This is a genomic window from Microbacterium forte, from assembly GCF_031885415.1.
In the GTDB taxonomy this organism is placed as follows: Bacteria; Actinomycetota; Actinomycetes; order Actinomycetales; family Microbacteriaceae; genus Microbacterium; species Microbacterium forte.
In genome coordinates, this window is sequence record NZ_CP116871.1 from 1,939,891 (window position 1) to 1,997,561 (window position 57,671).

General features: G+C 68.9%; 52 protein-coding genes (2 of these 52 only partly in view). 21 read left to right on the forward strand and 31 right to left on the reverse strand.

The genetic code is table 11. The features are described from left to right. Positions 1-2,965 carry the 5' portion of a S8 family peptidase gene (locus OB895_RS09280; RefSeq protein WP_194286000.1) on the reverse strand. 68 nt of this gene lie to the left of the window's left edge, so only the first 2,965 of its 3,033 coding nucleotides appear in the window; the start codon lies at positions 2,963-2,965; its stop codon lies beyond the left edge, outside the window. A 166-nt stretch (positions 2,966-3,131) separates the two neighbouring features. Here OB895_RS09280 and OB895_RS09285 point away from each other — a divergent pair, with 166 nt between their 5' ends. The 5 genes from OB895_RS09285 to OB895_RS09305 all read left to right on the forward strand — a co-directional run bounded on the left by OB895_RS09285 (position 3,132) and on the right by OB895_RS09305 (position 7,950). Beyond that, positions 3,132-3,674, forward strand: coding sequence for an ECF transporter S component (locus OB895_RS09285; protein ID WP_079112170.1), 543 nt, complete (start codon positions 3,132-3,134; stop codon positions 3,672-3,674). Between the two features lie 91 nt (positions 3,675-3,765). Then, entirely contained in the window at positions 3,766-5,562 is a 1,797-nt protein-coding gene (locus OB895_RS09290; protein ID WP_079112169.1) for an ABC transporter ATP-binding protein, read from the forward strand. After that, positions 5,559-6,377 (forward strand): energy-coupling factor transporter transmembrane component T, encoded by an 819-nt coding sequence (locus tag OB895_RS09295; RefSeq protein ID WP_079112168.1) that lies wholly within the window; start codon positions 5,559-5,561, stop codon positions 6,375-6,377. Before OB895_RS09290 ends, OB895_RS09295 begins: the two co-directional genes overlap by 4 nt. A gap of 11 nt (positions 6,378-6,388) precedes the next feature. After that, entirely contained in the window at positions 6,389-7,264 is an 876-nt protein-coding gene (locus tag OB895_RS09300; protein WP_079112167.1) for a siderophore-interacting protein, read from the forward strand. A gap of 110 nt (positions 7,265-7,374) precedes the next feature. Then, a complete protein-coding gene (locus OB895_RS09305; RefSeq protein WP_079112166.1) occupies positions 7,375-7,950 on the forward strand; it encodes an ECF transporter S component in 576 nt (191 codons plus the stop codon). A gap of 224 nt (positions 7,951-8,174) precedes the next feature. On the opposite strand, the gene OB895_RS09310 is transcribed toward OB895_RS09305, so the two are convergent. Continuing rightward, complete coding sequence (locus tag OB895_RS09310; RefSeq protein ID WP_042537950.1) at positions 8,175-9,338, reverse strand: acyl-CoA dehydrogenase family protein; 1,164 nt, start codon at positions 9,336-9,338, stop codon at positions 8,175-8,177. A gap of 163 nt (positions 9,339-9,501) precedes the next feature. After that, positions 9,502-10,437, reverse strand: coding sequence for a M15 family metallopeptidase (locus OB895_RS09315; protein WP_042537952.1), 936 nt, complete (start codon positions 10,435-10,437; stop codon positions 9,502-9,504). An 83-nt stretch (positions 10,438-10,520) separates the two neighbouring features. On the opposite strand from OB895_RS09315, the gene OB895_RS09320 reads away from it, so the two are divergent. Both OB895_RS09320 and OB895_RS09325 read left to right on the forward strand, forming a co-directional pair. Next, positions 10,521-11,582: an Rv2578c family radical SAM protein gene (locus tag OB895_RS09320; RefSeq protein ID WP_079112165.1), complete on the forward strand. Its 1,062-nt coding sequence runs from the start codon at positions 10,521-10,523 to the stop codon at positions 11,580-11,582. 52 nt (positions 11,583-11,634) lie between these two features. Further along, complete coding sequence (locus OB895_RS09325) at positions 11,635-12,174, forward strand: YaeQ family protein (RefSeq protein WP_079112164.1); 540 nt, start codon at positions 11,635-11,637, stop codon at positions 12,172-12,174. Positions 12,175-12,568: 394 nt separating this feature from the next. On the opposite strand, the gene OB895_RS09330 is transcribed toward OB895_RS09325, so the two are convergent. Further along, a complete protein-coding gene (locus tag OB895_RS09330; RefSeq protein WP_079113894.1) occupies positions 12,569-14,896 on the reverse strand; it encodes a DEAD/DEAH box helicase in 2,328 nt (775 codons plus the stop codon). Between the two features lie 293 nt (positions 14,897-15,189). Between OB895_RS09330 and OB895_RS09335 the strand changes: the two genes are divergently transcribed. After that, a complete protein-coding gene (locus OB895_RS09335; RefSeq protein WP_079112163.1) occupies positions 15,190-16,086 on the forward strand; it encodes an aldose 1-epimerase family protein in 897 nt (298 codons plus the stop codon). A 121-nt stretch (positions 16,087-16,207) separates the two neighbouring features. Here OB895_RS09335 and OB895_RS09340 read toward each other — a convergent pair whose 3' ends face one another. The 9 genes from OB895_RS09340 to OB895_RS09380 form a co-directional block, all read right to left on the reverse strand. Further along, entirely contained in the window at positions 16,208-19,429 is a 3,222-nt protein-coding gene (locus OB895_RS09340) for an efflux RND transporter permease subunit (RefSeq protein WP_042537960.1), read from the reverse strand. A 21-nt stretch (positions 19,430-19,450) separates the two neighbouring features. Continuing rightward, entirely contained in the window at positions 19,451-20,041 is a 591-nt protein-coding gene (locus OB895_RS09345) for a TetR/AcrR family transcriptional regulator (protein ID WP_042537962.1), read from the reverse strand. A 117-nt stretch (positions 20,042-20,158) separates the two neighbouring features. Then, positions 20,159-21,328 carry a Gfo/Idh/MocA family protein gene (locus OB895_RS09350; RefSeq protein ID WP_042537964.1) on the reverse strand — a complete coding sequence of 390 codons (1,170 nt, stop codon included), beginning with the start codon at positions 21,326-21,328 and terminating at the stop codon, positions 20,159-20,161. A 43-nt stretch (positions 21,329-21,371) separates the two neighbouring features. Further along, entirely contained in the window at positions 21,372-22,436 is a 1,065-nt protein-coding gene (locus OB895_RS09355) for a LacI family DNA-binding transcriptional regulator (protein ID WP_079112161.1), read from the reverse strand. A 3-nt stretch (positions 22,437-22,439) separates the two neighbouring features. Then, a complete protein-coding gene (locus OB895_RS09360; RefSeq protein ID WP_194285999.1) occupies positions 22,440-23,333 on the reverse strand; it encodes a carbohydrate ABC transporter permease in 894 nt (297 codons plus the stop codon). Next, positions 23,326-24,285 (reverse strand): carbohydrate ABC transporter permease, encoded by a 960-nt coding sequence (locus tag OB895_RS09365; protein WP_079112160.1) that lies wholly within the window; start codon positions 24,283-24,285, stop codon positions 23,326-23,328. Before OB895_RS09365 ends, OB895_RS09360 begins: the two co-directional genes overlap by 8 nt. A 6-nt stretch (positions 24,286-24,291) precedes the next feature. Next, positions 24,292-25,563, reverse strand: a complete 1,272-nt coding sequence (locus OB895_RS09370; RefSeq protein ID WP_079112159.1) for an ABC transporter substrate-binding protein — start codon at positions 25,561-25,563, stop codon at positions 24,292-24,294. A 157-nt stretch (positions 25,564-25,720) separates the two neighbouring features. Then, positions 25,721-26,080: a fluoride efflux transporter FluC gene (locus tag OB895_RS09375; RefSeq protein ID WP_079112158.1), complete on the reverse strand. Its 360-nt coding sequence runs from the start codon at positions 26,078-26,080 to the stop codon at positions 25,721-25,723. After that, positions 26,077-26,469, reverse strand: coding sequence for a fluoride efflux transporter FluC (locus tag OB895_RS09380; protein ID WP_079112157.1), 393 nt, complete (start codon positions 26,467-26,469; stop codon positions 26,077-26,079). Before OB895_RS09380 ends, OB895_RS09375 begins: the two co-directional genes overlap by 4 nt. Before the next feature lie 86 nt (positions 26,470-26,555). On the opposite strand from OB895_RS09380, the gene OB895_RS09385 reads away from it, so the two are divergent. Continuing rightward, entirely contained in the window at positions 26,556-28,085 is a 1,530-nt protein-coding gene (locus OB895_RS09385; protein ID WP_079113892.1) for an FAD-dependent oxidoreductase, read from the forward strand. 3 nt (positions 28,086-28,088) lie between these two features. Here OB895_RS09385 and OB895_RS09390 read toward each other — a convergent pair whose 3' ends face one another. The 3 genes from OB895_RS09390 to OB895_RS09400 all read right to left on the reverse strand — a co-directional run bounded on the left by OB895_RS09390 (position 28,089) and on the right by OB895_RS09400 (position 30,319). Then, the gene (locus tag OB895_RS09390; RefSeq protein ID WP_079112156.1) at positions 28,089-28,913 is read right to left on the reverse strand and encodes a nitroreductase family protein; all 825 of its coding nucleotides are present in this window, start codon (positions 28,911-28,913) and stop codon (positions 28,089-28,091) included. Positions 28,914-28,917: 4 nt separating this feature from the next. Then, positions 28,918-29,292, reverse strand: coding sequence for a hypothetical protein (locus OB895_RS09395; RefSeq protein ID WP_079112155.1), 375 nt, complete (start codon positions 29,290-29,292; stop codon positions 28,918-28,920). Positions 29,293-29,530: 238 nt separating this feature from the next. Further along, positions 29,531-30,319 carry a MerR family transcriptional regulator gene (locus tag OB895_RS09400; protein WP_079112154.1) on the reverse strand — a complete coding sequence of 263 codons (789 nt, stop codon included), beginning with the start codon at positions 30,317-30,319 and terminating at the stop codon, positions 29,531-29,533. A 139-nt stretch (positions 30,320-30,458) separates the two neighbouring features. Here OB895_RS09400 and OB895_RS09405 point away from each other — a divergent pair, with 139 nt between their 5' ends. The 3 genes from OB895_RS09405 to OB895_RS09415 all read left to right on the forward strand — a co-directional run bounded on the left by OB895_RS09405 (position 30,459) and on the right by OB895_RS09415 (position 34,613). After that, positions 30,459-32,945 (forward strand): glycogen/starch/alpha-glucan phosphorylase, encoded by a 2,487-nt coding sequence (locus tag OB895_RS09405; protein ID WP_079112153.1) that lies wholly within the window; start codon positions 30,459-30,461, stop codon positions 32,943-32,945. Between the two features lie 202 nt (positions 32,946-33,147). Further along, entirely contained in the window at positions 33,148-33,990 is an 843-nt protein-coding gene (locus tag OB895_RS09410; protein WP_042537987.1) for a DUF4097 family beta strand repeat-containing protein, read from the forward strand. Then, complete coding sequence (locus tag OB895_RS09415; protein ID WP_042537989.1) at positions 33,987-34,613, forward strand: PadR family transcriptional regulator; 627 nt, start codon at positions 33,987-33,989, stop codon at positions 34,611-34,613. Before OB895_RS09410 ends, OB895_RS09415 begins: the two co-directional genes overlap by 4 nt. A 113-nt stretch (positions 34,614-34,726) precedes the next feature. On the opposite strand, the gene OB895_RS09420 is transcribed toward OB895_RS09415, so the two are convergent. Beyond that, positions 34,727-35,269, reverse strand: coding sequence for a universal stress protein (locus OB895_RS09420; protein ID WP_079113891.1), 543 nt, complete (start codon positions 35,267-35,269; stop codon positions 34,727-34,729). Positions 35,270-35,418: 149 nt separating this feature from the next. Between OB895_RS09420 and OB895_RS09425 the strand changes: the two genes are divergently transcribed. Both OB895_RS09425 and OB895_RS09430 read left to right on the forward strand, forming a co-directional pair. After that, a complete protein-coding gene (locus tag OB895_RS09425) occupies positions 35,419-35,607 on the forward strand; it encodes a DUF3073 domain-containing protein (RefSeq protein ID WP_042537993.1) in 189 nt (62 codons plus the stop codon). Positions 35,608-35,740: 133 nt separating this feature from the next. After that, the gene (locus tag OB895_RS09430; RefSeq protein ID WP_079112152.1) at positions 35,741-36,562 is read left to right on the forward strand and encodes an MOSC domain-containing protein; all 822 of its coding nucleotides are present in this window, start codon (positions 35,741-35,743) and stop codon (positions 36,560-36,562) included. Between the two features lie 42 nt (positions 36,563-36,604). Here the strand turns inward: OB895_RS09430 and OB895_RS09435 are convergent, their stop codons facing one another. Genes OB895_RS09435 through purM form a run of 3 tightly spaced genes read right to left on the reverse strand, consistent with a single transcriptional unit; the run spans position 36,605 to position 40,518 of the window. Beyond that, positions 36,605-37,936 carry an MFS transporter gene (locus OB895_RS09435; protein ID WP_228385640.1) on the reverse strand — a complete coding sequence of 444 codons (1,332 nt, stop codon included), beginning with the start codon at positions 37,934-37,936 and terminating at the stop codon, positions 36,605-36,607. After that, positions 37,909-39,381 (reverse strand): amidophosphoribosyltransferase, encoded by a 1,473-nt coding sequence (purF, locus tag OB895_RS09440; RefSeq protein ID WP_079112151.1) that lies wholly within the window; start codon positions 39,379-39,381, stop codon positions 37,909-37,911. The genes OB895_RS09435 and purF overlap by 28 nt, the downstream gene beginning before the upstream one ends. Before the next feature lie 6 nt (positions 39,382-39,387). Next, positions 39,388-40,518 (reverse strand): phosphoribosylformylglycinamidine cyclo-ligase, encoded by a 1,131-nt coding sequence (purM, locus tag OB895_RS09445; protein ID WP_042538000.1) that lies wholly within the window; start codon positions 40,516-40,518, stop codon positions 39,388-39,390. Between the two features lie 62 nt (positions 40,519-40,580). Between purM and OB895_RS09450 the strand changes: the two genes are divergently transcribed. After that, positions 40,581-41,213 carry a hypothetical protein gene (locus OB895_RS09450; protein WP_042538002.1) on the forward strand — a complete coding sequence of 211 codons (633 nt, stop codon included), beginning with the start codon at positions 40,581-40,583 and terminating at the stop codon, positions 41,211-41,213. A 25-nt stretch (positions 41,214-41,238) separates the two neighbouring features. On the opposite strand, the gene OB895_RS09455 is transcribed toward OB895_RS09450, so the two are convergent. After that, positions 41,239-41,553, reverse strand: coding sequence for a hypothetical protein (locus tag OB895_RS09455; protein ID WP_042538004.1), 315 nt, complete (start codon positions 41,551-41,553; stop codon positions 41,239-41,241). Positions 41,554-41,676: 123 nt separating this feature from the next. Continuing rightward, entirely contained in the window at positions 41,677-42,048 is a 372-nt protein-coding gene (locus tag OB895_RS09460; protein ID WP_042538320.1) for a sterol carrier family protein, read from the reverse strand. A gap of 64 nt (positions 42,049-42,112) precedes the next feature. Between OB895_RS09460 and OB895_RS09465 the strand changes: the two genes are divergently transcribed. The 4 genes from OB895_RS09465 (at position 42,113) to OB895_RS09480 (ending at position 46,003) form a co-directional block, all read left to right on the forward strand. Then, positions 42,113-42,793, forward strand: a complete 681-nt coding sequence (locus OB895_RS09465) for an NUDIX hydrolase (RefSeq protein ID WP_079112150.1) — start codon at positions 42,113-42,115, stop codon at positions 42,791-42,793. Between the two features lie 47 nt (positions 42,794-42,840). Continuing rightward, complete coding sequence (gene purD, locus OB895_RS09470; RefSeq protein ID WP_079112149.1) at positions 42,841-44,118, forward strand: phosphoribosylamine--glycine ligase; 1,278 nt, start codon at positions 42,841-42,843, stop codon at positions 44,116-44,118. Positions 44,119-44,216: 98 nt separating this feature from the next. Beyond that, positions 44,217-44,684, forward strand: a complete 468-nt coding sequence (locus OB895_RS09475) for a winged helix-turn-helix transcriptional regulator (RefSeq protein WP_079112148.1) — start codon at positions 44,217-44,219, stop codon at positions 44,682-44,684. Beyond that, positions 44,681-46,003: an MFS transporter gene (locus OB895_RS09480; protein ID WP_079112147.1), complete on the forward strand. Its 1,323-nt coding sequence runs from the start codon at positions 44,681-44,683 to the stop codon at positions 46,001-46,003. The genes OB895_RS09475 and OB895_RS09480 overlap by 4 nt, the downstream gene beginning before the upstream one ends. Before the next feature lie 61 nt (positions 46,004-46,064). On the opposite strand, the gene OB895_RS09485 is transcribed toward OB895_RS09480, so the two are convergent. From OB895_RS09485 to OB895_RS09515, 7 genes are all read right to left on the reverse strand, one after another. Next, positions 46,065-46,793, reverse strand: coding sequence for an amino acid ABC transporter ATP-binding protein (locus tag OB895_RS09485; RefSeq protein ID WP_042538015.1), 729 nt, complete (start codon positions 46,791-46,793; stop codon positions 46,065-46,067). Next, the gene (locus OB895_RS09490; RefSeq protein WP_042538017.1) at positions 46,790-48,268 is read right to left on the reverse strand and encodes an amino acid ABC transporter substrate-binding protein/permease; all 1,479 of its coding nucleotides are present in this window, start codon (positions 48,266-48,268) and stop codon (positions 46,790-46,792) included. Before OB895_RS09490 ends, OB895_RS09485 begins: the two co-directional genes overlap by 4 nt. Before the next feature lie 120 nt (positions 48,269-48,388). Beyond that, complete coding sequence (locus OB895_RS09495) at positions 48,389-48,919, reverse strand: GNAT family N-acetyltransferase (protein WP_079112146.1); 531 nt, start codon at positions 48,917-48,919, stop codon at positions 48,389-48,391. Positions 48,920-49,008: 89 nt separating this feature from the next. Next, a complete protein-coding gene (locus OB895_RS09500) occupies positions 49,009-50,586 on the reverse strand; it encodes a DHA2 family efflux MFS transporter permease subunit (protein ID WP_079112145.1) in 1,578 nt (525 codons plus the stop codon). After that, the gene (locus OB895_RS09505) at positions 50,583-51,209 is read right to left on the reverse strand and encodes a PadR family transcriptional regulator (RefSeq protein ID WP_228385639.1); all 627 of its coding nucleotides are present in this window, start codon (positions 51,207-51,209) and stop codon (positions 50,583-50,585) included. Before OB895_RS09505 ends, OB895_RS09500 begins: the two co-directional genes overlap by 4 nt. Positions 51,210-51,288: 79 nt before the next feature. Then, entirely contained in the window at positions 51,289-51,837 is a 549-nt protein-coding gene (locus tag OB895_RS09510; RefSeq protein WP_079112143.1) for a GNAT family N-acetyltransferase, read from the reverse strand. A gap of 52 nt (positions 51,838-51,889) precedes the next feature. Then, complete coding sequence (locus tag OB895_RS09515; RefSeq protein ID WP_042538029.1) at positions 51,890-52,105, reverse strand: hypervirulence associated TUDOR domain-containing protein; 216 nt, start codon at positions 52,103-52,105, stop codon at positions 51,890-51,892. Positions 52,106-52,202: 97 nt separating this feature from the next. Here OB895_RS09515 and OB895_RS09520 point away from each other — a divergent pair, with 97 nt between their 5' ends. Both OB895_RS09520 and OB895_RS09525 read left to right on the forward strand, forming a co-directional pair. Further along, a complete protein-coding gene (locus OB895_RS09520; RefSeq protein ID WP_079112142.1) occupies positions 52,203-53,081 on the forward strand; it encodes a phosphoribosylaminoimidazolesuccinocarboxamide synthase in 879 nt (292 codons plus the stop codon). Between the two features lie 173 nt (positions 53,082-53,254). Further along, on the forward strand, positions 53,255-54,610 hold the full coding sequence (locus tag OB895_RS09525; protein ID WP_079112141.1) for a uracil-xanthine permease family protein: 1,356 nt from the start codon (positions 53,255-53,257) through the stop codon (positions 54,608-54,610). Between the two features lie 115 nt (positions 54,611-54,725). Here OB895_RS09525 and OB895_RS09530 read toward each other — a convergent pair whose 3' ends face one another. Continuing rightward, positions 54,726-56,438: an acetyl/propionyl/methylcrotonyl-CoA carboxylase subunit alpha gene (locus OB895_RS09530; RefSeq protein ID WP_079112140.1), complete on the reverse strand. Its 1,713-nt coding sequence runs from the start codon at positions 56,436-56,438 to the stop codon at positions 54,726-54,728. Beyond that, positions 56,435-57,671, reverse strand: partial view of a 5-oxoprolinase subunit B/C family protein gene (locus OB895_RS09535; protein WP_079112139.1) — the 3' portion only. It continues 353 nt past the right edge of the window; the window shows 1,237 of its 1,590 coding nt (coding positions 354-1,590); its start codon lies off the right edge, out of view; its stop codon occupies positions 56,435-56,437. Before OB895_RS09535 ends, OB895_RS09530 begins: the two co-directional genes overlap by 4 nt.

Genomic DNA, 57,671 nt, shown 5'->3' on the forward strand with positions numbered 1-57,671 from the left:
GGGTGCCGGCGGTGAGGCCGGTCCAGCTGAGCTCGTAGCTCGTCGCCTGGCCGCGCACGGCCTCGATCGGGTTCGGGGTCGCCGTGAACGCCCCCTCACCCTCGGGCTGCACGTTGGCGTAGGTCATGTCCCACGTCATCGGCGCCGAGGTCGAGTAGACGTTCGCGACCACCAGGTAGGTGCCGGCCGTCGGTGCAGGAAGCGTCACCCGCTCGTCGGCCGACCCCGTCGCCGACTGCCAGCGCTCGTAGTAGCGCAGGTCGTCGGGGCTCACGACCCGATAGACCGTGAGGTCGAGGTCGCTGCCCGTGTCATCCGACGAGTCGAGGTCGAAGCGCGAGAGCGTCGTGCCCTCCGGCACGTCGACGATCCACGACACGTCCTTGTTCGCGTCTCCCGATGCCTCGTCACCCGAGTGGCCGACGACCCGGCCGTCCGGGTCTTCCAGCAGCGTGAACGGCGTGAGGCCCGACACCCCGAGCGCGAGAGCGCCGTCGACGCCGGGAGTGATGTCGACCGTGGTCGAACCGTCGACTCCCGTGCCCTCGACCTCGGCCGGAGCATCCGCCGTGACGGGGAACACCGCGATCGGCGACCGCACCGTGTTCTTCTTGCTCGTCCAGGTGAGCGATCCGGTCGCCCACTGCTCGACCGGTGCGCTCTGGTTGTCGAACGTGACCGTGTAGGTCGCGGTCTGCCCCGGCTTGTCGAACTTCAGCGTCGACGGCTCCACCGTCACGTTCACGCCGGGCAGATCGACGGATGCCGTGAACGTGCCCTTCTCCGTCGCTGTGACCGTGCGAGTGACCGTCTGCGCGCTGGCGAGCGATCCGATCGAGAACGACGCGACGTTCAGGTCGCTGCCGTCGATCGGCTCGCCGGGGAAGTCGGCCAGGCCCTTGCCCTCGAGGAACGCCACCCAGTCGGGCACGTCGTTCAGATAGAGCAGACCCGGGTTGAAGTAGCGCTTCGGGTCGACCTGACCCGCGCCCTGCTGGAACGGGTCCTTGTTGGCAGAGCCGTCGGGGTTCACCGTGTCGTATGCGGTGGTCATCATCGCGGACTTGATCTCGGCGGGCTTGGCGTTCGGCCGCTCGCCGAGATAGAGCGCCGCGAGACCGGCGATGTGCGGAGAGGCCATCGACGTGCCGGACAGGATGCCGAACGTCGGCGCCTCTCCGGGAGCGTTCTGCGTGGCCGCGAGGATCGCGACACCCGGGGCGGCGATGTCGGGCTTCATGATGTCGCTGCCGTCTGCCAGCATCGGGCCGCGGCTCGAGAATCCGGCGATCTGCGGCACGGGCGTCACCACTCCGGTCGTGTTCTCACCCACGAGCGTGATCGGACGGTCGACGCCGCCCTGCACGTAGGCGAGCACCGCTGCGCGATGCACCGAGGCGAGGTGCACGGTCGGCACGGCATGGAAGTCGTTGTCGAGCGAGTCGGCGGCACCGGGCACGTTGACGAGCACGACGCCCATGCCACCGGCATCCTTCACGACCTGCGACTTCTCGGCGCGAGCGTTGCCGCCTCGGTCGCAGACCACGATGTGACCGGTGACCTTCGCGACATCGAGCGTGCCGGGGAGGCACAGCGCGGCATCGGCGGCGGCCTGACCTGCAGCCGGCGCATCGCCCGCGTAGATCGACGGTCCGGTGACCGTCGTGCCGAAGGGCACGCTCACCGACGCACCGGCCTGGGCGAAGCCGTCGAACTGCACGGTGCCCTCCCACGTGGGGATCGTCGAGGCGGCGACCGTGGTATACCACGGAGACGCGTGATCGGCCGTGACCGGGTCGGGGCCGTCGTTGCCGGCGCTGGTCGCCACGAAGACGCCCGCGGCGGCCGCGTTGAAGAACGCGATGTCCTCCGGCGCGAGCACGGTCGACGCCGCTCCACCGCCGATCGAGTAGTTGATCACGTCGACCCCGTCGGCGACGGCCTGGTCGATCGCGGCGATCAGGTCACTGCCGGCACAGATGTCGTCGGTCGTTACCGCCTCGTCGGGTCCGACGTAGCAGGCCTTGTAGGCCGCGACCTTGGCACCGGGTGCGACCCCCGAGATCCTGCCGAAGTCGACGTCCTCGATCGAGGCCTTCACACCGAAGTTGCCGGCCGCCGTGCTCGCGGTGTGCGAACCGTGGCCGTCGCCGTCACGCGGCGAGAGGTAGTCGTACTGGAAGTCGAATCCTGCCGCCTCGGCGCCGGTGTAGAAGTACTGGGCGCCGATGAGCTTCGTCGAGTAGTCGCCCTTGTCCCATTCCTGGGCCTCGACCATCGTTCCCTGGAACTGACCGCCGTCGGACTTGTCGAAGTAGACGTAGGTGCCGTCGGTGTACGGCTGATTCCCCTTGTGGCGCTTGTCCTTCTTGGGCTGCTTCTTGAGGTTCTTGCCCTCGAACGACGGGTGCTCGGGGGCGATGCCGGTGTCGATGACACCCACGACCACGCCCTCGCCGGCCTTGTCGACACCGCCGGTCTGCTGCCAGACGCCGCCGCGGCCCTTCTTGTCGTCGCCGAGACCGAGGAAGTCCGTCGAGGTCTGCGCGTCGGGGTGACGGATGAAGTCGGGGTAGACGCCGTAGACGTCCTTCGACGCACGGAGCTTGTCGACCTGCTCTCCCGACAGCTCGGCGCTGAAGCCGTTGAGCACCACCTGGTAGGTGTTCTCCGGGGTGACCCCGACCTCTTGCGCTATCGTCTGCTGCTCGGACTCGAGATGCTCGACATAGCGCTGCGAATCCTGCGACTGCCTCTCGAGCTGCTCGCCCTCGGCCGGCTTCGTCGCCTTGAGGCCGTTGACGTCGCCGGTGTAGCTCGCGAGTGGATCGGACTTCAGCACGACGATGTAGTGACCGGGCGTGCCTTCGACCGGAGTGGGGTGGTTCACCTCCTCCGTGCTTGCGTAGCCTGCGGTTGCCGTCGATGCGATGAACAGCGTTGCCAGGGTTGTGGCCGCTGCCATCCGGAGGGGTGTTCGACCCATGCGCTTCTCCCGATGATCACGGTGCGACTGCGTTGCCGCACCGCCGTTCAAGCTACGCCGGGCTTCCGTCCACACACCAGAGTCGGGGATTATTCCTGGACGAACGGCCAGCCGTGTCGCCGATGGTCGACAGTAGGCTGGACGAGTGGCATCCTCCCCCGTCCTGACGACCCGCGTGCTGCTGGTCTGCGCCGCGATCGGCGTCGCCACGGGCCTCCTCGGAGGGATCGCCGGCTGGATCACGCTCCCTGTTCTCGCGGGCCCGGCATTCCTCTACGGCCTCGTCCTCGGCTCGCACGTCCTTCCGGGCATCATCGCCCAGGAGGTGCTGCGCCGCCCCCTGGTCGCGCTCGTCACGCACGTCATCGCCGCGCTCATCTCGAGCGCCTTCAACCCGGCCTGGACGCTGCGCTTCATCGGCACCGCGCTGCTGTTCGGCGCGATCCAGGAGGGCATCGCCGCACTCACGCGGTACCGCTCGTGGGGGGCGTGGCGCTTCTTCATCTCGGCCGGGGTCATCGGTGTCATCGTGGCGGTCGTGGTGTTCTTCGCCGCTCACCTGGCCGTGCTGCCGCCATGGGCGCAGATCGCCTATCTCCTGATCTCGGTGCTCGGCCCCATCACCTGGACGGCCGTGGGGTTGGCGATCGGCGGCGCCCTGAGCCGGGCAGGCGTGGCCCGGCGCTGAGCGTCGATCGCGGCCGATCCGGCGCGTGGCGATTCAGGTAAGGCTCAGCTAAGTTAGAACGGTACCGATCCGCCGAAACCGGGGTTATGCCGTGCGCTCATCCGCGCCCCTTCTCAGCGTGCGTGACCTCTCGATCACCCACGCCGGTGCGGTGCGCCCCTCGCCCCACGACGTCACGTTCGACATCGGCACCGGTGAGGTCGTGCTGCTCCTCGGCCCTTCCGGTTCGGGCAAGTCGACGCTCACGCTCGCTCTCAACGGGCTCGTCCCGCATGCCGTGCCGGCGACCATGACGGGCGCGGTCCACGCCGGCGGCGTCAGCACGGCCGAAGGCGACACCGCGTCGTTGAGCACCCACGTCGCGATGGTCTTCCAAGACCCGGATGCGCAGATCGTCACCGGCACCGTCTACGACGAGGTCGCGTTCGGACCCGAGAATCTGCTGCTCCCCCTCGACGAGGTGCACGCCAGGACGGCGGACGCTCTCGGTCGCGTCGGCCTGTGGGAGCGACGGGACGAGAACCCCGACCGGCTGTCGGGCGGCGGGCGTCAGCGCCTCGCGATCGCGTGCGCACTGGCCATGGGGTCGCCCCTGATCGTGCTCGACGAGCCGACCGCGAACCTCGACCCGCAGGGCATCGACGATGTCTATGCCGCACTGACCGATGTGGTCGCCGCCGGCGATCGGGCCATCCTGCTCGTCGAGCACAACCTCGACGCGGCGATGGGCTTCGTCACCCGCACGATCGTGCTCGACCGTGCCGGACGCGTGGCGTTCGACGGCCCGGCGGCCGAGATCATCCGCACGCACGCCCCCGAGCTCATGGCCATGGGGGTCTGGTTGCCGGGTGCCACTCTGGCTGCACTGCGGATGCAGGATGCGGGGGCGCACTTCGACGAACTCCCCCTCACCCCCTCCGAGCTCGCCGCGGCGCTGACCGTGACGCGGGTGAACCACCTGCAGAGCCCGGGCGCGGCCTCGTCCGCCGCCTCCCGCCCGAACCGTCTGCAGGACCGAGGCACGGATGCAGGACCAGATGACGCTGTTTCGGCCGACGTTCGTGCCACGGTCCTGCAGACGGACGCAGGTCGCGGCTCGACGACCGAGACCGGCGACACCGGCGACACCGCACCGATCATCAGCGCCCGCGGTCTCACCGTGCGCCGCCACCGCACCGAGATCCTGCACGGCATCGATCTCGACATCGAGCCGGGAACCCTCACCGCGATCATCGGCACGAACGGCGCAGGCAAGACCACCCTGCTGCAGGCCCTGGCCGGAGTCGTGCCGCCGCCGAAGCGCCAGGTGACGGTCGACGGCATCGACCCCGGCTCGGCGTCGCCGCGTGAGCTCGCGAGCCGCATCGGGTTCGTGTTCCAGAATCCCGAGCACCAGTTCATCGCCCACACGGTGTTCGACGAGCTGGCCCACGGGCTTCGTCTGCGGCACACCCCGGATGCCGAGACGCGCGAGCGCGTCGATGCCATGCTCTCCCGCTTCGGTCTCGAAGCCAAAGCCGACGTGCACCCGTTCCTGCTGTCGGGCGGAGAGAAGCGACGCCTCTCGGTCGGCACGGCCCTCATCACCCGTCCGCAGGTGCTGGCGCTCGACGAGCCGACCTTCGGTCAGGATCGCGCGCGGGCCTCCGAGCTCCTCGCGCTGCTGCGCGATCTGCGCGCTGAGGGAACGACGATCGTCATCGTGACCCACGACCTCCAGCTCGTCGCCGAGCACACGTCGCACACCGTCATCCTCAAGGACGGTCGAGTGCACGCCGCCGATCGCACCGACGAGCTCTTCCGCGATGAGGCGCCGTTCGTCGAGGCGGGGCTCCGGCTCCCGGCGCTGCAGCGCGTGCTGGCCGAAGCGGGGCAGGCGATCGCATGAGCGCGCACGTCTTCGACCCGTACGCCGCCGTCTCGGTATCCTCTCCGCGCCAGTTCCTTTATGCGCTCAACCCGCTGGCGAAGGTCGCCGGAGTCGCCCCGGCCATGGTGCTGCTGATCTTCGTGCGCGACCTCGCCACACCCGCCGCCTTCCTGGTGCTGTCTCTCGCACTGATCGTCGCGGGTTCCCGCGTGACCTGGCGCACGGCCGCGCTGCTGTTCGTCGCGCTGCCGGTCGGCATGCTCGCGATCGGCGTCGGGTTCTCGCTGTGGGTCGATGCGTCGCTCGTCGACGACACCCATGCCGCGCTGCAGATCGGCGAGTGGACGCTGTACCGGGGCGCTCTTGAGATCGGTTTCGCCACCGCCCTCCGACTCGGTGCGATCGTCGCCCTGGCGCTCGTCGGCGGCCTCACCACCACCGGCCCCGACCTCGTGCGCGCCAGCGTGCAGCAGCTGCGCGTGCCCTACCGGATCGGCTACACAGCCCTCGCCGCCTTCCGCTTCGTGCCGCGCTTCGGCCACGAGCTCGCTGTGATCCGTGCCGCGCATCGGGTGCGCGGTCATCACGGCGGCAGCGGTCCGTTCGCGCGCATCGCCCGAGGCTGGGGCTACATCGTGCCGCTGCTCGCCGGAGCGATCCGCCACGCCGAGCGCGTCGCTCTCGCCATGGACTCCCGCGCCTTCGGCGCCCACCCGACACGCACCGAGCGTCATCTCGTGCCGTTCCGCACCCGCGACACCGTCTTCATCATCGCGTCGATCACCGCATCCGCCGCGATCTTCGTGCTCTTCTTCCCCTGGCAGCTGCCCTGAAAGGCGCCCGCATGGCATACAGCAAACTGGTCAAGCCCGAATCGTCCGAGCTCATCCACCTCAGCGTGCTGCGCACCCAGCGCCTCTCCGAGCACTGGATGAGAGTCACCCTCGGGGGAGGCGAGATCGAGAAGTTCCATCCGATGGGATTCGACCAGTGGTTCCGCCTGTTCCTGCCGATCGGCGGCGACGCGGGCCTCGACCGAGTGCCGGCGAAGGCGAACAAGATGTTCGGGTATCTCAAGTTCCTGCGCATCCCCGACGGCGAACGCCCCGTCATGCGCAACTACAGCGTGCGCGCACACCGCCCGGCGACGACGGAGTCAGGCGCCGAGATCGACGTCGACTTCGTGCTGCACGGGTCTGCGGCCGACGGCACGGCCGGGCCCGCCTCGCGATGGGCGGAGACCTGCGCGCCCGGCGAGCACGTGCTGATCATCGACGAGGGACTGACGTTCAACCCGCAGCGCGGAACGGACCGCGTCGTGCTGGTCGGCGACGAGACGGCGCTGCCGGCGATCGCCTCGATCTGCGCGTCGCTCCCCGCGCACGCCACGGGCACGGCGATCATCGAGGTGCCGTCCGAGGAGGACGCGCTCGACTTCCCGCATCCGGCCGGTGTCGACCTGGTCTGGCTCGTGCGCCCGCACGAGTTCGACCCCGGGTCTTTCGCTCTGGCTCGACTGCGCGAGCTGACGCTCCCCGACGCGCCGTTCCACGCCTACGCGGCGGGCGAGCAGTCGCTCGCATCCGGTGCGCGCAAGCACCTCGTGGGCGAGCGCGGCGTAGACAAGAACGACGTCAGCTTCTGCGGGTACTGGAAGATCGGCGCTGCGTCGCCGACGTCGAAGGCAGCCCGCGAAGCGGCAGCGGAGCCCCTCGCATGAGCGGCGCGGATGGCATGCCCGGAGCGGATGCCGCGGACTCGAACCCCTACGCGGATTCGGCCCCCGACGGTGGTGAGCGGTCAGAAACGCATCCGAAATCGCCTTCTGGGATGCAGAATCGACCACGCACCGGTGGCGGACGCTCGCGCTTCCGGTTCCCGACGGCGATCCTCCTGACATGTGCCGCGCTCGGTGTCGCCGGTGGAGCGCTGCTCGCGCCGGCGAACTGGATCTCGACGATCCTCTTCCCCGGTCTCCCGTTCGTCAGCGTCGGGCTCGCCGGACTCTGGCTGCTCCCCTCGGTCATCGCCCTGCGTCTGCTGCGCCGCCCTCTCGTCGGCCTGCTGGTGGGCCTGCTGGCCGGACTCGTCATCGTCCCGTTCTCGGGATACGGCTTCAGCAGCGTCGCCACCAACCTGTGGTGGGCGGCGTTCACCGAGCTGCCGTTCCTCTTCGTGCTCTGGCGCTACTGGGGAACCTGGTTGCACTATCTCGGCGCCGCGATCGTCGGCATCGTCTACCCGGTGCTCGCCTGGACTTCGTTCAACCTCGGCAGCTTCGAGCTGCCCCTGCAGGTCACGTTCTTCGCCGTGATCCTCGCCAGCTGCCTCGGGGCGACTGCCCTCGGCATCCTGATCGCCGACCGCCTGCGGAAGGCCGGCGTGGGAGCACGGCTGCCGCGCTGACCGGGGCAGGACCCCGTCAGGTGCCTGTCGTCCGGACACAGCTTCGGATGCCGACTCGCGGCGTGCCGCGCTCCGGCATCCGGTTCCGGTGCGTCGCTCCTGCCCGCCGAATATGTGCGGAGCGAAGCCGATCCACTCGCCCACGAGCCGACTCGGGGTGGACCCGGCACCACGAGAAAGGGCCCCGGATGCCGACATCCGGGGCCCTTCGAATCTTCGGTGCGTCAGCGCTTGCCGACGATCTGACGACCGACGAGGTCGCGCATGATCTCGTTCGTTCCGCCGTAGATGCGGTGCACGCGGGCATCGGTGAAGGCCCGGGCGATCGGGTACTCCATGATGTAGCCGTAGCCGCCGTGCAGCTGCACGCCCATGTCGAGCACCTCCCACTCGCGCTCGGTCGCCCAGAACTTGACCTTCGCGGCGTCCTCGGCGCTGAGCGTGCTGTTCTTGTAGGCGAGCAGTGCGCGGTCGATGTACGCCCACATCGCGTCGGTGGTCGCCGCCATGTCGGCGAGCCGGAAGCGGGTGTTCTGGAAGTCGGCGATGCGCTCGCCGAACGCCTCGCGGTCCTTCGTGTAGGCGACGGTCCAGTCGAGGGCGGCCTGAGCGGCCGCGGCCGCGGCGACGCCGATCGAGAGGCGCTCGAGCGGCAGGTTGAGCATCAGCTGGATGAAGCCCTGCCCCTCCTTGCCGCTGATGAGGTTCTCGTCGGGGATGAACACGTCGGTGAAGCTGAGCTCAGCCGTGTCCCAGCCGTGGAAGCCCATCTTGCTGAGCTTCTTGCCCTGGTCGAAGCCCTCCATGCCCTTCTCGACGAGCAGCAGGCTGAAGGCGTCGGGACGGTTGCCCTCGCCGGTCTTGACGAAGGTCACGACGACGTCGGCCGTCGAGCCGGAGGAGATGAACGTCTTCGCGCCGTTGAGGATGTAGCCGCCGTCGACCTTCTTGGCGTTGGTCTTGATGCCGCGCAGGTCGGAGCCGGCGCCGGGGTCGGTCATGGCGAGCGCGCCCAGAACCTCGCCGGTGGCCATGCGGGGCAGCCACTTCTCCTTCTGCTCCTGCGTGCCCATGTGCACGAGGTACGGAACAGCCAGATCGTCCTGGATGCCGAAGGCGCCGGCCAGCGAACCCGCGCCGGAGGCGATGACCTCCTCCATCACGACCGTGCGGAATCGGTAGTCCTGCAGCATCCCGGCTCCGCCGAACTCCTCGGGCACGGACAGTCCGATCAGGCCCGCCTCGCCCGCCGCGAGCATGGTCGCCCGGTCGATCTCACCCGCGGCATCCCACCGCTCGATCGCCTCGTTGCTCACGTGGCGCTTGACGAAGTCCTTGACGAGGTCGCGGAATGCCTCGTGATCCTCTTCGTAGATGTCGCGTTCCATTGCGTCCTCCTGAACGTTCGTGCGTCTTTGCTCCGGCGATTCTATGCCGGGTCACCGACACCACGACAGCCCGTTGTGAGAATGCATCCCACAATCCGTGGGACTGGGTACCGCGATTGTCGGATGCCGCAATCGGGCCGATCCGGACATGCGCGAGACGCGGTCAGTGGGTGTAATCGGGAGCGGCGGGGAGCCCGAAGAACTCCTCCAGCGTGTGATATCCGCCCTGGTGGTAGGCGGCCGCGAGCTCGCGTCCGAGGTAGCGCAGATGCCACGGCTCCGGCTTGTACCCGGTGATCCCCGAACCGATCTGCTCGTATCGGACGATGAAGCCGTATTCCCAGGCGTTCGCCGCGATCCACTCGCCCTGCACGGTCGCCCCGAACGACTCGATGGCTCCGCACGACGAGTCGCAGGCCACGAGATCGAGTGCGAGCCCGGTCTGATGCTCGCTGTGCCCGGCACGCGCCGACGAGGCATCCGCCCCGGCCTGGCCGCTGTTGCGCACATGCGATGCGTGGGTCGCGACCTGCAGGTCGTATGACCGGTAGCCGTTGTTCGCGCCGATGCGGCCCGCTCCCTCGGCGGCGGCGGCATCGGCCATCTCTCCGACTGCCGCGGCGACGTCTGTGCGGGCCTGCCCCGAGCGAGTCGTCATCTGCAGCGGAAGGTCGGCGAGGGACGAAGGCGCGAAAGAGAGCGGAGCGAGGGGACGCGCCTTGTTCACGACCACCCAGACATGAGCGGGGTCGTCGAGCGCGATGCAGGGCGCGTTGCCTGCGACGACGGCGGCCCGGAAGCTCTCGCCGCCGCCGAAACCGGCGATGATGGCCGAATCGTCGGCGACCGCTATCGCCTCGAGCACGCTCGGCTCCGAACACGGATCGGCCGCGGTGGTCGCACCGACCTCGACCGCCGGCACCTCCTGCACCACCAGCGGCTCCGGCATCGCCATCTCCGCGGGCGCGGATGCGGCGATGGGCGCGCCCGCGATCGACAGCAGGACGCCGATCGCCGTCACCGCAAGACCGATGGGCAAGGCGGGTCCGCGGATCGGAGAGCGCTGTGCCGCATGCTGAGGCTGCGGCGGGAAGAACATGCTTCCATTGTCCCTTAAGTCCGATCGAACAGAATTCCCACCCCGAGTTGACGTTCCATCGTAAGTATGTTCGAATTATCGGCATGCGGTGGCAAGGGCAGAAACTCGGCGACGTCGATGACGCCGCCCTGCCCGGCCTCGAGGCGCGCACAGGGGTGCTCCGCACGGTGACCACTCCCGACTTCGCGGGCATGACGTTCCATGAGGTGCTGTCGAAGTCCGCGCTCAACCATGTTCCCGGCGCATCGCGCATGCCGTTCGCCTGGACCATCAACCCGTATCGCGGATGCAGTCACGCGTGTGTCTACTGCTTCGCTCGGGGCACCCACGAGTACCTCGATCTCGATGGCGGCTCGGACTTCGACTCTCAGATCGTCGTGAAGGTGAACGTCGTCGAAGTGCTGGAGAGAGAGCTGCGCAAAGGCAGCTGGGAGCACGAGACCGTCGCTCTGGGGACGAACACCGACCCGTATCAGCGCGCCGAGGGCCGGTACAAGCTGATGCCGGGGATCATCGACGCCCTCGCCGCGTCGGGCACCCCGATGTCGATACTCACCAAGGGAACGCTGATCCGGCGAGACATCCCATTGCTGGTGAAGGCGGCCCAGCGGGTGCCCGTCGACATCCAGATGTCGATCGCGATGTACGACGACGAGCTGCAGAAGGCGATCGAACCGGGCACCCCGACGACGCAGGCTCGGCTCGACACGGTGCGAGCGCTCCGGGATGCGGGCTTCAGGGTGACCGTGTTCCTGATGCCGATCATGCCCCACATGACGGACTCCGTCGAGGCGATCGACACAGCGCTGCGACGCATCAAGGAGGCGGGAGCGAATCGCGTCATCTACGGCGCCCTCCACCTGCGCGCCGGTGTGAAGCCCTGGTTCATGCAGTGGCTCGGCGAGTTCCGTCCCGACCTGGTCTCGTCGTACCGGGGACTGTATCCGGGCGTCTCGGCCGAAGCGCCGAAGGGCTATCGCCAATGGCTCGCCAAGCGGGCACGGCCGCTCATCAGGCTGCACGGCCTCGACGGCCAGCACGAAGACGACTACCCGGTGCGCGGCATCCGGGGGTCCGCGCCGCACGGGCGCCCGGCGCCGGCGTTCACCCCGTCGCCTGCCCCTGCGCAGCCGATGCTGTTCTGAGGGAACAGGACGCGTCGGCGGCCAACGCCCCGGGCGCGTAGGCTCGGACGTTATGGCTATCGGCTCCACCATGCACACGTTCGAAGTCCAACTGGCCGACATGGATCGCGGTGTGTACGACGACTTCTCGCTGCGTGCGGCACGGCATCCGTCGGAGACCGATGCGTACATGCTCACCCGCGTGCTCGCGTACGGACTCGAGTTCGCAGAAGGCATCGCATTCGGCGGCGGGATCTCGCAGACCGACGAGCCGGCCGTCCTCGTCCGCGACCTCACCGGCCAGATCAGGGCCTGGATCGAGATCGGAGCGCCCGATGCCGAGCGCCTGCACTACGGCAGCCGACTGGCAGAGCGCACCGTCGTCTACACGCATCGCGATCCCGCGAAGGTCATGGCCCCCTGGGCAGACAAGCGCATCCACCGCTCGGAGGACATCCGGGTCTTCAGCTTCGATGCGGGGTTCATCGACTCCGCCGCACCGCTCATCGAGCGCCGCAACACCATGACGCTCACCGTCACCGAGCAGGTGCTCTACCTCGACCTCAACGGCACGACGTTGACGACGGCGATCCACGAGCACCAGCTCGGCTGAGCGCAGGGCGGAGGACTGCGCTTCGGGGAGGACGACTGCGCTTCGGGCGGAGGACTGCGCTTCGGGCGGAGGACTGCGCTTCGGGCGGACGACTGCGCTTCCGGCGGAGGACTGCGCTTCGGGCGGAGGACTGCGCTTCCGGCGGACGACTGCGCTTCGGGCGGACGACTGCGCTTCCGGCGGACGATTCCGACCGATGAGTCCTCCCGAGGCGCAGATCTCCTCCCGAAGACGTCGCCCCACGCGCCGAAGCAGATCACACGCCCCGAAGAGGGTGAGACCCCGACGCCCCGTGCCGCCGATCCGGCGACGCACACAGCCCCGGCGAACCGGACGAACATGACGAAGGCCCCGCCCCCGCGGATGCGGGGACAGGGCCTTCGTCGGCGGCGGATCAGGCCGTGAGGTCTGACGCGGTCGGCATGCGACCGGCGATCTCCTCGATCAGGTCGTCGTTCAGACGAGCGTTCTCGAACGGAGCGTCGATCTCGGCGCGCTGCAGCAGCTCGGTCATGCGACGCTGACGCTGACGCGTGATCAGCGTGACGACGCGGCCCGAGCGACCGGCGCGACCGGTGCGGCCCGAACGGTGCAGGTACGTCTTGTACTCGTCGGGTGCGTCAGCCTGGACGACCAGATCGATGTCGTCGACGTGGATGCCGCGGGCGGCGACGTCGGTGGCGACGAGCACGTTCACGCGGCCCGACGTCAGACGCTCGAGGTTGCGCGTGCGCTTGGCCTGGTTGAGGTCACCGTGCAGCGAGACCGCGGGGATGCCGGCGTCGTCGAACTGCTCGGCGAGCATGTCGGCATACGCACGGGTGCGGGCGAAGACGAGGGTCTTGCCCGCGCGGTCGACCAGCGACGTGAGGATGTCGGCCTTGTCGCGGTGCTCGATGACGAGCACGCGGTGCTCGATGGTGCTCGACTCCTGGTCTTCGCCCGCGACCTCGTAGACGGCCGGGTCGACGAGGAACTCGTCGACGAGGGCCGCGACCTCACGGTCGAGCGTGGCCGAGAAGAGGAGCTTCTGGCTGCCGTCGGCCGTGTGACGCAGGATGCGCTGCACGGGCTCGACGAATCCGAGCTCGCACATGTGGTCGGCCTCGTCGAGAACGGCGATCCGGCAGTCCGAGAGGTCGAGCTTGCCCTGGTTGATCAGGTCCTCGATGCGACCGGGTGTGCCGATGACGATGTCGACGCCCTTCTTCAGCGCGCCCACCTGGCGGCCCTGGGGCACGCCACCGTAGATCTGCGTGGTGAAGAGGCCGACGCTGCGGGCGATCGGCTGGATCGTGCCGTCGATCTGCAGCGCGAGCTCGCGCGTCGGAGCGAGGATGATCGCGCGGGGCTTGCGGCCGAATTCGCGGCGCTTGCCCGCCTGCGACTGCAGCACACGCTCGACGAGCGGAGCACCGAACGCGATGGTCTTTCCCGAGCCGGTGCGACCGCGGGCGAGGACATCGCGACCCTTGAGCACTGCCGGGATGCTGGCAGCCTGGATCGGGAACGGCGTCGCCGCGCCCATGCCGGCGAGGGTCTCGACGATGTTGGATCCGAGACCGAGGTCGCCGAAGGTCACACCGTCGACCTCGACGGCCGCCACGGACTTCGCCTCGAGGCGCTCGTGCACGACGTCGTCGGTCGGCTCGAACTTCTTGGCGGGGGCCGCACTCGATGTGGCGTTCCAGTCGTTGCGGCTGGGGCGCTCGTTGCGCGACGGCCGTCCACGGGTGTCCGACGTCAGCGGGCGGGGACGATCGGTGCGGTACGCGCCACCGGTCGAGGGACGCGAACGCTCGTCGCGGCCACCCTCGATCGAACGCTGAGTGCGGTCACGGTCGAAGGCACGACGCGCACGGTCGGCGTCGTAGGAGCGCTCAGAACGCTCGGCACCGCCACGGTCATCACGGCGCGGGCCTGCGCCACGGTCGTCGCGACGAGGACGGTCGTCACGGTCGAAGCGGGGACGCTCGGATGCTGCGCGGTCGAAGCGCGGACGCTCGGATGCGCCGCGGTCGTCGCGGTTGAAGCGCGGACGCTCGGAAGCGCCGCGGTCGTCGCGCTGCGGGCGGTCGTCGCGGTTGAAGCGCTGGCCACCGCGGTCGTCGCGGAAGCCACCGGAACGCTGGTCACGGCGGTCGTCGCGACCCGGACGTCCGCCGTCGCGGTGATCGCCATCGCGGAAGCCCTGGCGCTGCGTGCCGGCACCGCGGTCGTCACGGCGCGGACGCTCGTCACGATGGCCGCCGCGCTCATCACGGTACGTGCCGGGACCGGTCGGACGCTGTCCGCCGCGGTCATCGCGGCGCGGACGGTCGAAGCCCGCGGAGGAGCGGTCGTTGTAGCGCGGACGGTCGTCACGGCTGTGCGGTGCCTCACGGCGACCCGACTCGGCACGGTTGCGGATGCCGCGCGACTCGTCGCGACCCGCACGCTCCTGCGACGACCAGCGCTGCTTGGGTGCGGCGCCCTCTTCGGCCGGGCGGTAGCCGCGGTGGCCGACGCTGCGGCTGCCGGGACGACGGTCGTATCCGGCCGCGGGAGTGCGCCGCTCACCGGCATCCGCACGTCCACCGCGTGCATCACGCGAATCGCGGGTGTCGCGCGCGCCGTCACGGCCACCGTTGTGGCGGTCGTGGAACGACGTCTTGTTCGCGCCGTAACGCGGCTCGAAGTTGGCGGAGGGGCGTCCGCCGCGGGGCTTCTTGTTCTTGGGCATGAGTGTGTCCTTCTGAGTTCTCGCCACGAGAACGGCGCCGCGCACATGCGCGGTACCCTGCGCGCGGTGGGATGCGACCACGCGGGGTTTCCGGACTGTCAGCGGCCGGGGCCATTCATGTGATGGTTGATTAGCGTCGAGCGACGCTCACCATCGGCCCCTGGACTCACACTTCTTACACAAAAACGTCCGCGCACTGCGCGGGTGTCCGAAGCCGACGCATCAAGTGTAGCGGTCGCACCTGAAAGACTCCCCTGCCCCATGGCGGATGCGGGTCGCCATACGATTGCGGAGTGAACTCCGCATCCCCCACCGGCACACAGGTGCACCTCCAGCTCGGCGACGTCAGCGCTCAGATCGCGCAGGTCGGCGCCTCGCTCCGCTCCCTCCGCATCGGCGCTGTCGATCTGATCGCTCCGTATCCGCTCGACTCGCCCACCCCCTCCTGCTCCGGCGTGGTGCTCGCGCCCTGGCCGAACCGGGTCAGGGACGGACTCTGGAACGACGAGGGCACCGAGCGGCAGCTGGCGATCACCGAGCCGAAGTTCGGCAACGCGAGTCACGGCCTGCTGCGTTTCGCGGCCTACGACATCGCGGATTCCGCGTCGGCGACGACGCTGAGCGCGACGATCTTCCCGCAGACGGGCTACCCGTATCTGATCGAGACGAGTGTCACCTACGTGCTGCGCGCCGACGGGATCGACGTGACGCACGCGCTGACCAACCGCTCTGCCACCGAAGCACCGGTCGCGCTCGGCACGCACCCGTTCCTCACGATCGGCGACGTGGATCCCCATGACCTCGTGCTGCGGGTTCCGGCGCAGACTGCCATCGACACCGACGAGCGCATGCTGCCCGTGGGCACGCGCCCGGCCGAGGGGGCGCTTCGCGACGGCGTGCGCCTCGGCGACATCACTCTCGACACCGGGTTCACCGACCTCTCGCGCGACGCCGACGGACTCGTCCGGCACTCACTCACCGCACCCGACGGGCGTCGACTCACCCTCTGGCAGGGTGCGGGATTCGACGTCGTGCAGGTCTACACGACCGACAAGTATCCGGGGCAGTCCCTCGCCGTCGCGATCGAGCCAATGACCGCGCCGGCCGATGCACTGAACAGCGGAGTCGGCCTGCGCCGCCTGAATCCCGGTGAGACCTGGACCCTCGAATGGGGCATCACGCTCGACTGAGCTCGACTGAGCTCGACCGCCCCGGTTCACAACTCAGCAAGAAACGCGCCGATGCCCGCCCGGAAACGCTTCCGGGCGGGCATCGAGCTCAGTCGTGCTGAATCGTGGACGGCGGATGCGGCTACTCGCCGCGCTCGCGAAGCTCGCGCCGCGTCAGCTGGTTCGCGTGCGGCCACTCCGAGGCCGGAGCGGCACCTCCGCTGGAGGCGCCCGCAAGCGCCAGGCCATCGGCAGGCACGGGCCCGTCCGACGGCTCGGCATCCTTCGTCGGCGCAGACCCGTCGTCACCCGAACCCGCCTTACGGGCCCGGCGTCGCTCTTTCGCACCCTCCACGAGGTTGTAGAGCGTCGGCAGCACGATCAGCGTGAGCACGGTCGACGAGAGGAGTCCGCCGATCACCACGATCGCGAGCGGCTGCGAGATGAAGCCGCCATGACCCGTGATGCCGAGCGCCATCGGGGTGAGCGCGAGGATCGTCGCGAGCGCTGTCATGAGAATGGGTCGCAGACGCTTCTCGCCACCGGCCTTCACGGCGTCGATGGTCGACAGCCCCTTCTCCCGGTACTGGTTCACGAGGTCGATGAGCACGATCGCGTTCGTCACCACGATGCCGATGAGCATCAGCACACCGATCAGCGACGCGACGCCGAGCGGCACGCCCGTCACGATCTGCAGCAGGATGGCGCCCGTCGCCGCGAACGGCACCGACACGAGCAGCAGCAGCGGCTGCCGCAGCGACTTGAAGGTCGCGACCATGACGACGTAGACGATCAGGATCGCGGCGAGCATCGCGAGTCCGAGCTGCGAGAACGAGTCGGCCTGCTGCGAGGCGACGCCACCGACCTCGGCCGATGCGCCGTCAGGCAGGTCGACCGCAGCGAGCGCCTCGGTGACCGACTGGGTCGCCACGGCGAGGTTGTCGGATGCCGGGGGCACCGTGATCGTGGCGGTGCGGCGTCCCTGCTCGGTGGTGATCGAGGTCGGGCCGTTGCGCTCCTCGACGGTGGCGATGTCCTGCAGCTGCACCACACCGGTCGCGCTCGGGACGGCCAGCTCGCGCAGGGCCTGCGCGGTGGTCGGCGGCTCGGACGCTGCGAGGTAGACCGTCAGCGCGGTGTCGTCGATCTCGACGGTTCCGACCTGCTCCGGGCGCATCGTGTTCGAGACGATCGATCCGACGGCCACTTCGGACAGTCCGCGCTGCGCCGCGGCGTCGCGGTCGACGACCACGGCGAGGTACGGCAGCGCTGCGGCGAGGTTGTCGGTGACCTGTCCGATGCCGTCTCGACCGTCGAGCTCGTCGATGACGGCGGTCGTCGCGGTCTGCAGGTCTTCGGAGTCGGATGCCGAGACCGTGATCTCGATGTCGCTCGAGCCGAGTCCGGCAGACGCGGCGACCGACACCTCTCCGACGTCGGTGAGTCCCTCGATGGCATCCTGCACATCGGCGCGGAGCTTCTCCTGGTCGGCATCCGCGTCGGTGAGCACCGAGTAGGTCACGCCGGCTCCGCCGGAGAACGCGTCGCGCAGAGCGGATCCGCTCGAGCCGATCGAGGCCTGCACGTGGGTGATGCCGTCGATGTCGAGCAGCGCGTCCTCGACGGCGATCGCCGCCTCCGACTTGGTCTCGAGGCTCGCGGTCGGACCGAGGTCCTGCGTGACGGTCATGGTGTTCTGGCCCGAGTCGCTGAGGAAGTTGATCTTCATCAGCGGTGCGGCGGCGAGCGTCGCGCCGAGCACGACGACCGCGAGGATCACGGTCAGCCCGGAGTGCTTCAGCGTCCACCCGAGGATCGGGCGGTATGCCTTCTGGAGCCGCGTCGGCGGCGCATCGGGGTCTTCCGGGTCGATCTGCACGCCGTTCTCGTCGAGCAGCGGCTTTCCCGGGCGGAGGAACCAGTAGGCGAGCACCGGCACGATGGTCAGCGACACCAGCAGTGAGGCGACCATCGCGATCGACACCGTCATGGCGAACGGTCGGAACAGCTCGCCGACCATGTCACCGACGAACACGATCGGCAGGAACACGGCGACCGTGGTGATGGTCGACGAGGTGACGGCCATCGCCACCTCGCGCACGGCCAGCCGGATCGCGTCTCCCTTGTCGGCGTCGCCGACGTAGTGCCTCTTGATGTTCTCGATCACGACGATCGAGTCGTCGACCACGCGGCCGATCGCGATCGTGAGCGCGCCGAGGGTGAGGATGTTCAGCGAGTACCCGAACGCCTGCAGACCGATGAAGGTGATCAGCACGCTGGTCGGGATCGAGATCGCCGTGACCAGCGTCGAGCGGATCGACATCAGGAACACGAGGATGACGATCACGGCGAAGACGAGTCCGAGCAGGCCCTCTGTGGCGAGGGTCTCGATGGACTGCTGGATGAAGGGCGCCTGGTCGAAGATGATCGTGAACTTCGCGTCGGGGAAAGCCTCTTCGAGCGTGTCGAGCGCGGCGATGACCCCCTGCGACACCTCGACGGTGTTCGCCGCCGGCAGCTTGGTGATCGAGATCGACAGGGCGTCCTTGCCGTCGACGCGCGAGATCGACGAGACGGGGTCGGTCTCCTGCACGACGGTGGCGACGTCGCCGATCGTCTCGCTCGTGCCGACGAGCGGCAGCGCCGCCAGCTCATCGACAGACGTGATCTTCGCACCGGTCTGCACGGTGAGCGTCTGACCGTTCTCGGTGATGTCGCCGCCGGGGAACAGCGTGCCGTTCTGCTGCAGCGCCGTGGTGATGGCCTGCGTGCTCTGACCGACCGCCGCGAGCTTCGCGACGTCGGGCGTGATCGTGATGCGCTGGCCGACGCCGCCGATGATCTCCGCGGCGTTGACGCCGTCGACGTCCTCGAGCTCGGGGATCGCGACGTTCTGGAGCTCCGCCTGCGCGTTCTCGGCATCCTCGAAGCCGGTCACGGCGACCTGGATCACCGGGAAGTCGTCGATCGACACCGTCAGCACCTGCGGGCTCACGTCTTCGGGAAGCTGACCCGAGATGCGGTTGATCGCCTGCTGGATCTTCTGCTCTGCCGTCGCGAGGTTCGTTCCGTAGGCGAACGTGGCTTGCACGATCGAGGCGTTCGTCGTGCTGGTGGCAGTGGTGCCTTCAAGGCCCGGAACACCCTGGATCGCCGACTCGATGGGCGTCGAGACGTCGTTCTCGACGACCTCGGGCGAGGCGCCGGGGTAGGTCGTCATGACCATCAGGTTGGGCAGCTCGAGCGACGGGATGAGCTCCTGCTTGAGGTTCGTCAGAGCGAGCCCGCCGAACACGGCGGCGACGATCGTGATCAACGCGATCAGTGCGCGGTTCTTGAGGCTCAGGACGGCGAGGTTCGACAAGGCGGGTTCTCTCTCTGCTGATCAGGCGGATGCTGCGGCGGTGGATGCTGAAGTGGACGCCTGAGGAGTGAGGATCCCGGCGAGGGCGTCGCGGATGAGCTCTTCGTCGAGCGGCTCGTCGTGGATCTGAGAGTGCCAGAGTACGCCGTCGATGAAGACGGCTGCGGCCCTGGCCCTATCCACTCCGTGAACGGGGGCGATGAAGCCGACGATCTCGTCGGACCAGAGCCGGGCGAACTGTCGGACGCGCGGGTCGTGCACGGCCGCGGTGACGACGGCACGGTCGGCCTGCACCGCACGCGCGTCGTCGAGCCCTCGGCGCACCAGGCGGGCGATCCCCTCGGGCGTCACTCCCTCGATGATCACGGCTTGCCGGGTCGCGTCGATGCGCGCCTCGATCTCGACGGCCAACGCCCCGATCGCCGCCTCGCGCAGGTCGTCGAGGGTGGCGAAGTACTGGGTCGTCGAGCCGAGTGGAACCCCGGCGCGCGCGGCGACCTTGCGGTGGGTGAGAGCGTCGACGCCGATCTCGACGATCAGCTCGGCTGCCGCGGTGACGATCTCTCGACGGCGCGCTTCAGGGTCGCGGCGGCGGCGCGTGCCATCGCTCATTCCGGACCCCCAGCGATCACCCCTGTACGGGCGTACATGTACTTTTGTACATTCTGCATTCCGAACCTGGGGGTTCGCTCAGGGCGCCGCTGGTGCGACAGCTGCCGCTCGCGCCGCCTACTCGACCTGGCCGCGCTCGAAGTAGGCGACGAGGTCTTCGTCCAGTTGAGGGACCGTGATCGCCGAGCCGTCGCCGCGCAGCGACTCGGTGGCGAGGATTCCGGCCGCCACCGCTTCGCGCGCGGCCACCGGCGAGGTCTCGGTGGCTCCTCCGTCGCGCACGAAGCGCAGGAACTCGGCGACGAGCAGCGCGTCCGCCCCGTCGTGCCCTGCACCCTCCGACTCGGGGACGAGGAACGTCTCGTCGGCGTCGGCCGCACCGCGGTGACGGCGGTTCCACAACCTGACCTCGCTGCCGGCGGTGTCGCCGACGTTCTCGATGCGCCCCTCGGTGCCGATCACCGTGTAGTTGCGCCAGTAGTCGGGTGTGAAGTGGCACTGCTGGTACGAGGCGAGGATGCCACCGGACAGCCGCATGTTGACCATCGAGATGTCCTCGACGTCGATCACCGGGTTGAGCCCGGTGAGCGACGTGGGCGGCCAGTTGTCGACGCTGAACCAGTCGGGCATGCGCTCGCCCGTGCGATCCCGCCGGTCGGTGATGTCGCCGTAGACGCTGAGCTCGCCCATCGCGGCGACCTGCTCGGTGTAGGCACCCGCCAGCCAGTGGATGATGTCAATGTCGTGCGCCCCCTTCTGCAGAAGAAGACCTGTGGTCCGGCGGCGGTCGGCGTGCCAGTCCTTGAAGTAGTAGTCGCCTCCGTGCCCGACGAAGTGGCGCACCCACACGGCCTTGACGTCACCGATCCGGCCGTCCTGGATGAGTCCGCGCATCAGCGTGATCACCGGCATGTGCCGCATGTTGTGGCCAATGTAGAGGCGGCTGCCCGTTCGGCGAGCGGTCTCGAGCATCGCGTCGGCGTCGGCGAGGTCGATCGCGAGCGGCTTCTCGCAGAACACCGCGACGCCCGCTTCGAGGGCCCGGATGCTGAGCGCCGCATGCGTGTCATCCGGCGTCAGCACCATCACAGCATCGACACCCGAGGTGAGCAGCTCGTCGAGCGAGTCGGTGATGAGAGCATCCGGAAGGAGGCGTCGAGCGTCGTCGCGGGCGCGCTCCGACGGGTCGCAGACCGCGGTGATGCGCGACCCCTGGCCGGGGCGGTGCACCTCCTCGCGCAGTGTGGCGCGCGCGCCGAAGCCGATGATTCCGATGGTGAGATCCACGGTGGTCCTTCTGGGAGTAGAGATGTGCGCGCAGACGGCGGCGTCAGCGCGAGTGAGAGGAGGGGGCGTCGAGGTCGGTCGACGCCCCGGGGAACAGCGACCAGGCGAACTCGTGCAGCTGCCCGGGAGAATCGTCTGCGGCGAGCGCGCGGTCGATGATGATGCGCGCCTGCCTGTCGTAGAAGTCGGTCGGGCCGACCGTGGTCAGCGTGGGGGCGACGAGCTGCGCGTCAGGGGTGTTGCCGACGCCGATCACGGCGACGTCGTGCGGCACACGGAGCCCGAGCATGTGCGCCGCGTTGATCGCCGCGATGGCCGCGAAGTCGGTGGTCGCGTAGATCGCAGAAGGCCGGTCGTCCTTCGACAGCAGCTGCACGGCCGCCGCGAACGCGCTGGCCTGCCCCTCGGTGTATGTGACGGTCCAGTCCGGATCGACCTCGAGGCCGGCACCGTCCATCTTCTCGAGGTACGGCGTGTATCTGGTGACCTGCGTCGGCGCGAGGCGCACTGCACCCTCGGCGGCGAGACACCCGATCGCCGTGTGCCTCTCGAGCAGGTGCTCCATCGCGAGCTCGCACCCCGGGATCGCATCCGACCGCACGACGTCGAAGCCCGCGGGTTCGAGGTGCTCCGAGAACACGACGAGCCGCTGCCCGCGCTGCACGAGGTCGGCGAGCTTGCGCTCGGCATCCTCGTCGATCCCGACGCCGTCGAGATAGGCGACGTCGCTCTCGACCCTGTCCAGGGCCGCATGCCAGTCGCCGTCGGCGAGGATGAGCGTCGTGAGACCGTGCCTGTTCGCCTCGGCGTTCACGGCGTCGGCCACCGCGAGCGACCACGGGTCGCTCAGCATGTGCAGCGAGAGCTGCACCATGCCGCTGCGCCCGGTGCGGATCGTCCGCGCGGCGATGTTCGGTCGATAGTTGAGCTCGTCGGCCGCAGCGAGCACCCTGGCCGCGGTGGCCTCGGCGACGCCCGCCCCCGATGCCGCGCCCGAGCGCCCCGAGAACACGTACGACACCGTGGCCGTCGAGACGCCTGCGCGCTCTGCGACCATCTTCAGGGTCGGCCGCCGTGCGGTCGCCGACTGCTGCCTGCGCTCTGCCATGGGTCAGCCCTTCGATCCGCTGAAGGCGATGCCCTGGATGAACTGCCGCTGCAGGATCATGAAGGTGACCAGCATCGGCAGGGTCGCGAGCAGCGCTCCTGCCATCAGCACCGGGTAGTCGGTGCCGTGGATGCCGACGAGCTGCGAGAGCCCGACCGACAGCGGCATCTTGGCGGGGTCGGTCGTCACGATCAACGGCCAGAGCAGATCGTTCCAGGACCACAGCACAGTGAACACCACGAGAGCGATGATGCCAGGCTTCGCGAGCGGAACCATGATCCGCCAGAAGGTCTGCCACGGATTCGCTCCGTCGATGCGGGCCGCCTCCTCGAGTTCCGCGGGCATCGACATGAAGAACTGGCGCATCAGGAACGTGCCGAATGCACTGAAGATGCCGGGCACGATCAGCGCCTGCAGAGTGTTCAGCCACCCGAGCGCCTGGATGATCTCGTACTGCGGCAGCAGGTACAGCTGCGAGGGGACCATCAGCACCGACAGGAAGACCACGAACAGGGCGTTGCGGCCGGGGAAAGGGATGCGGGCGAAGGCATAGCCGGCCATCGTGCACAGCACGACCTGCCCGACCGTGCGCCCTACAGTGAGCAGCACCGAGTTGGCGAACATCTGCGCGAAGGGCATCGACTCGAAGACCTCGCCGAAGTTCGTGAACACCCACTCGCGCGGCAGCAGGCTCGGCGGCACCTGCGCCGAGTCGGACAGCGTCTTGAACGAGGTCAGCAGCTGCCAGATGAACGGGAAGACCATGAGGATCGCGCCGACGAGGAGCACGACGTGGACGATCCAGAGCCCCCTGTTGCGAGGCTTTCCGGGACGGGCGGCCGAGCGACCGGTCGGAGCGCCGACGATGGCACGCGTGTCGAGCGAGACGTCACTCATAGTGCACCCACTTCTTCTGCAGACGGAACTGCACGACCGTGAGCACGAGGATGATCACGAGCAGCAGGAAGGCGATGGCGGCGGCGTACCCCCGGTCGTTGTCGAGGAACCCCGCTTCGTAGAACAGGTAGACGACCGTGCGGGTGTTGGGCATGGCCGGGTTGCTGCGGCCGAGCATCATGTAGATGAGGTCGAACACCTGCAGCGCGCCGATCACGCTGATGACACTGACGAAGAAGATCGACGGCGACAGCAGCGGGATGGTGATGGAGAAGAACTTGCGCACCGGTCCCGCACCGTCGAGGTCGGCCGCCTCCATGATCGTGTCGGGAATGCCCTGGAGGCCGGCGAGGAAGATGACGATGTTGGTGCCGAGACCCGCCCAGATGCCGACGACCGCGATGGCGACGAGGGCGGTGTTCGGGTCGGTGAGCCAGCTGCGGCCCTCGATGCCGACCGAGCCGAGGGCTGCGTTGAGCACGCCGTAGTCGCCGTTGTAGATCATGCGCCACACCAGCGCGATCGCGGCGGGCATCGTCACGACCGGGATGAAGTAGAGCGTGCGGTAGGCGCTGCGCCCCTTGAGCCCCGCGGTGTTCAGCAGCGCGGCGATGCCCACGGCGAGCGGGATGCCGATGAGGGCGATCACCGTGTAGAGCGCGGTGTTGCGCAGGGCGCCGATCAGCTCGGGGTCTTGGAACAGGCGGGCGTAGTTCTCCATCCCCACCCATTCGGAGCCGCCGAAGGGGCCGGACTTCGTGAAGGAGATGATGAGCGTGCGCACCGTCGGCCACAGGTAGAAGACGGCGATGCCGAGTGCGGTCGGCCCGAGGAAGACGAGAGCCCACCACGGGGAGGCACCGGGATTGCGTCGCCGGCGGCGGATGCCGGGGCTCGAGGCCTCCGGCATCCGCTCTGCCTGGGCGCGCGCGGGTGACGCGACGACGGTCATGTCCGGTTACTCCTGCTCGGCGTCCAGCGCGGTCTGCATCTGCTCGGCCAGGTCCTTCAGGCCCTCTGCGGGGGCGACGGCGCCCGACCACACCTGCGAGAGCACCTCGCTCTCGATGCTGGTCCACGCGGACGTGTTCTTCGAGACCGGGTAGGGCACCGCGGAATCGAGCGCGTCGATGTAGACCTGCAGGTCGTACTGCGGCAGTGCGTCGACCCACCCCTGCTGGGTGCCGTTGAATGCGGGGATCACCGTGCCGGTCTCCGCCTGGATCTCGGCGGCCTCTTCGCCGCTGGCGAAGGCCGCGAACGCCTTGGCCTCTGCGACGTGCGGGCTCTTCGCGTTGGCGACGTTGCCCACGCCGTGGATCACGCTCTGGTTGCCCTCGGGGCCCTCGGGCAGCGGCGCCACGTCGACCTTGTCGGCGATGTCGGCGTTGTCTCCGTAGGCGATGGCGGCCCACGAACCGTTCTGGAACATGGCGACCTTGCCCGAGAGGAAGAAGTCCTCGGGGTTGGTGTCGGTCATCTGCTGCGCTGTCGGCGAGGAACCGGCCTCGATGAGGTCGGTCCACAGCTCGATGCCGGCGAGCGCCTCGGGCGAGCCGTAGCCGCTCTCGGTCCCGTCTGCCGAGATGACCTCGCCACCTGCCTGGGCGATCGAGTTGTAGAAGTTCTCCTGCCCGTACTGGCTGGCTGCGACACCGAACTGCCCCGTGGCAGGGTCGGTCAGCGCGGCGGCCGCCGCGGTGAAGTCATCCCAGGTCCAGCCTGCGCTCGGGTACTCGACGCCGGCCGCGTCGAAGAGCCCTTTGTTGTACCAGAGGGCGACGGTGTCGAAGTCCTTGGGAGCGCCGTAGAGCTTTCCGTCGAAGGTGTAGAGGTCGATGAGGCCCTGCGGGTAGTCGGCGGCATCCACCCCCGCATCGTCCAGCGGCGCGAGCTGGCCGTTCGAGGCGTAGAGCTGGAAGTTCGGGCCGTTCATCCAGAACACGTCGGCCGCGGATCCGCCGGTGGCCGCGGTCTGGAGCTTGGTGAAGTACTCCTTGTAGGGCGTCACCTGGATGTCGATCGTGACGTTCGGGTTCTCCTTCTCGAACGCCGCGGCGATGTCCTCCATGGCGGGCTTCTGGTTCTCGTCCCAGATGGCGTAGCTGAGGGTGACATCGCCGCCGGACGAGCTCGCGCCCCCGGCCGACGACGAGCAGGCGCTGAGCGCGAGGACGGCTGCCGCGGAGGCGGCGAGGGCGCCGAGGGCGCGGGGGGAAGTGCGGGGCATCGGTGTCTCCTTCGACGGGTGCAGGGGATCGTCACTGCGTCGGATTCTCGTGTTAAACGATTAGCAGTTAAACGATTAGCAAGGAGACTAGCCCGGTGCGGACGATCGGGTCAAGCATCAATCTCAGCGCGAGGCGGACAGACCCTCGTCGTCGTCGTCAGAGCATCGAGCCGAGCGCGATCCCCAGCCCTGCCGCGAGCAGACCGAGCAGCAGCATCCCCACGGCATTGAACGCGGATGCCGTTCGCTCGCCGTCGCGCCACAGCGCGACCGTGTCGAGCATCGCCGTGCTGAACGTGGTGTATCCCCCGAGCAGACCGGCTCCGAGGAGGAAGGCGCCGTCAGGAAGCGCCGCGGTGATGACGCCCAATGCGAACGACCCGCTGAGGTTCACGAGGAGTATGCCCCACGGGAAGCGCCGACCCGCGACCCTCGCGACACCGAGGTCGACGAGATGGCGCAGCGCTGCTCCCACGCCTCCGGCGAGTGCGGCTCCGATGAACAGCAGCGGGCTCATGCGGCTGCTGCTCCGTCGAGGCGGGCGGGCGGACGAGGTCGGCCGAGACGCAGCCCCGCCGCGGCCGCGGCAAGGCCGAGAACGAGACTGGCCGCGGCGTAGACGAAGGCGAGCAGCGGAGCATCCGCCCAGAGTTCCACCGCACCGGTCATGAACGCGCTGTAGGTCGTGAAGCCGCCGAGCACACCGGTGCCGAGGAACACCCGCAGGCCCGTGGTCTGCGGCAGCCGAGCGGCGAGGATGCCGATCAGCAGCGCCCCGAGCACGTTGACGGTGAGGGTGGCGACCGGGAAGCCTCCGGCATCCGGAATCCAGAGCGCGACCGCGAGCCGCGCCGCCGTGCCTATGCTGCCTCCCACGAAGACCAGGAGGAGGCTGCGGAGAGTCACGCGACAACTCTAGTCGCGCCGTTGCAACGCATCCGCTGATTGTCAACCGGGTGTGGTTGCGCGGCGTCTGGGCGAAGACTGACGCCATGAAGCCACTGTGGAAGCTCGACCGGACCCCGCCCATCGGCACACCGTTCGATCCCGGCGCACGGCACGACGTGATCATCGTCGGTGCGGGCCTCACCGGCCTCACCACCGCGGTCATGCTCACGCGAGCGGGGCTCGACGTGGCGGTGATCGAGGCGGGGGAGGTCGCCGAGCTGGCGACCGGCGGCAACACCGGCAAGCTCACCCTGCTGCAGGGCAAGCGGCTCGCCGAGATCCGCAGGCACCACTCCGCTTCCCTCGTGCAGGCGTACGTCGAAGGCAACCGCGAGGGCATGGACTGGCTGGTCGGCTTCGCCGACCACTCAGGCGTCTCGTACGAGCGGCGAGCCGACCACTCCTACGCGCAGGATCCGAACGGCGTCGACTCGGTGCGCGCGGTGCACGAGGCGGCGCGCGAAGCGGGCCTCGCGACCAGGGTGCTCACTCGGGAGGAGCTCTCGGAGGCGGCATTCCCCGTCGTCAGCGCCGTCGCGCTCGACGACCAGGTGACCATCGACCCTGCGCTCGTGACGCAGGCGCTCGCCGAGGAGCTGCTCGCGACCGGCGGCACGTTGCACACGGGAACCCGGGTCACCGCCACCCACGTCCTTCCCGAGCCGCGCGTCGAGACCCCGGTCGGGCCCATGTTCGCGGAGCACATCGTGATCGCGACGGGCTATCCGATCCTCGACCGCGGGCTGTACTTCGCGAAGATGCGCGCCTTCCGGTCCTACTGCGTCTCGTTCCGCGTCGCAGGCGACGTGCCGGAGTCGACCTTCATCTCGCTCGACTCCCCCAGCAGGTCGATCCGTCCGGTCTCGCCCGCCGACGGCCCCGGCGGCACGGCGCAGCTCATCGTCGGCGGCAACGGGCATCCGGTCGGGCGCTCCGACAGCGAGGCCGCCGCGGTCGACGATCTGATCGACTGGACGAAGCAGTACTTTCCGGATGCCGAGGAGACACACCGCTGGTCGGCGCAGGACTACGAGTCGCACAACCAGATCCCGTTCGTGGGTGCGATGCCACGAGGATTCGGCAGCATCCGCTTCGCGACCGGCTACGCCAAATGGGGGCTGTCGAACGCGCCGGCCGCTGCTCTGCGTCTGACCGCAGAGATCCTCGGCGCCCACTGGCACGATCGGCCGTCGTGGATGGTCAAGCTCGGCACGAGGCTGACGGTGCCGGCCGATCTCGCCCGAGGAGCCGCAGAAGGAGCGAAGGTCGCGGCCGCCGCGACGAGCGGATGGGTCGAGGCCGAGCGCAACCCCGTGCCGGTTCCGAAGCCGGCGGAGGGCGAGGGTGTGGTCGCCAACCGCAGCGGACGCCCGGTCGGAATCTCGACGGTCGACGGAGTCACCCGCGCGGTCTCGGCCGTCTGCCCGCACCTCGGCGGAGTGCTCGACTGGAACGATGCCGAGTGCACCTGGGACTGCCCGCTGCACGCCTCTCGGTTCGCTGCCGACGGCACCCGCATCGAGGGTCCGGCGCTGCAGGATCTGAAGGTCCTCCCCCGCAAGAGCGGGGGCTGACGCTCAGCTCGTCGGTGGGGCGCCCGCACCCGGCGGCGGCGCGTCCCAGCCCTGCTGGGGCTCGTCGCAGTTCTCACGGAACACGTACTGCGAGGCGAGCTTGCGCTGGTGGCTCGACCAGTCGATCGCCGGGCGACGCTGCTCGGGTGGCAGATAGCCGAGGCGGTAGACCGCCATGAGCTCGAGGTCATCTGGCACGCGCAGCAGCTTCACGATCTCGTCCCAGCGACCAGGCACCTCCATCGGGAACGAGATGAACTGGATGCCCATGCCGAGCTCGACCGTCGTCAGCCAGACGTTCTCCATCGCCGCGCCCATGCTGAAGACCGAGTAGAACGATGAGAGCTGGCCCGGTCGGTACTCGCTGCGATCGAGCATCACGCCGAGCAGGAGCGGAGAGCCGCCGACCAGCTTGTGGTTCTCCTCGCCCAGCGTCTTGGGCACGCCGAACGTGTTCATCAGCTTCTGACCGCGCTTCGTGAACACCTGGCTCGTGAACGGGCGGAGGGCCGCGGGGAGCTTGTCGAACAGCATCCCGCTGCGCTTCTCCTCCATCTCGGCCTGACTGAAGCGGAAGTACGGCTTGTAGCGCTCGAAGAACGTGCCGTTCGACATCGCCTCGGTCATGCTCTCGCCCGAGATCCGCGCGATCCTGTCGATCGTGTCGCGGTTCTCGATGACCACGAACCGCCACGGCTGGCTGTTCAGCTGCGAAGGGGCACGACCGGCCGCCTCGAGCAGGATGCGCTGATGCTCCTCCGACACCGGGTCGGGCAGGAACGGCCCGTTCGTGGTCTTGCGGCGGCGGATGGCGTCGAGCAGTTCCATGCGTTCACTTCCGGTCGGTGGCGAGGCGCGAGCAGATGAGGCCCGCGACGATGAAGGGGGCCGCGGCGAGCGCGACGAGCGGATGCCGTCGGCTGTGCGTGCCCAGGTAGGGGATGGCGGCGAGCGGAGCGGCGGCGGGCGCGAGCGCCACGGCGGCGCGGCGGCTCGCATGCGTCGGCCGGCCCCAGATGATCGCCGAGAACGCGGCGGCAGCGGTGGCGCAGGTGGCGACGTAGATCGCATGGTGCAGCCAGCGGAAGCTGCTCGTGTCGATGACCTTGGCGGCGACCGCCGTCCCGAGGGCGACGTTCGCGGTGTAGGCGACGGCCGCCGCGGCGAAGAGCGGCGCGGCGTCGGTGCGTCTGCGGCGGTGGCCCATGACCCGACCCTACGCCCACCCCCGGCATCCGCTCTCGGCCTTGCCCTGGTGTCTCGATCTGTGCAAAGCGGGGCGTCTCGTCGCGCCCCGGTCGTTGAGCGAGCACGGCGAAGCCGAGCGAGACGAAACGCCCCGCCCCCACACCTCTCGCACCGTGCGGGGTCAATAACGCACCTGAAACGGGCGTTTCGGATGCGTTATTGACCCCGCAGCAGCGGCTGACGGACGCGAATGCCGGCTACAGGTTGCCTTCCGCGTAGATGCGAAGGGCGTCGCGGACGAACTCCGCTCCCTGCGTGCCGCCGGCCGACGTCACGTAGTTCGCGCCGAAGCGCGGGTCTGCGACGTACATCTCGCCGAGCCCGATGACGTATCCCTTCACGTCACCACCCGGCACGGCCGCGGGGGTTCCGGGGATGCCGGTGAGCCACTCGACGTGGCGCCGAGCGACATCCTGAGCCTCGGCGGATGCCGGGTCGATGCCGCTCTCTGCGGCGGCGATCCAGTCGCGACCGAGGTCGGACACACGCTGCTGCCAGTCGGCGCGCTCGGCATCGGTCATCCCGCGCCACCAGCGGTCGCTGTCGGCGTAGGCCTTGCGACCCCAGCGCTCTTCGACCTCCTCCTTGTACTGGGTGTAGTCGAAGCCGTCGAACATGTTCTCTGCCATGAGTTCTTCACCTCCTTTCAGTGCGTTGATGGTGTTCTCGACCGACGCGATCTGCCGCGCCAGCCGGTTCTGCTCCTCGCGCAGCAGCGCGAGGTGTGTCTCGAGAGCGGACTCCTCGCTCTGCCGCGCATTCACCGGGTTCAGCACCTCCGCGATCTGCGGCAGACCGAGTCCGAGCTCACGCAGCAGCAGGATGCGCTGCAGGCGCACGAGCGCGGCCTCGTCGTAGTGGCGATAGCCGTTGTGCGCGATGCGCGAGGGTGACAGCAGGCCCACGTCGTCGTAGTGACGCAGCGTTCTGCTGGTGGTGCCCGCGAGTCGGGCGATCTCCTGGATCGACCAATCACGACCGGTCATCGAGTCTTCCTTCCGTGGATCCGTTCTTCGATAACTCCACGGTAGAAGTTGACGTTGCGTCAAGGTCAAGCTGCTGCCCAACCGATATTCTTCATCCGCGCGTCACACGAATCGGCTCGTCGCTCGCTACGGTCGTCTCGTGCCCGAATCACACTCCCCTCTGCAGCCGCTCGCCCTCGCTCCCGTGATCGCTCCGCCGAGCACTGCGGATGAGTTCGTCGAGCGCTTCCTGCACAACCTCAACTTCGACCGCGGCGTCGCGCTGTCGGCATCCAGCGCGAATGACCGCTATCTCGCGCTCGCCCACACGGTGCGCGAGTACCTGATGGCACGCTGGCTCGAAGACGTGCGGCACCAGAAGGAGGTGCAGGCGAAGGGCGTCTGCTACCTCTCGGCCGAGTACCTGCTGGGCCGTCAGCTCGACAACAACCTGCTCGCGGCCGACCTCACCGAGGTCGCCGGCGAAGCCCTGGCGTCGTGCGGCGTCTCGCTCGACGAGCTGCGCGCGCACGAGGTCGAGCCAGGTCTCGGCAACGGCGGACTCGGGCGCCTCGCCGCCTGCTTCATCGACTCGCTCGCCACGATGGCTGTGCCGAGCATCGGCTACGGCATCCGCTACGAGTACGGGATCTTCCGTCAGACGTTCGTCGACGGTCAGCAGGTCGAGCAGCCCGACGCCTGGCTTGCGCTCGGCTCCCCGTGGGAGTTCGCGCGACCCGAAGACGCGCAGACGATCGCGTTCGGCGGCCACACCGAGAAGTACGACGACGACGGCGTCACGCGCAGCCGGTGGGTCCCCGCGTGGAACGTGCAGGCCGTGCCCTACAACTACATGGTCCCCGGATTCCGGAACGGCCGCGTCAACACCCTCCGGCTGTGGAGCGCGGTCGCCACGAGCGCCTTCGACCTGCGCATCTTCAACTCGGGCGACTACGAAGAGGCCGTGCGAGCGCAGACGTTCGCCGAGAACATCTCGAAGGTGCTCTACCCCGAAGACTCCACCCCGCAGGGCAAGGAGCTGCGCCTGCAGCAGCAGTACTTCTTCGTCGCGGCATCCATCCACGACTTCCTCGACAACATGCTCGCCGACGGCTTCGACCTCGCGAACCTGCCCGAGCGCGTGATCTTCCAGCTCAACGACACCCACCCGGTGATCGCGGTGCCCGAGTTCATGCGCGTGCTCATCGACGAGAAGCACCTCGAGTGGGATGCCGCGTGGGCGATCACCCAGCAGTGCTTCGCCTACACGTGCCACACTCTGCTTCCCGAGGCGCTCGAGGTCTGGCCGGTCGAACTGCTGGGCCGACTGCTGCCCCGCCACCTCGAGATCATCTACCGCATCAACGACGAGTTCCTCGTGGCGGTGCGCGAGCGCTTCGGCGACGACGAGATGCTCGTGCGCAACATGTCGATCATCGCCGAGCATCCGGAGCGCTCGGTGCGCATGGCGTACCTCGCGACCGTCGCCGGAGCGAAGGTCAACGGCGTCGCCGAGCTGCACTCGCAGCTGCTTCGCGAGAAGGTGCTCAGCGACTTCGACGCGTTCTTCCCCGGCAAGTTCACGAACGTCACGAACGGGGTGACACCTCGGCGCTTCCTGCGCCTCGCCAACCCGGAACTCTCTTCGCTCGTCACCGCCGCGATCGGCGACGGCTGGACCACCGACCTCGAACGGCTGCATGAGCTCGAGCCGTTCGCCGAGGATGCCGAATTCCGCACCGCGTTCGCCGCGGTGAAGGCCGCGAACAAGCGCCGCCTGAGCGAGGTGCTGCGCGAACGGGACGGCGTCGAGATCAGCGACGGCCACATGCTCGACGTCATGGTCAAGCGTCTGCACGAGTACAAGCGCCAGCTGCTGAAGGTGCTGCACATCGTCACCACCTACGAGGGCGTGATCTCGGGGCGCATCGCCGTGTCCGACGTCGTGCCGCGAACGGCGATCTTCGGCGCGAAGGCGGCGCCCGGATACGCGATGGCGAAGCGCATCATCCACCTGATCAACGCCGTGGGCGAGGTGGTGAACACCGACCCGCGACTCGAGGGCAGACTGAAGGTCGTCTTCCCGCCGAACTACAACGTGACTCTGGCCGAACGCGTGATCCCCGCCGCCGACCTGTCGGAGCAGATCTCGCTCGCCGGCAAGGAGGCGTCTGGCACCGGCAACATGAAGTTCGCGCTGAACGGCGCGCTCACCATCGGCACGGATGACGGGGCCAACGTCGAGATCCGCGAGCTCGTCGGCGACGACAACTTCTATCTCTTCGGCATGAGCGAGCCCGAGGTCGAGGCGCTGAGCACTCGCGGCTATCGGCCGCAGGAGTACTACCAGGCCGATGACGGCCTGCGTCGGGCGATCGACCTGATCGCCTCCGGCGCCTTCTCTCGCGGCGACCGCTCGATGTTCGAACCCGTCGTCTCGAACCTGCTCTACGAGGACCGCTTCATGGTGCTCGCCGACTATGCGTCGTACATCGCCGCGCAGGATCGGGTGGATGCCGCATACGCCGACCAGGATTCCTGGACCCGCTCCGCGATCCTCAACGTCGCCCGCACGGGGTTCTTCTCGTCCGACCGGTCGATCCGCGACTACATCGACCGCATCTGGCACACTCCGCCCCTCGTCTGAGGTCGCCGTTTCAGCACCCCACCCGTGCCGTTTGCAGGACCGAAGCACGTCTGCAGGACCATCTCCCCCGAACCGTCCTTCCGACGTGCCCGAATCCTGCAGACGGCCCGCGACCGAAGACACCCTTGACAAGATCGAGATATATCGTGTTACTCTTGCCACACACGATATATCGTGTTCCCTCGAACCAGGAGAAGCAGACATGACCGAGAAGTGGCTCATCGCCCCCGGCGAAGAACGCGTCATCGACATCGAGAACGTCACCCGGCTGAAGATCGGTCTGGTCGGCGGTCAGGTCGATGTCATCGCACACGACGAACCCGGCATCCGCATCGAGGTGCACGGTGTCACCACCAAAGACCTCCGCATCGAGGCGAACGACGGCGAGGTCGAGATCGACCACCCGCAGCTCGGCTGGGACAACTTCCTCGAGGTGTTCCGCAACTTCGGCTCCGGCGGCCCCAAGGCCGAGGTCAGCGTCGCCGTGCCCCGCTCGATCGCCCTGAACCTCGGCGTCGTCAGCGCCGGAGCTCTCGTCTCAGGCATCCGCAACGATGCCCGCCTCAACACCGTCTCGGGTGACCTCATCGTCGACACCCTCATCGGCGACCTCACGGTCAACTCAGTGTCCGGCGACGTGCAGGTGCGCGGCCTCACCGGCTCGATCAACGCGAACAGCGTCTCAGGAGATGTCGCCGTCACCGGCACCATCCGCCGCGCCACCGTCGACATCGTCTCGGGGTCGACGCTGGTCGACGCCGCCGGCGACGTGAACGCCATCAACGTCAACTCGGTCTCCGGCGGCACCACCGTGCGCCTCGACGAGTCACTCGCCGCGAACTACGTCGTGCGCTCGCTGAGCGGACGACTGCTGATCGACGGCGTCGAGCGTGGCTCCTCCGGGATCAACAACTACACCGGCTCGACCGGTGAGCTGGCCGGACGTTTCGTCGACCTGCGCGCGAACTCCGTCTCGGGCGGCGTCACGGTCCTTCGCCGCACGCCCAGCTCGATCGAGAACGACCCCGAATGGGAGGAAGCATGAGTCCCGCAGTGTTCTCCCACGGCGATCTCAGGCTCTACCTGCTCTCGCTGCTCGCCGAGGCGCCCCAGCATGGCTACGGCATCATCCAGGCTCTCACCGATCGCACGGGAGGCACCTACACGCCCAGCGCCGGCACCATCTATCCGCGGCTCGCGAAGCTCGAGGAGGAGGGTCTGGTCAGCAAGACCGTCGACGGCCGCACCACGATCTACGCGATCACGGATGCCGGACGCGCCGAGCTCGCGTCCCGCGAGGGCGACCTCGCCGGCATCGAGGCGGGTCTCACCGACTCGGTGCGACTGATCGCCAACGAGGTGCGTCAGAGCGTCAAGGAGGCCATGAAGAGCCTTCGCGCAGACCTGGCCACGGCTGAGAAAGACGACCGCGCCGCATCCAAGTCCCGCCCGCGCACCGCGGGCGACGACGAGCGCACCGTCACTCGCGAGGAGCTGCACCGAGCGGATGCCGTCATCAACGCCTTCCGCGCACGGGTGCGCACCGACCTCCGCACCCACGTGGCGAAGGGCGGCACGCTGCCGGCATCCGTCGTCACGCAGCTGGAGGACGGGCTGGATGCCGCGGCCCGAGGGATCACGACCGCTCTGGCATCGCTCGGGCGCTGACCTCACCCCGTCGCACGTCCGAAGCCCCTCCCGTCACTCGACGAGAGGGGCTTCTGTCGTGCGGTGGGCTGGCGATCGACCAGCCATCCGAACCGGAAGGAGTCGAACGAGACCTACTCGGTCCAGATCTCGGGCTGAGTGTCGGGAACCGGGTCCTGCAGGGGCACGACGAGCACGGGCCTGTGCTGGCGATGCGCGAGGCGGGCGGCGACGGATCCCGTGAAGAACTCGCGGATCGACTCGCCGATGCCACGTTTGCGTGTGCCGACGACGATCAGCTGGGCGTCGAGCTTGGTGGCGAGCTGCTTGATGGCGAGGGCAGGGTCGCCGACGAGCTGGCGGGCCGTCCACGTCAGGCCTGTGCCGTCGAGCGCCGCAGTGGCTTCGGCCTGCACGGCCTCGAACTCGGCTGCTCCGGCGTCGAGGTTGATGTCGATGGGCGCCGAGTGCACATAGCCATCGGGATCTTCGTAGGTGACGAAGCGGGTGACGTCGACGTGGGCCACCACGAGAGGCACCCGGAGGAGCCGCGCGAACCGCGCTGCTTCTTCGATCACCCGCGTGGGCTGCCCCGGCTGCATCCCGACGATCACGGCCTTCTGCAGTGTCGCGTTCTGTGCGGCCTCGTCGGTGGGCGTCGAGGTGTTGTCGGTCATGAGGATCGCTCCCTTCACCAGCTGCCAACGGGCCAGTGCGGTCTGGCCGCGTGCTATTCTGAATGCTACTCTTACCGGCCCTCAGCCGGTGTCGTGAATGACTCGGGCAGATGGTTGCCCGCAGCTTAACTCGTGAGGGGGTCTCAGGCATGGGCCGTGGCCGTCAAAAGGCGAAACACACCAAGATCGCCCGCGAACTGAAGTCGTTCAGTCCGTCGGTGAACTACTCGGCGCTCGAGCGCGAACTCGCGCACCCGAGCGACGCTGAAGACGCATATGTCGACAAGTGGGCCGACGAGTATGCAGACGAAGACGAGGACGAACTCGAAAAGGCCTGACCGCCGATTCGATCGTCGTCGACTCCCCCGTGCGATGCACGGGGGTTTCGTCGTGCCCGGAATGCCGGAACCCGTCGCTGCCGATGTCCTGTCGGTGACGGACGGACCCCTAACAGCCTGAGAGGATCTCCTCATGGCTCGTGTCGTCTCGCTCTTCCGTCACCCGATCAAGGGCTTCACTCCCGAATCCGTCGATTCGCTGACCGTGCGAGCCGACGGCCGGATCGCGGGCGATCGCGTGCTGGCGTTCCGCTTCGCCGATGCGACGGCCCCGGAGCACCACGACGGCCTCGACCACTGGCCGAAGGCGAAGGGCCTCTCGCTGCAGGACTTCCCCGGGCTCGCGGCACTGCGCACCGACTACGACGATGCTCGGCAGCGCGTGCGGATCGAGCACGCCGGAGCAGTGCTCGTCGAGGCGGGACTCGATGACGCCGGCCGTGTGGAGCTCGCGGATGCCGTGACCGAGTTCGTGCTCGCGAGCGCGGAGGGCCGGCGCATCCGACGCCCAGGACGACTGCCGCTCGTGCTGGTGGGCGACGGTGTGACGTCGAGGTTCCAGGACCGCGCTCGCGGATACGTCTCGGTGCACAGTCGCGGCAGCGTCGACGCGCTCAGCGACGCCCTCGGCTTCGGCATCGATGACCGGCGATTCCGCTCGAACGTCGTCGTCGATGACGTCGCCCCGTGGTCCGAGCTCGACTGGACGGGTGAGCTGAGCATCGGTCGGGTGTCGTTCCGCACAGCGGGCCCGATCGTTCGGTGCCTGGCGACACACGCCAATCCCGACACCGGAGCCCGTGACGCGAAGGTGCTCAAGACCCTCACGAACGACCTCGGACAGGATGAGCCGACGCTCGGCAGGCTGCTGCTTCCGCCGCGTGCCGCGGCCGACGGATCCGCCGAGTGGGCCGGCGGCACCATCAGCGTCGGCGACGAGGTGCGGGCGCACTGAGGGCACGCTGAGGTCGCACCGGTGCCGTGACCTCGCCGCGAGTCACCAGCGACCGTGCCGGCGCTCCCAGTCCTCTTCGATGGTGCGACGACGACCCGCGATCCACCCGGCGGGGATCACCGCGATCAGAACGCCGACGAGAAGCCAGAGCGGGATCTGCCAGCTGTCGGTCATGTCGTGCAGCAGACCGATCAACAGCGGGAACACCGCGGCGACCGCGTATCCGATGCTCTGCACGAACCCGCTGAGCGCCACGGCGCTCTCCGGCGTGCGCGCGCGGATGCTGAGCAGCACGAGAGCGAGCGGGAACAGCCCTGGCGCGAGGCCGAAGAACACGACCCAGATCGGCAGCGCCACCGTCGGGAGGAAGATGAATCCGAGGAGTCCGATGAGGCCACAGGCGATCGAGATGACGAACACGGGTCGCGTGGCCTGGAACCGGACGATGAGGATGGGCACGAGCAGGGAGCACGGCAGACCCATCAGACCGAACAGTGAGAGCAGCAGCCCCGCATTCGCCGGCGTCACCCCACCCACGTCGATCATGATCGAGGGCAGCCAGGCGAAGGAGACGTAGGCCAGCGTCGACGACGCCGCGAACACCAGCGCGATGGACCATGCCATCGGCAACCGCCACAGCCGGCCGAAGACCCGGGGGTTCGCAGGCGTCGTCGCGATCGGGCCGGTCGCCACGGATGCCGCGTCGTACCCGTCGCGCTCGACCTCGGTCGAGGCGGGATCGACGCGTGTCTGCGCGGCGGCGACGGCATCCGCTCGGCTCGTGACCAGCATCGCCACCCACGGCACCAGAGCGATCGCGGCGAACACGCCCCACAGGCCGAGCGAGACCCGCCACCCCGCCGAGTCGGCGAGCGGCACCGCGACGAGCGGCGGCACGAACGTCGACACGGCCATGGTGGTCGAGTACACGGTCATCATCAGACCGAGTCGATCGGGGAAGTACTTCTTGACCAGAGGCGGCAGCAGCACGTTGCCCGAGCCGACACCCGCGAACACCACGGTCGTCGCGGCGAGCAGCGACGTCGAGTCGACGGCGAGGCTGCGCAGCAGCAGCCCGGTCGCGATCAGCGCGATCGCGACCACGGCCACGCGCTCGAGCCCGAACCGGCGCTCGAACAGCGGAGTGAGCAGACCGAAGACGGCGAAGCACACGGGCGGCGCGGCACCGATCAGACCCACGACGACCGACGAGACCGCGAAGTCCTCGGCGACGTGGTCGAGCACCGGTGACAGGGATGCCACTGCCGAGCGCAACGAGAAGGCGACCAGCACGATGCCGATCAGCGCGAGGGCGCGACCACGCCAGAGCGGCTGCGCACCCGAGGTCACGAGGTCTGCGACCCCTCCACCCACGCGAGGTACTCGTCGGAGACCGTGCCGGTGACGTACCGGCCGTCGAAGCAGCTCATGTCGAGATCGTTCAGCACGGAGCCCTCGGTGATGGCGGCCTTGAGGTCGTCGACCTCCTGGTAGACCAGGTGGTCGCAGCCCAGCTCGGTGGCGATCTCGGGGATCGTCCGTCCGTGGGCGATGAGCTCATGGCGCGACGGCATGTTGATGCCGTAGACGTGCGGGTATCGCACGGGCGGCGCGGCAGACGCGAACGTCACCGAGGTGGCACCGGCATCCCGGGCCATCTGGATGATCTGCTTCGACGTCGTGCCCCGCACGATCGAATCGTCGATCAGCAGCACGTTCTTGCCCTGGAACTCGGTCGACATCGCGTTCAGCTTCTGACGCACGCTCTTCTTGCGCACGGCCTGGCCGGGCATGATGAAGGTGCGGCCGACGTAGCGGTTCTTGTAGAAGCCCTCGCGGTATTCGATGCCCAGCTTGCGGGCGACCTCCATGGCCGCGGGGCGAGACGAATCGGGGATCGGCATGACGACGTCGATCTTGTCCATCGGCACGTGCTTGGCGATCGTGTCGGCGAGCTTGTCGCCCATGCGCAGACGCGACTCGTAGACGGAGACGCCGTTCATGACCGAGTCGGGACGAGCGAGGTAGACGTACTCGAACGCGCACGGCGCGAGCACGGGATCCTCGGCGCACTGCCGGCTGTGCAGTTCGCCCTCGTTGGTGATGAAGATCGCCTCGCCGGGCTCGACCTCGCGGACCACCTCGTAGTCGGCGTTCTCGAGCACTAGCGACTCGCTCGCGACGACCCATTCGTCGCGGCCTTCCGCGCCAGGGACGGTCGAGGGGCGACGACCGAGGATGAGGGGGCGGATGCCGAACGGGTCGCGGAACGCGAGCAGACCGTAGCCCGCGATCACGGCGATGACGGCATAGGCGCCCTCGATGCGCTCATGCGTGCGCTCGACGGCCTCGAACACCCGCTCGGCGTCGAGGTCGACCGTCGACGTCGTGTTCTGCAGTTCGCCGGCGAGCACGTTGAGCAGCAGCTCGGTGTCACTCGAGGAGTTGAGGTGACGGCGGTCGCGCTGGGCCATGTCGGCCGTGAGCTCGCGCGTGTTCGTCAGGTTGCCGTTGTGGATGAGGATGATGCCGTACGGCGCGTTCACGTAGAACGGCTGCATCTCCTCTTCGTTCGACGCCGTGCCCTTGGTCGCATAGCGCACGTGACCGAGCCCGACGTTCCCGAGGAGCCCGCGCATGTCGCGGGTGCGGAACGCCTCGCGGACCATGCCCTGCGCCTTGGCGTTGTGCATGACGCCGTTCGCCTCAGCTGTCGCGATTCCCGTCGCATCCTGGCCGCGGTGCTGCAGCAGCAGGAGTGCGTCGTAGATGTCCTGATTGACCGGGGCAGAGCCCACCATTCCGACGATGCCGCACATGGGCTCTTACTTCGCTCCGTCCGCATAGGCGCCGACCAGGCGCACTGCTCCACCGTCGACGCCCTTGGCGCCCTGTTCGAACTCTCCTGCCGGACGCGCGCCGAAGCCCACGGTTCCGACCTGCCACGCGGGCATGCCGTCTGCCGCGAGCGCCGCGATGGCGGCATCCTTCTTGTCGGCCGCGACGATCGCAAGGAATCCGATGCCGAGGTTCCAGGTGCCCTCGGCGGATTCCAGCGTCGACCCTGCGATGTCGCTGAGCACGCGGAAGACCGGGCTCGGCGACCACGTGCTGCGGTCGACCTCGGCCCAGCTGCCCTGCGGGAGCACACGGGCGAGGTTGGCCGCGATGCCGCCGCCGGTGACGTGGCTGAGCGAGTGCACTCCGCCCGCGCCCGTCGCGCCGCCGAGCTGCTCGATCAGACGAAGCAGCGGAAGCGTGTAGAGGCGCGTCGGCTCGAGAAGAGCCTCACCCCAGGTCTTGCCGAAGTCGGCGGCGTTGTCGCCGTAGCCGATTCCGGCGTTCGTGACGATGTGGCGCACGAGCGAGTAGCCGTTGGAGTGCAGTCCGCTGGACTCGACGGCGAGCACGACGTCGCCGTCCTGCACGCGGTCGGCCCCCAGGATGCCGTCGGCCTCGACGACTCCGGTCGCGGCGCCTGCCACGTCGTAGTCGCGCGGGCCGAGGAGCCCGGGGTGCTCTGCGGTCTCGCCGCCGATGAGCGCGGTGCCGGTGGCGGTGCACGCCTCGGCGATGCCGCGCACGATGTCGGCGATGCGCTGCGGGAAGACCTTGCCGCAGGCGATGTAGTCGGTCATGAAGAGCGGCTTCGCGCCCACCACGACGATGTCGTCGACCACCATGCCGACGAGGTCCTGGCCGATCGTGTCGTGCTTGTCGATGGCCTGCGCGATGGCGACCTTCGTGCCGACGCCGTCTGTGCTGGTCGCGAGCAGCGGGCGACGGAAGTCGCGCAGCGCACTCGCGTCGAACAGTCCGGCGAAGCCGCCGACACCGCCGAGCACTTCAGGGCCGTGCGTAGCGCGCACGGAAGACTTCATCAGCTCGACGGCGAGATCGCCTGCAGCGGTATCGACGCCGGCTTCGGAATAGGGATTGGTGGGGGAGGCAGCCACACCTCCAGCCTACCGCCCGCGGGGCCCTCCTCTCCCCGCCCGCGATCTCCTACGATGGGGCCATGGCCGACAAGCCGCAGTGGTTGATCCGCGAGGATGCGAGCGTTCCAGTGCTCGTCGCGCTCGCGCTGCGTCAATCCCTCGGCATCCGGGCCCCCGAAGACCTGCCGAGCCTGCGCGATCTGCCCGTCAGAGCGCCGGATGCCGTCGAGGTGACGCCCGAGCTCGAGAAGCAGTGGCGCGACTTCTGGGACATGACGGTCGAACCTCGGGCGCACCCCTCCGGCGTGCCGCTCGAGCTCGTCGACGGCTTCGACACGCTCGTGGCCCTGCCTGCGACCGGTGCCGAGCAGCTCGCCGACGCGATCGCGCCGCACGCGGAGTCGGCGATGCACTTCGCCCGCGTCGCGCACGACCGCTACGTCGCGTCGATCCGCAGCTCGATGGCGAGCCGGTCGGGCAACGGCAACATCGGCGGCGAGGCGTACCGTGCCTATGCGAGCGCGATCGCCGAGTTCGAGCGCGAGATCGGGCGCCGAGCGCATTCGTTCGAACTCAACGTGCAGGTGCTGCCGTTCTCGCAGCGGGGGATCTGGTGGATCGGCGCTCTCACGGTCGCGGTGACCGACGGGCTGCGCCGCGACGTGGTGTCGTTCGACGCGGCGATCCGGCCGATCATCGCAGAGCTGGCCTGACGCGGCCTGCTGCGCACCGACCGGGTCAGTCGTTCTCGATGATCGTCTCGTGCTCGACCGTGACGACGTGATCATGGCGGCGGGCGAGCCGCTCGAGGATCAGCGCGACGATGCTCGCGAGGGCGAAGCCGATCGGCACCGTCCACAGCAGAAGGAACCCGAACACCTGCCCTGGCGGGTAGACGACGCCGACCGCGTCGGAGGGTTCGTAACTGCCCATCATCGTCAGGATGCCGGCGGCGATGATGCCGAGCACGACGCCGATGCCCATGAACACGCCGAAGCGCGGCACGCGGCGGACGGTCGCCTCGACCGTCTGGGAGGAATCGTGGGAGGACATGCATCCATTCTCCCACCGTTGCCTGTGGGTCGCTCCCCCGTCTTCCGAGCATCTCGACGTCGCTCTGGTGGGGCCCTCGACCTGAGGGTCCTGCGGGCGCTCAGGGTGCTGCGAGTGCTGCGGTCAGGGACGCAGCGGCAGGACGTCCGAGAGGTCCGCGCGGGTGCCCGATGCGCTCACCCGGCCCGAGCCCGCGGCATCCGCCCAGTGCTCCGTGCCCGTGGCGACGGCGATCCAGGTCGCCGGGTCCATCTCGACGACGTTCGGCGGGGTTCCGCGCGTATGCCGAGGGCCCTGGATCACCTGCACGGCGCCGAACGGCGGCACTCGCACCTCGACGCTGTTGCCCGGAGCCTTCTCGTCGAGCAGCTGCAGCAGATAGCGCACGGCAGTGGCGAGCGGGGTGCGCTGCGGCTTCTCGCCCGCGGCATCCGCTCTCCTGACCTCATCGAGCGCCGCGCGGCCATCGATGATGTCGATCTTCCTGGAGGGCATGGGAACAGGGTACGCCGAGCGCAGCACTGCCCTGGAGGCTCTTCGCAGGCATAGGCTCGAGGCGATGAGCCAGAATCCCGACACCCTGCACGGCGCGAGAGCCGAGCTGCTCGCCGCGGCGAAGCGCAGTGAGGGCTGGACGGGGCCTGTGCCACCGGTCGACGGCAGCGCGCATCCGGCGTCCGTGCTCGTGCTGTTCGGCAAGCTCGACAGCACCCCGGCTCAGACCGACGCCACGACCATGGCCGCCGACCTCGACGTGCTGCTGCAGCGCCGAGCGGCCACGCTGTCGTCGCACCCCGGCCAGGTGTCGTTCCCCGGCGGCCGGGCCGAGGATGCGGATGCGGATGCCGTCGCCACCGCCCTGCGCGAGGCCGAAGAGGAGACCGGTCTCGACCCGGCCGGCGTCGAGATCCTCGCCACTCTTGCCGAGATCCCGCTCGCCGCGAGCAACCACATGGTCACCCCCGTGCTCGGCTGGTGGCGTTCGCCATCGCGCGTCGCGGCCGTGGATCACGCCGAGACGGTCGACGTGTTCCGTGTGCCCGTGGCACAGCTGCTCGACCCCAAGACCCGGTTCACATCGACCATTCACCGCATGGGTCGCACCTGGAAGGGGCCGGCGTTCGACGTCGACGGCACGATCGTGTGGGGTTTCACGGCGATGGTGCTCGATGCGCTGTTCGACGCCGCAGGCTGGACCATGCCGTGGGACCGGTCGGCGGAGCGCCCGGTCGAGCTCTGAGCCGCAACCCGCCGAAACGCGCGCGTCCGCCTCGGTAGTCTGGACGGGTGAAGATTCTCGTCCTCGGTTCCGGTGCCCGTGAGCACGCGATCATCCTCGCCCTGCGAGCAGAGACCGCGGAGCACGAGATCTTCGTCGCCCCCGGCAACGCCGGGATCGCGCAGGACGCGACGCCCGTCACCCTCGACATGCTCGACGGCGCCGCGGTGACCTCCTTCGCCAACGAGCACGCCGTCGACCTCGTGGTGGTCGGCCCGGAGGCCCCGCTGGTCGCCGGTGTCGCCGATGTGCTGCGCGCGCACGGTATTCCCGTGTTCGGCCCCGGCAAGGCTGCGGCGCAGCTCGAGGGATCCAAGTCGTTCGCCAAGCGGATCATGGATGCGGCCGGCGTGCCCACCGGACGAGCGGTGCGCGCCACCACGACCGCCCAGGTCGAGGCCGCGTTCGACGACCTCGGAGCCCCCCATGTGGTGAAGGCCGATGGACTGGCGGCAGGCAAGGGCGTCATCGTGACGTCCGACCGCGCCGAGGCGCTCGCGCACGCCGAGCACTATCTGCCCTCGGGCCCCGTGCTCATCGAGGAGTTCCTCTCGGGCCCCGAGGTCTCGCTGTTCTTCCTGAGCGACGGCGACACCGTGCGGGCGCTCAGCCCCGCGCAGGACTTCAAGCGTGCGCTCGACGGCGACGCAGGTCCCAACACCGGGGGCATGGGCGCATACTCGCCGCTGCCGTGGCTGGCCGACCAGTTCGGCAGCGAGCAGGCCTTCGTCGAAGAGGTCACCCGAGATGTCGCCCTGCCCGTGATCCGTCAGCTCGACGAGGAGGGCACCCCGTTCATCGGCCTGCTCTACGCCGGGCTCATCCTGACTCCCGCCGGTGTGCGCGTGATCGAGTTCAACGCCCGCTTCGGCGACCCCGAGACCCAGATCGTGCTGCCTCGTCTCGTGACGCCGCTGTCGGAGCTGCTGTTCGCCGCGGCATCCGGCACTCTCGAAGACCAGCCCGAGCCGGTCTTCAGCGACGATGTCGCCATCACCGTCGTCCTGGCCAGCGAGGGCTATCCCGAGGCTCCGCAGACCGGTCGCCCGATCGAAGGCCTGGCCGACGCCGCGGCCGTCGAGGGCGTGCGTCTCGTGCACGCTGCGACCGCGAGCCCCGATGCACCCGGCGGCTCGCTGATCGCCACCGGTGGGCGCGTGCTGAACGTCGTCGCTGTGGCATCGGACTTCCGCACCGCGCGCGACCGGGCATACGAGGCCATCGGCCGCATCACTCTCGAGGGTTCGCACTTCCGCACCGACATCGCGGCCCGCGTCGCGGAGTAGCTCGACCCTTCGTCGTTTTCCTGCCGACTCGCGCAGGTACTCCGCCATTCCGGACGTGGACTCTTGACACCGAGAACTTTCTTCAAGAAAGTGACTGGATGCCGCTCCGCTCCGACTGGTCGACAGCCACGTGTCCGATCGCCCGCTCCGCCGATGTGCTCGCCGACCCGTGGGTGCTTCTGATCCTGCGCGAGCTGTTCTCGGGTCGCACCCGCTTCGATGAGCTGCGCGACGCCACGGGAGCCGCCGACTCCGTGCTCGCCCGGCGCCTCGCCTTGATGACCGAGGCGGGCCTCGTGCGGCGCGACGACGAACGGGGGTATCTCCTGACGGAGGTCGGCCGAGAGACCCTCCCGATCCTCCACGCCTACGCGCGATTCACGCGCGTCACCGATCCCGACGGCCCCTGGGGGCTGACCGTCGGCTGCGGGCGCTGCGGCGGGCTCGCGGCATCCGCAGACTGGTGCACGACCTGCGCCGCCCCGCTCGACGCAGACACCACCCGGTGGTCGCGTCGCAGCATGGGCGGCGAGCCGTTCGCGCTCGCATCAGGCACCGCCGCATGACCGCCGAATCGGTCGAGGAGCCGACCGACCTTCCGACACCCACGCCGCCCGCGATGCCGCAGCGCCGCATCCATCCCGCATGGATCGTCGCACTCGTCGCGCTGATCGCACTGATCGGAGCCGCCGGGTTCCGTGCTGCACCAGGGGTGCTGATGCTGCCTCTGCAGGACGAGTTCGGCTGGACCACGGCCGAGCTCTCTCTCGCCGTCACGGTCAACCTGCTGCTGTTCGGCCTCACAGCGCCGTTCGCCGCCGCCCTCATGCAGCGCTTCGGCATCCGCGCCGTCACCGTGACCGCTCTGTTCGTGATCGGAGCGGGTGCTGCGCTGAGCGTCTTCGTCGCCACCCCGGCGCAGCTCATCCTGACGTGGGGCGTGCTCATCGGACTCGGCACCGGGTCGATGGCGCTGGTGTTCGCGGCCACGATCACCGATACCTGGTTCGCGACCAGGCGCGGCCTGGTGTCGGGCGTGCTCACGGCCGGAAGCGCCACCGGGCAGCTGATCTTCCTGCCGGTGATCGCCGCGGCGGCCGAGGACATCGGCTGGCGAGGGGCATCGCTGATCATCGCCGGGGGTGCGCTCGCGGTCGTCCCCCTGGTCTGGATCTTCGTGCGCAACCGTCCGAGCGATCTCGGCGTCAACCGCTACGGCGACAGCGGACCCGTCACCGTGACCGCCCGACCGAAGGGCAGCGCGTGGGGAGCCGCTCGACTCGCGATCACCACACTCCGCGACGCTGCGCGCACCAAGACGTTCTGGGCGCTCGCGATCGGATTCGCGATCTGCGGCGCCACGACCAACGGCCTGATCGGCACCCACTTCATCCCCAGCGCGCACGACCACGGGATGCCGACGACGACCGCAGCCGGGCTGCTCGCCGTGGTCGGGATCTTCGACATCGCCGGCACGGTGTTCTCGGGCTGGCTGACCGACCGGGTGAACCCTCGCATTCTGTTGGCCGCGTACTACGCGCTGCGCGGCGTGAGCCTGCTGTTCCTGCCGAGCCTGCTGTCGGCCGACGTGCAGCCGAGCATCGTCGTGTTCATCGTGATCTACGGCCTCGACTGGGTGGCGACGGTTCCGCCGACCATCGCACTGTGCCGTGAGGTCTTCGGCGATCGGGGTCCCCTCGTGTTCGGCTGGGTGTTCGCCTCGCACCAGATCGGCGCCGGCATCGCCTCGTTCCTCGCGGGCATGGTGCGCGACCACACGGGCCAGTACACCGTCGCCTGGTTCGCCGCCGCCGGCCTCTGCGCCGTCGCCGCGCTGGTGAGCGCCACGATCCGCCGGCATCCGGCCGCGGTCACGTCGCCCTGATCGCCCGACGACGAAGGCCCCCACCCGGAATCGGGTGGGGGCCTTCGACACCGGAAGACGCTCAGAGGACCTTCGAGAGGAAGTCCTTCAGGCGCTCGTTCTTCGGCGCGCCGAACAGCTCGGCGGGCGGCGCCTCTTCGACGACGACTCCGCCGTCCATGAACACCGTGCGGCCCGAGACCTCGCGGGCGAAGCCCATCTCGTGCGTCACGAGCACCATCGTCATGCCGCCGGACGCGAGGTCACGGATCACCTGCAGCACCTCACCGACCATCTCGGGGTCGAGCGCGCTGGTGGCCTCATCGAAGAGCATGATCTCGGGGTCCATCGCGAGCGCGCGGGCGATCGCCACGCGCTGCTTCTGACCGCCCGAGAGCGATGCCGGCTTGGCATCCGCCTTCTCGGCCAGGCCCACGCGATCGAGCAGAGCGAGCGCCCGCTCCTTCGCCTCGGCCTTCGACAGCTTGCCGAGCTCGACCGGCGCGAGAGTGATGTTCTCGAGCACGGTCATGTGCGGGAACAGGTTGAAGTGCTGGAACACCATGCCGATGCGCTGGCGCACCTCGTCGAGCTTCACGCTCTTGTCGGTCAGGTCGACGCCGTCGACGATGACATGACCCGACGTCGGCTCCTCGAGCTTGTTGAGGCAGCGCAGCAGGGTGGACTTTCCCGACCCCGACGGACCGATGACCGCGATGACCTCGCCGTCTTCGACCGTCAGGTCGATGCCCTTGAGCACGTGGTTGTCGCCGAACGACTTGTGCAGGTCTCTGACCTCGATCTTGCTCATGCGTTGAACTTCCTCTCCAGGCGGTTCGCGAGCAGCGTGAGAAGCGTGATCACGACGAAGTAGATGATGGCGACGATGGTCAGCACCTGGGCCGACAGGTACGTCGAGGCGATGATCTGGCGCGACACGAACGTGAGCTCGGCGAGCCCGATCACGCTGATCAGCGAGGTGTCCTTGAGGGTGATGATGCCCTGGTTCACGAACGACGGGATCATGATGCGGAAGGCCTGCGGCAGCACGACCTTCCGCATGGTCTTCCAGTGGCCGAGGCCCAGGGAACGCGACGCCTCGGACTGACCGGGGTCGACGGCCTGGATGCCGCCGCGGATGATCTCGGTCATGTACGCACCGGTGTTCAACGAGAGCGTGATGGCGCCCGCGACGAACGGGTTGAACGTGAGCCCGGGGAACAGCTGCGGGATGGCGAAGAACACGAAGAACGCCTGCACCAGGATCGGGGTGCCGCGGAACACGTAGACGTACGCGGTGGCCACCCAGCGGAACGGCGCGAAGGCCGACACCCGGCCGAAGCCGAAGATGAGCCCGAGGATGAACGCCGCCACGATCGCGACCAGCGTCGCGAGGATCGTGAGCCACAGGCCCTCCATCAGAGCGGGCCAGTACTTCACCGCCACGGAGAAGATGTCGGTCGCCTGCGTGCTCTCCTCGCCGCCTGCGAGGTAGCTGTCGACGATCTCGTCGTACTCCCCCGAGGCCTTGAGGTTCTCGAGACCCGCGTTGAACATCTCCACGAGTTCGGGGTTCTGGCCCTTGTTGACCGCGAATCCGTATTCGCCGCCGAGCTCCGGCTCGCCGATCAGGCGGAAGCCGGACCCCTGCTGGATGCCGTAGGCGAGCACCGGGAAGTCCTCGAAGTAGCCGACGGCCTGGCCGGCCTTGACGGCATCCACCATGTCGGTCGTGTCCTGGTACGGCGTGATGCGGAAGCCGAATTCGTCCTGGTTCTCCTCGGCGAACGTCTGCCCCTGGGTGCCGGTCTTGACCGCCACCGCTTCGCCGTCGAGGTCGTCGAGCGACTGGATGTCGCTGGACTCGAGCACTCCGAGCTGGATGCCGCTGGTGAAGTACGGCTCGCTGAAGTCGAACGTCTTCTCGCGCTCTTCCGTGATCGACATGCCCGCCATGACGGCGTCGACCTGGTTGGCCTGCAGAGCCTGCACCGCGGCGTCGAACCCGAGCTGGCGGATCTCGACCTCGAAGCCCTGGTCGTCTGCGATCGCGCGCAGCAGATCCATGTCGATGCCGACGAGCTCGCCCTCGGGAGAGGTGAACTCGAACGGCGCGAACGTCGTGTCGGTGCCGATGACATAGGTCTCGGAGTCGTCGGCCGCGGTGGCCGCGGACGCGCCGCCGAGCAGCGCACCGGCCGCGATGAACGCCGTGAGCGCCATCGCCCCGACGGTGCGTCCGAACGCGCGCAGGCGCGCGGAAGCAGGAGAGGGATGTGGGATCACGACGGGTGCTCCTCGGATCGGATGGGCGACAGGATGCTGCCACCGGGATGGTCGTCGACCATCCACCCTAACCGGCGACGGCGTGTCGCCGTGATCCGAGGGCGGTCCGCGCGCTCGCCTCTAGAGGGTGATCCAGTATCGGCGGAGCATCGCGTGTCCCCGCGCGGACTGGTCGCTGACGTCCTGCAGCACGCCTCCGGCACCCTCGATCGTGCGATACGAGCCGACGTTGTCGTCGTCGCAGGTGACGAGCACGCGCTCGAGGCCGATCTCGCGAGCACGTTCGAGCCCGAGACGCAGCGCCGCAGAGGCGTAGCCCTGTCGGCGGCGAGAGGCGCGCACCGAGTAGCCGATGTGGCCGCCCGCCTCACGGAGCCATTCGTTCAACTCGTGCCGGAAGGAGAGGAAACCGACGACCTCGCCGTCGTCGACGATCCAGTACAGATCGTTGTGCACGGCGTCGTCGGGCAGGTCGGCCGTGGTGTCGGCGAGCAGCGTCGACTTCTCGATCAGGGCCTCGAGCGTCGCGAGATCCGGGGTGACGGGTGCCTGCAGACCTGAACCGTCGACATGACCGTCGCCGAATTCGGCGACGGCAGCCGCCCAGGAGTCGAACAGGTCGGTGGTGGGCCTCGTGAGCTCGATCGTCATCGCCCGATGACATCACAGGGGGGTTCCCGGCCGCAAACCGGGCATTCCCCACGCGTGTGCGAAAGGCCCGGCTCGCAGGCAGGAGCGGGTCACGCCGCAGGCGCGGGCGCCTCCGTGGGAGCCGACGCGGCAGCATCCGCCCTGTCGTAGCGTCCGAGGAACAGCGAGGCGACGAGGGCGACGACCATCACGCACGCGGGAAGCAGGATCGCCTGCGACATGCCTGCGGCGAACCCCTCGGCGACCTCGGGCGGCAGCGAGCCGCCGCCGCTGGTGCCCGACGGGGCATCCGCGAGACCGGGCAGGTTCGCCTCGAGACGAGACTGCATGAACGTGGCGATGGATGCCGAGCCGATCACCGATCCGATGGTCCGGGTCGTGTTGTAGATGCCCGCGCCGGCGCCCGCCTGGCGCGGCGGCAGCTTGCGGGTCGCGGTGGTCGCGAGCGGCCCCCACATGCCCGCGTTGCCGATGCCCATGAGCGCCGACGGCAGCAGGAACATCCAGATCTCGGTGCCCATGTTGATCAGCGTCGAGTACCAGACGAGGGCGACGACGACGCAGAGGAGACCCGGGATCAGGATGATGCGCGGGTCGACGCGGTCGAGCAGCTTGCCCGCGAACGGAGCGAGCACGCCCGAGAGCACGGCCATCGGGATCAGCAGCAGAGCGGCCTCGGTCGGGGTGAGCCCGCGAGCGGTCTGCAGGAAGAACATCATCGGCAGCGACATGCTCGTCACCGTGAACCCGACCGCGGCTATGGCGACGTTCGCGCCCGAGAAGTTGCGGTCGCGGAAGAGGGCGAGCGGCACGAGGGCCTCACTGCGCGTGCGCGCCTGCTGCACGATGAACAGCCCGAGCACGATGAGGCCGGTGATGATCAGGCTCCACACCGAGATCGGGCCCCAGATCACACCCCAGTCGAACTTCTCGCCTTCCTGAAGACCGAAGACGATGAGGAACAGCGCGACCGCGCTCAGGATGACACCGAGGACGTCGAAGCGGTGCGGACTCGTCTGCAGCTTGGGCACGAGCCGCCAGGCGAGCACGAAGGCGACGATGCCGACGGGGATGTTCACGAAGAAGATCCATTCCCAGCCGAAGCCGTCGACGAGCAGTCCGCCGACGAGGGGTCCGACGAGCGTGGCGACACCGGCGGTCGCACCCCACAGGCCCATGGCCGCACCGCGGCGCTCGGGCGGGAACGTGCGGGTGATCACTGCCATGGTCTGCGGCGTCATGAAGGCGGCGCCGAGCCCCTGCACGGCGCGCGCCGCGATGAGCATCTCGAGCGAGCCCGAGAGTCCGCACCAGAGCGATGCGAGCGTGAAGATCGCGAGGCCGATGAGGTAGATGTTCTTGGGACCGAAACGGTCGCCGAGGCGTCCGGTGATCAGCAGCGGCACGGCGTATGCGAGCAGGTAGGCGCTGGTGACCCACACCACGTTGTCGAGGTTGTTCGTGGTGGGGTCGAGGGCGGCCTTGATCGCCGGGTTCGCCACCGAGACGATCGTCGTGTCGACGAGGATCATGAAGAAGCCGATGACCAGCGCCCACAGGGCGGGCCACGGGCTGGCGGGACGGTGGCCCGCCGCGAAGGTGCCGGTCGAGGGACCGGATGACGAGGATGCCACGGGCGTGCGTCCCGTCGAGGGAGAGTCGGTCATTGCTGTGCAGCCTTTCGCTGAGCGAGGTAGCGGTCGGTGTTCTCGAAAGCCGTGGGCCCCCAGGGGAACGCCTCGGCCTCGAGACGATCGAGGAGCGAGTCGAGCCAGCGCAGCTCGGCGTCGAGCAGCACCTCCTGACGCTCGAATTCGACGAGCACCTGCTCGGGGGCGCCCTTGCGGCGGGCGCCGGTCAGTCCGTCGCGGTGCAGAGCATGCCCTTCCGCGAGTGCGACGCGACGGACGCGGAGGCAGTCGACGACGTCGGGGCGCTCGAGGTTGTGCGCTTCCGCGAGTGCGATCCGGAACTCGGCGGGGCGGTCGATGATCGACAGCTCACGGCGGAGCCAGCCGATGAGCGCGTCACGACCGGCATCCGTGAGCGTGTAGGTGGTGCGCTCGGGGCGATTGCCCTCTCGATCGGTGCCCACCTCGTCGATGAGTCCGCCACGCTGCAGACGACCGACCGTGTGATAGAGCGTCCCGTTGGTGACGGCGAGCAGACGCTCGTCGCGGCGAGCGCGCATCAGACGCACCATCTCATAGGGGTGCATGTCGCCCTCGCGCAGCAGCGCGAGCACCATCACCCCCATCGGGGTCAACCGCTCCGCAGGTTCCTTCGACACGTGCTCCACCTCAAATAGTCCACGTGGACTATACGCCCCTTCAGGCCGGTCGACAAGACGGATGCCGACTGCGGCCGATCTACGCCAAGGCGGCCGCGAGCTGTTCCGGCGTGAGCGGCCGATCCGCGTACACAAGCCGCACCACCCCGGGGTCGGGGTTGCCCGCGTCGGGCGCACGATGCACGAGGTCGAGTCCCAGCTTCCCGGCGACGCGAGCAGAGGCATGGTTGTGCTCGACGAGGTAGGCGATCACGGGCCGATCCGGCGCGATCGCCCTCGCCCTCTCGACTCCGGCCTGCGCCAGCTCGGTCGCCAGCCCCTGACCGTGGTGGTCGCCGGCGATGCGATAGCCGATGTTCCACACCGCTCCGCCCAGCAGGGTGCACCCGCCGTTGCCGACGACCTCTCCGGTGTCGCGCAGACGGGCGACCCACGATCCGAGACCGGCTTCCGACCAGCTGCGCTCCCACCGCTCCATCATCCGGATCGTCGTCTCGGGGTCGGTGTGACGCAGGCTCGGATAGTGCGTCCACACCCGCGGATCGCTCTGGATCGCGAAGACCGCGTCGAGGTCGGCGGCGACGGGGCGCGACAGGCGCAGGCGTGGGGTGAAGGTGTCGTCGGTCACGAGTCCAGGCTAGGCACCCCCGCAGACACCGGGCGCCGCCCTCCGGGGCCGCTCAGCTGCTCAGCCTCCGCAGCGCCGAGCCCTTGTGCGCGGCCTTCTCGCCGCTCTTCTCGGACTTCACGATGTACGCCGGCTCATCGTCCGAAGCCGTGAAGCTCTGGCCGGCGAATCGGAAGTCCTTCGTCCGCTTCTCCTCCACCGTGCCGTGCGTTCGTCCTTGGGGCGTGTTCCAGCTCACCCGGTCACCCGTCGACAGGTCCTTCGTCATGACTCCTCCGCTCCGTCGATTCGAGCGTCGCCGATGCCGCGCCGTTCGCAACAGCCCTTGACACGACACCGGCGCCGTCTACCGGGATAATGGGCGGGTGAGCACTCCTTCGGACAGCACCGCGCAGACCATCCCCGGCTGGCGCCACATCTACTCGGGCAAGGTCCGCGACCTCTACGCCTCGGATGACGCCGCCGACACCCGCATCCTCGTGGTCGCCTCCGACCGCGTGAGCGCGTTCGACTCCGTGCTCTCGCCGGGCATCCCCGAGAAGGGTGCGCTGCTGACGCGCCTGAGCCGCTGGTGGTTCAGCCAGCTGAGCGACGTTCCGAACCACCTCGCCGAGGGCGACATCCCGGCGAGCGTCGCCGACCGGGCCATGCTCGCGCAGTCGCTCGAGATGCTGCCGGTCGAGTGCGTCGTGCGCGGCTACATCACCGGCTCCGGCTGGGCCGAATATACCGAGAGCGGCACCGTGTGCGGCATCCCGCTGCCCGCCGGTCTGGAGAACGGCGACCGCCTGCCCGAGCCGCTGTTCACACCGGCCTACAAGGCGCCGATGGGCGAGCACGACGAGAACATCACCTTCGAGCAGACCGTCGAGCTCGTCGGCGCCGACCGCGCGGCCGAGCTGCGCGACGTCTCACTCGCCCTCTACACGCGGGCCGCTGCGATCGCCGAGGAGAAGGGTCTGATCCTCGCCGACACCAAGTTCGAGTTCGGGACGGATGCCGACGGCGTGCTGCACCTGGCCGACGAGGTGCTGACGAGCGACTCGTCGCGCTACTGGGATGCCGAGGCCTGGCGCACCGGTGCGACCCCGAGCGAGCGCATGGCGAGTTTCGACAAGCAGATCGTGCGCGACTGGCTGGCCTCGAACTGGGACAAGCAGGGCGAGCCGCCCGTGCTTCCCGAGGACATCGTCGAGCGCACCGCCGCGCGCTACCGCGAGCTGATCGAGCGCCTCGGGGCCTGACGCGCGCACCCTCTCGGGAGGGAAACTGCGCCTCGGGAGGAGAGATTCTCGGGAATTCCCCTCCCGAGGCGCAGAAGTCCGCCCGAAGGAGCGACCGCGCGCACCCAGGGAACACTCAGGAATCGGTAGTGTTGCTCCAGCACTCCCACTCCCCCCGATCCTGAGGAGCCCGCATGCCCCTGTGGAAGACCCACGGAAACGGCCGCACGGTCGAACCCGGCGCCGTCGTCAAGCCCGAAGAGCGCCTGAACTGGCCGGCCACGATCGCGATCGGCGCCCAGCACGTCGTCGCGATGTTCGGCGCCACGTTCCTGGTGCCGACGCTGACCGGCTTCCCGGTCTCGACCACGCTGCTGTTCAGCGGTCTCGGCACTCTCATCTTCCTGCTCATCACCAAGAACCAGCTGCCCAGCTACCTCGGATCGTCGTTCGCGTTCATCGCGCCGATCACGGCCGCGGTCGCCGCCGGCGGCACCGGATCCGCCCTGGCGGGAGTCGTCGCGGTCGGCATCCTGCTCACCGTCGTGGGCCTGGTCGTGCAGTACGCCGGCCTGCGCTGGGTCGACGCGCTGATGCCTCCGGTGGTCGCCGGTGCGATCGTCGCGCTCATCGGCTTCAACCTCGCCCCCACCGCGTGGAACAACTTCCAGCTCGACCCCGTGACCGCGACCATCACCCTCGTCGCGATCATCCTGTTCGCAGTGCTCTTCCGCGGATTCCTCGGGCGCATCTCGATCTTCCTCGGCGTCGCCGTGGGCTTCATCTACGCCGCCTTCACCGGGTCGTTCGACGTGCCCAACGCGCTGCGCGGAGGCAAGACGCCCGCAGAGCTCATCGCCGACGCGCCGTGGGTGGGCCTGCCCGAGTTCCAGCTCCCCGACTTCGTCGCGCCCGGCACGTGGTCGACCATCGCCATGTTCCTGCCGGTCGTGCTGGTGCTCGTCGCCGAGAACGTCGGCCACGTGCGCGGTGTCGCCACGATGACGGAAGACCCCGCGATCAACAGGCACACCGGCCGCGCCCTGATCGCCGACGGCGTCGCGACGACGATCGCCGGCGGCTTCGGCGGGTCGGGCACGACGACGTACGGCGAGAACATCGGCGTCATGGCCGCGACCCGCGTCTACTCGACCGCCGTCTACTGGGTCGCCGGCCTCTTCGCGATCCTGCTGGCGTTCTCGCCCAAGGTCGGCGAGGTGTTCAACTCGATCCCCGCGGGCGTGCTCGGCGGCGCGACGACCGCGCTCTACGGCCTGATCGGCATCATCGGCATCAAGATCTGGGTCGACAGCAAAGTCGACTTCTCGCGTCCGGTGAACCAGTACACCGCCGCGGTGTCACTCGTGATCGGCATCGCCGGGTTCTCGATGCAGCTCGGCGACTTCGCGTTCGGCGGCATCGTGCTCGGAACGGTCGCCGCTCTCCTGATCTACCACGTGGGCAACGCGATCGCTCGCGCGCGCAAGACCGGTGCCGACGACCCGAGGCCGCTCGAGGCCGTGGGTCCGCTGGGCGGCGACCCCGCGTAACCACGCTCGACCCGCGAACCCGAAGATCCCGGATGCTGCAGCTGCGGCGTCCGGGATCTTCGCGTCCGGCGGCGATCGCGATCAGGCGGCGATCGCGCTCAGTCGGCGATCGCGCTCAGTCGATGACGGCGATGACTCCGTCCGGCGCGATCGCCGCTGAGAGCTCGGCGCGGTGCGACAGGATGCCGGCGCGATGAGCGGCGACCGTGGTCTCCATCTTCATCGCGTCGAGCACGGCGACCGGATCGCCCTCGACGACGTGCGCGCCGTCATCAGCGAGCCAGCGCACGAGTGTGCCGGGCGCCGGCGAGCGCAGTTCGGTCGGGTCGGATGCGGAGGGCGCGGGCCCGGAAACCGCCAGCCCGCCGAGCCCCGCGAGCAGGGCGATCGGCAGCCCGAGCACGACCCGACGTCCGTCGATCTCGACGGGGAAGCGCTGGAGTGCGGCATCCGGGGCGGGAGCCGGGCGCAGCTGAGGTTCGAGCCTCGGCAGCAATGTGCTCTCGATCCACTGCGTGTGCACCGCGAAGGTGTCGGTGGCGAACGCCGCGTCGTCGAGCGCGAGCAGATCGAACGGGATGACGGTGGCCGGCCCCTCGACCACGAGCTCGCGCAGCGCCCGTCGGGCCCGCACGAGTGCCGCATCTCGGCTGTCGGCGTGCACGATGAGCTTCGCGATCATCGAGTCGAACGCGGGCTGAACGGCATCGCCCGCCTCGATCCCGCTGTCCCAGCGCACACCGGGTCCGCCGGGGATCCGCAGCGACTCCACACGACCGGGACTCGGAAGGAACCCGCGACCAGGGTCTTCCGCGTTGATGCGGAACTCGAAGGCGTGCCCTGTCGGCGTCGGGGTCTCGGTGAACGAGATGCCCTCTCCGAACGCGATGCGGAACTGCTCTCGCACGAGATCCGTGCCGGTGACCTCTTCGGTGACCGGGTGCTCCACCTGCAGACGGGTGTTCACCTCGAGGAAGGAGATCGTGCCGTCTGCGGCGAGCAGGAACTCGACGGTTCCCGCACCGCGGTACTGCACCTCGGCGCAGATCGCCCTGGCCGCGTCGTGGAATCGCGTGCGCTGGTCACTCGACAGCCCCGGCGCCGGGGCCTCCTCGATGAGCTTCTGATTGCGCCGCTGCATCGAGCAGTCCCGGTCGCCGACGACCACGATGCCGCCGAGTCCGTCGCCGAGCACCTGCACCTCGATGTGACGCGGGCTCTCGAGGAACCGCTCGACGAAGCACTCGCCGCGGCCGAAGGCGGCGATGGCCTCCCGGGTCGCGGCGTCGAAGGCGTCGGCGACATCCGACAGCTCCCGCACCACCTTCAGGCCTCGCCCGCCACCGCCGAATGCCGCCTTGATGGCGATCGGAAGCCCGTGCTGCTCGGCGAAGGACACGGCCTCTGCAGGGCCGGCGAGGGGCTGGTCGGTGCCGGCCGCCAACGGTGCTCCGACGCGCTGCGCGATCCGGCGCGCGGTCATCTTGTCACCGAGCGCGTCGATGCTGTCGGGCGATGGTCCGATCCAGACGAGCCCTGCGCCTTCCACGGCTCGCGCGAACTCCGCGCTCTCCGAGAGGAATCCGTAGCCGGGGTGCACGGCATGCGCCCCGCTCTTCCGCGCCGCAGCGAGTAGCGCCTCGATGGAGAGGTACGTGGCGGCAGCGGTGTCTCCCCCCAGACCCAGCGCCTCGTCGGCGAGTCGCACGTGCAGGGCGTCGGCGTCCTGATCGGCGTAGACCGCGATCGACGTGTATCCGGCTTCGGCGCAGGCGCGGATGACGCGCACGGCGATCTCTCCGCGATTCGCGATCAGCACCTTGGTCATGAGGTCTCCTTGACGATGAAACGAACTCGCGCACCGGGCGGCAGCTGCCCGGCGAGGTCGAGGCTGCGATCGGTGAGGGCGCCGATGATCGGATACCCGCCGGTGAGCGGATGGTCGGGCAGGAACAGCACGGGCTGACCGTCCGGAGGCACCTGGATCGCCCCGGTGACGGCGCCCTCGCTGGGCAGCTCACCGCCGACCGACCGTTCCAGGGGCACGGCTCCCTCGAGCCTGATGCCGACCCGATCCGAGCGCGGGGTCGCAGTCCACTCCTGGGCGGTGAGGGTGGCGAGCGCTGCCGCCGTGAACCAGTCGTCGCGAGGACCGAGGGTGATCTCGAGCTCGACCAGCTCGCCGGGTGCGGGGAGGGCCCGCGGCATCGCATCGGGCTCGACGGGATGCGGTGCGCGATCGCCGACACGGAGCACGTCGCCTGCGGCGAGCGCCGCCGGGCCGAGACCGGCGAGGGTGTCGCTCGCGCGGCTGTCCAGCGCCGGTTCCGCCGCCACACCGCCGCGGACGGCGATGACGTAGCGCAGCCCGCTCGCGGGGTGCCCGAGAGTGAGCTCGTCACCGTCGACGGTGGCGAAGGGCACTCCATGGGCGATCTGACGCGCCACGCCACCGGCATCGATCAGCTCGAGGGATCCGACGGCACCCGCGACGGCGGCGACCCCGGCACCCCGGAAGCGCAGCACCGCGCCCCCGACGCTCTCGAGCACGGCGGCACCGGTCTCGTTGCCCACGGCACGGTTCGCGTCTCGCATCGCACGACGATCGGCGACGCCTGACGCCGAGACGCCGAGTGCCGCGAAACCCGGGCGACCGGCATCCTGCACCAGCAGCTGCAGTGACGGCCGCACGATCTCGACTGCGGCCGGCATGGGAGAACCCGGGTCCGGCGCACCGGCGACGGCGGGTCGATCGGCGACACCTCGCTCGTCGGCCCGTTCGTCTGCGTCGCCCGACGTCACGACCTGCTCGCGCACGCGTTCGAACCGCACGGTCGTGCCCGGCGACAGCAGCGCAGGCGGGTCGCGGTCGATGTCCCACATCAGGGCATCCGTGCGACCGATGAGCTGCCACCCACCGGGACTCTCACGCGGGTACACCCCGGTGAACTGCCCGGCGAGCGCCACGGACCCTGCGGGCACACGCGTGCGGGGCGACGAGCGGCGCGGCACGTCGAACAGGGGATCGCTGCTCACCACATAGCCGAAACCGGGAGCGAAG

Bases quoted from the DNA above. Each gene is read 5' to 3' on its own strand.
- OB895_RS09315 (WP_042537952.1), bottom strand. From the start codon at position 10,437: ATGTTCTTCCCGCCGCAGCCTCAGCATGCGGCACAGCGCTCTCCGATC.
- OB895_RS09455 (WP_042538004.1), bottom strand. From the start codon at position 41,553: ATGTCCTCCCACGATTCCTCCCAGACGGTCGAGGCGACCGTCCGCCGC.
- OB895_RS09390 (WP_079112156.1), bottom strand. From the start codon at position 28,913: ATGGAACTGCTCGACGCCATCCGCCGCCGCAAGACCACGAACGGGCCG.
- OB895_RS09295 (WP_079112168.1), top strand. From the start codon at position 5,559: ATGAGCGCGCACGTCTTCGACCCGTACGCCGCCGTCTCGGTATCCTCT.
- OB895_RS09375 (WP_079112158.1), bottom strand. From the start codon at position 26,080: ATGAGCCCGCTGCTGTTCATCGGAGCCGCACTCGCCGGAGGCGTGGGA.
- OB895_RS09410 (WP_042537987.1), top strand. From the start codon at position 33,148: ATGACCGAGAAGTGGCTCATCGCCCCCGGCGAAGAACGCGTCATCGAC.
- OB895_RS09465 (WP_079112150.1), top strand. From the start codon at position 42,113: ATGAGCCAGAATCCCGACACCCTGCACGGCGCGAGAGCCGAGCTGCTC.
- OB895_RS09300 (WP_079112167.1), top strand. From the start codon at position 6,389: ATGGCATACAGCAAACTGGTCAAGCCCGAATCGTCCGAGCTCATCCAC.
- OB895_RS09365 (WP_079112160.1), bottom strand. From the start codon at position 24,285: ATGACCGTCGTCGCGTCACCCGCGCGCGCCCAGGCAGAGCGGATGCCG.
- OB895_RS09485 (WP_042538015.1), bottom strand. From the start codon at position 46,793: ATGAGCAAGATCGAGGTCAGAGACCTGCACAAGTCGTTCGGCGACAAC.
- OB895_RS09495 (WP_079112146.1), bottom strand. From the start codon at position 48,919: ATGACGATCGAGCTCACGAGGCCCACCACCGACCTGTTCGACTCCTGG.
- OB895_RS09400 (WP_079112154.1), bottom strand. From the start codon at position 30,319: ATGACCGGTCGTGATTGGTCGATCCAGGAGATCGCCCGACTCGCGGGC.
- OB895_RS09460 (WP_042538320.1), bottom strand. From the start codon at position 42,048: ATGCCCTCCAGGAAGATCGACATCATCGATGGCCGCGCGGCGCTCGAT.
- OB895_RS09310 (WP_042537950.1), bottom strand. From the start codon at position 9,338: ATGGAACGCGACATCTACGAAGAGGATCACGAGGCATTCCGCGACCTC.
- OB895_RS09530 (WP_079112140.1), bottom strand. From the start codon at position 56,438: ATGACCAAGGTGCTGATCGCGAATCGCGGAGAGATCGCCGTGCGCGTC.
- OB895_RS09430 (WP_079112152.1), top strand. From the start codon at position 35,741: ATGGCTCGTGTCGTCTCGCTCTTCCGTCACCCGATCAAGGGCTTCACT.
- OB895_RS09355 (WP_079112161.1), bottom strand. From the start codon at position 22,436: ATGGCAGAGCGCAGGCAGCAGTCGGCGACCGCACGGCGGCCGACCCTG.
- OB895_RS09325 (WP_079112164.1), top strand. From the start codon at position 11,635: ATGGCTATCGGCTCCACCATGCACACGTTCGAAGTCCAACTGGCCGAC.
- OB895_RS09385 (WP_079113892.1), top strand. From the start codon at position 26,556: ATGAAGCCACTGTGGAAGCTCGACCGGACCCCGCCCATCGGCACACCG.
- purF (WP_079112151.1), bottom strand. From the start codon at position 39,381: ATGTGCGGCATCGTCGGAATGGTGGGCTCTGCCCCGGTCAATCAGGAC.
- OB895_RS09500 (WP_079112145.1), bottom strand. From the start codon at position 50,586: ATGACCGACTCTCCCTCGACGGGACGCACGCCCGTGGCATCCTCGTCA.
- OB895_RS09395 (WP_079112155.1), bottom strand. From the start codon at position 29,292: ATGGGCCACCGCCGCAGACGCACCGACGCCGCGCCGCTCTTCGCCGCG.
- OB895_RS09330 (WP_079113894.1), bottom strand. From the start codon at position 14,896: ATGCCCAAGAACAAGAAGCCCCGCGGCGGACGCCCCTCCGCCAACTTC.
- OB895_RS09345 (WP_042537962.1), bottom strand. From the start codon at position 20,041: ATGAGCGATGGCACGCGCCGCCGCCGCGACCCTGAAGCGCGCCGTCGA.
- OB895_RS09515 (WP_042538029.1), bottom strand. From the start codon at position 52,105: ATGACGAAGGACCTGTCGACGGGTGACCGGGTGAGCTGGAACACGCCC.
- OB895_RS09415 (WP_042537989.1), top strand. From the start codon at position 33,987: ATGAGTCCCGCAGTGTTCTCCCACGGCGATCTCAGGCTCTACCTGCTC.
- OB895_RS09320 (WP_079112165.1), top strand. From the start codon at position 10,521: ATGCGGTGGCAAGGGCAGAAACTCGGCGACGTCGATGACGCCGCCCTG.
- OB895_RS09425 (WP_042537993.1), top strand. From the start codon at position 35,419: ATGGGCCGTGGCCGTCAAAAGGCGAAACACACCAAGATCGCCCGCGAA.
- OB895_RS09360 (WP_194285999.1), bottom strand. From the start codon at position 23,333: ATGAGTGACGTCTCGCTCGACACGCGTGCCATCGTCGGCGCTCCGACC.
- OB895_RS09475 (WP_079112148.1), top strand. From the start codon at position 44,217: ATGCCGCTCCGCTCCGACTGGTCGACAGCCACGTGTCCGATCGCCCGC.
- OB895_RS09480 (WP_079112147.1), top strand. From the start codon at position 44,681: ATGACCGCCGAATCGGTCGAGGAGCCGACCGACCTTCCGACACCCACG.
- OB895_RS09370 (WP_079112159.1), bottom strand. From the start codon at position 25,563: ATGCCCCGCACTTCCCCCCGCGCCCTCGGCGCCCTCGCCGCCTCCGCG.
- OB895_RS09420 (WP_079113891.1), bottom strand. From the start codon at position 35,269: ATGACCGACAACACCTCGACGCCCACCGACGAGGCCGCACAGAACGCG.
- OB895_RS09450 (WP_042538002.1), top strand. From the start codon at position 40,581: ATGGCCGACAAGCCGCAGTGGTTGATCCGCGAGGATGCGAGCGTTCCA.
- OB895_RS09305 (WP_079112166.1), top strand. From the start codon at position 7,375: ATGCAGAATCGACCACGCACCGGTGGCGGACGCTCGCGCTTCCGGTTC.
- OB895_RS09525 (WP_079112141.1), top strand. From the start codon at position 53,255: ATGCCCCTGTGGAAGACCCACGGAAACGGCCGCACGGTCGAACCCGGC.